General features: G+C 59.6%; 36 protein-coding genes and 1 pseudogene. 14 read left to right on the top strand and 23 right to left on the bottom strand.

All coding sequences use genetic code 11. The annotated features are described in order from the left end of the window. Positions 1 to 21: 21 nt before the first annotated feature. From IM271_RS19595 to IM271_RS19580, 5 genes and pseudogenes are all read right to left on the bottom strand, one after another. Positions 22 to 1,245 (bottom strand): reverse transcriptase family protein, encoded by a 1,224-nt coding sequence (locus IM271_RS19595; protein ID WP_193053041.1) that lies wholly within the window; start codon positions 1,243 to 1,245, stop codon positions 22 to 24. A gap of 353 nt (positions 1,246 to 1,598) precedes the next feature. After that, positions 1,599 to 1,743 (bottom strand): annotated as a pseudogene (locus IM271_RS20255) (integrase); the annotation flags it as partial. Positions 1,744 to 1,881: 138 nt separating this feature from the next. Further along, positions 1,882 to 2,337 carry a hypothetical protein gene (locus tag IM271_RS19590; protein ID WP_193053040.1) on the bottom strand — a complete coding sequence of 152 codons (456 nt, stop codon included), beginning with the start codon at positions 2,335 to 2,337 and terminating at the stop codon, positions 1,882 to 1,884. 26 nt (positions 2,338 to 2,363) lie between these two features. Beyond that, the gene (locus tag IM271_RS20370; RefSeq protein ID WP_223603752.1) at positions 2,364 to 2,471 is read right to left on the bottom strand and encodes an ash family protein; all 108 of its coding nucleotides are present in this window, start codon (positions 2,469 to 2,471) and stop codon (positions 2,364 to 2,366) included. A 296-nt stretch (positions 2,472 to 2,767) separates the two neighbouring features. Then, on the bottom strand, positions 2,768 to 3,649 hold the full coding sequence (locus tag IM271_RS19580; RefSeq protein WP_045260736.1) for a LysR family transcriptional regulator: 882 nt from the start codon (positions 3,647 to 3,649) through the stop codon (positions 2,768 to 2,770). Positions 3,650 to 3,754: 105 nt separating this feature from the next. Here IM271_RS19580 and budA point away from each other — a divergent pair, with 105 nt between their 5' ends. From budA to IM271_RS19560, 4 genes are all read left to right on the top strand, one after another. Next, on the top strand, positions 3,755 to 4,534 hold the full coding sequence (gene budA / locus IM271_RS19575) for an acetolactate decarboxylase (RefSeq protein WP_028012263.1): 780 nt from the start codon (positions 3,755 to 3,757) through the stop codon (positions 4,532 to 4,534). A gap of 13 nt (positions 4,535 to 4,547) precedes the next feature. After that, positions 4,548 to 6,227, top strand: coding sequence for an acetolactate synthase AlsS (alsS, locus tag IM271_RS19570; protein WP_048956937.1), 1,680 nt, complete (start codon positions 4,548 to 4,550; stop codon positions 6,225 to 6,227). Positions 6,228 to 6,247: 20 nt separating this feature from the next. Further along, on the top strand, positions 6,248 to 7,018 hold the full coding sequence (locus IM271_RS19565; protein WP_028012265.1) for a (S)-acetoin forming diacetyl reductase: 771 nt from the start codon (positions 6,248 to 6,250) through the stop codon (positions 7,016 to 7,018). 131 nt (positions 7,019 to 7,149) lie between these two features. Next, on the top strand, positions 7,150 to 7,623 hold the full coding sequence (locus IM271_RS19560) for a cold-shock protein (protein ID WP_028012266.1): 474 nt from the start codon (positions 7,150 to 7,152) through the stop codon (positions 7,621 to 7,623). Positions 7,624 to 7,666: 43 nt separating this feature from the next. Here the strand turns inward: IM271_RS19560 and IM271_RS19555 are convergent, their stop codons facing one another. The 5 genes from IM271_RS19555 to IM271_RS19535 form a co-directional block, all read right to left on the bottom strand. Further along, a complete protein-coding gene (locus tag IM271_RS19555; RefSeq protein ID WP_193053039.1) occupies positions 7,667 to 8,371 on the bottom strand; it encodes an ABC transporter ATP-binding protein in 705 nt (234 codons plus the stop codon). Further along, positions 8,358 to 9,194 (bottom strand): ABC transporter ATP-binding protein, encoded by an 837-nt coding sequence (locus IM271_RS19550; RefSeq protein WP_193053038.1) that lies wholly within the window; start codon positions 9,192 to 9,194, stop codon positions 8,358 to 8,360. Before IM271_RS19550 ends, IM271_RS19555 begins: the two co-directional genes overlap by 14 nt. Then, positions 9,187 to 10,020 carry an ABC transporter permease gene (locus IM271_RS19545; RefSeq protein ID WP_193053037.1) on the bottom strand — a complete coding sequence of 278 codons (834 nt, stop codon included), beginning with the start codon at positions 10,018 to 10,020 and terminating at the stop codon, positions 9,187 to 9,189. The genes IM271_RS19550 and IM271_RS19545 overlap by 8 nt, the downstream gene beginning before the upstream one ends. Then, positions 10,020 to 11,033 (bottom strand): ABC transporter permease, encoded by a 1,014-nt coding sequence (locus tag IM271_RS19540; RefSeq protein WP_048961395.1) that lies wholly within the window; start codon positions 11,031 to 11,033, stop codon positions 10,020 to 10,022. The genes IM271_RS19545 and IM271_RS19540 overlap by 1 nt, the downstream gene beginning before the upstream one ends. 69 nt (positions 11,034 to 11,102) lie before the next feature. Further along, positions 11,103 to 12,671, bottom strand: a complete 1,569-nt coding sequence (locus tag IM271_RS19535) for an ABC transporter substrate-binding protein (RefSeq protein WP_193053036.1) — start codon at positions 12,669 to 12,671, stop codon at positions 11,103 to 11,105. Between the two features lie 200 nt (positions 12,672 to 12,871). On the opposite strand from IM271_RS19535, the gene IM271_RS19530 reads away from it, so the two are divergent. Beyond that, entirely contained in the window at positions 12,872 to 13,570 is a 699-nt protein-coding gene (locus IM271_RS19530; protein ID WP_048998934.1) for a GNAT family N-acetyltransferase, read from the top strand. Between the two features lie 32 nt (positions 13,571 to 13,602). Here IM271_RS19530 and IM271_RS19525 read toward each other — a convergent pair whose 3' ends face one another. The 8 genes from IM271_RS19525 to betI form a co-directional block, all read right to left on the bottom strand. Continuing rightward, positions 13,603 to 15,297, bottom strand: coding sequence for a thiamine pyrophosphate-binding protein (locus IM271_RS19525; RefSeq protein WP_045260745.1), 1,695 nt, complete (start codon positions 15,295 to 15,297; stop codon positions 13,603 to 13,605). A 33-nt stretch (positions 15,298 to 15,330) separates the two neighbouring features. Beyond that, positions 15,331 to 16,071, bottom strand: coding sequence for an SDR family oxidoreductase (locus tag IM271_RS19520; protein WP_028012273.1), 741 nt, complete (start codon positions 16,069 to 16,071; stop codon positions 15,331 to 15,333). Between the two features lie 271 nt (positions 16,072 to 16,342). Next, positions 16,343 to 16,990 carry an anti-sigma factor domain-containing protein gene (locus IM271_RS19515; protein WP_028012274.1) on the bottom strand — a complete coding sequence of 216 codons (648 nt, stop codon included), beginning with the start codon at positions 16,988 to 16,990 and terminating at the stop codon, positions 16,343 to 16,345. Beyond that, on the bottom strand, positions 16,987 to 17,541 hold the full coding sequence (locus tag IM271_RS19510; protein ID WP_193053035.1) for an RNA polymerase sigma factor: 555 nt from the start codon (positions 17,539 to 17,541) through the stop codon (positions 16,987 to 16,989). Before IM271_RS19510 ends, IM271_RS19515 begins: the two co-directional genes overlap by 4 nt. 43 nt (positions 17,542 to 17,584) lie before the next feature. Further along, complete coding sequence (locus tag IM271_RS19505) at positions 17,585 to 18,148, bottom strand: fasciclin domain-containing protein (RefSeq protein WP_028012276.1); 564 nt, start codon at positions 18,146 to 18,148, stop codon at positions 17,585 to 17,587. A gap of 148 nt (positions 18,149 to 18,296) precedes the next feature. Next, positions 18,297 to 19,961: a choline dehydrogenase gene (gene betA, locus IM271_RS19500; RefSeq protein WP_193053033.1), complete on the bottom strand. Its 1,665-nt coding sequence runs from the start codon at positions 19,959 to 19,961 to the stop codon at positions 18,297 to 18,299. Between the two features lie 13 nt (positions 19,962 to 19,974). Then, entirely contained in the window at positions 19,975 to 21,447 is a 1,473-nt protein-coding gene (betB, locus tag IM271_RS19495) for a betaine-aldehyde dehydrogenase (RefSeq protein WP_193053031.1), read from the bottom strand. 13 nt (positions 21,448 to 21,460) lie between these two features. Beyond that, positions 21,461 to 22,048, bottom strand: coding sequence for a transcriptional regulator BetI (gene betI, locus IM271_RS19490; protein ID WP_023334836.1), 588 nt, complete (start codon positions 22,046 to 22,048; stop codon positions 21,461 to 21,463). Positions 22,049 to 22,176: 128 nt separating this feature from the next. Between betI and betT the strand changes: the two genes are divergently transcribed. The 5 genes from betT to IM271_RS19465 all read left to right on the top strand — a co-directional run bounded on the left by betT (position 22,177) and on the right by IM271_RS19465 (position 27,846). Then, a complete protein-coding gene (gene betT / locus IM271_RS19485; RefSeq protein ID WP_193053030.1) occupies positions 22,177 to 24,210 on the top strand; it encodes a choline BCCT transporter BetT in 2,034 nt (677 codons plus the stop codon). 234 nt (positions 24,211 to 24,444) lie between these two features. Beyond that, positions 24,445 to 25,356, top strand: a complete 912-nt coding sequence (locus IM271_RS19480; RefSeq protein WP_028012281.1) for a metal ABC transporter substrate-binding protein — start codon at positions 24,445 to 24,447, stop codon at positions 25,354 to 25,356. 2 nt (positions 25,357 to 25,358) lie between these two features. Continuing rightward, positions 25,359 to 26,165, top strand: coding sequence for a manganese/iron ABC transporter ATP-binding protein (locus IM271_RS19475; protein ID WP_193053029.1), 807 nt, complete (start codon positions 25,359 to 25,361; stop codon positions 26,163 to 26,165). After that, positions 26,162 to 27,010 carry an iron/manganese ABC transporter permease subunit SitC gene (gene sitC / locus IM271_RS19470; RefSeq protein ID WP_126300343.1) on the top strand — a complete coding sequence of 283 codons (849 nt, stop codon included), beginning with the start codon at positions 26,162 to 26,164 and terminating at the stop codon, positions 27,008 to 27,010. Before IM271_RS19475 ends, sitC begins: the two co-directional genes overlap by 4 nt. After that, positions 27,007 to 27,846, top strand: coding sequence for a metal ABC transporter permease (locus IM271_RS19465; protein ID WP_028012284.1), 840 nt, complete (start codon positions 27,007 to 27,009; stop codon positions 27,844 to 27,846). Before sitC ends, IM271_RS19465 begins: the two co-directional genes overlap by 4 nt. Here IM271_RS19465 and entD read toward each other — a convergent pair. Together entD and IM271_RS19455 are read right to left on the bottom strand one after the other, a co-directional pair. Beyond that, complete coding sequence (gene entD, locus IM271_RS19460) at positions 27,782 to 28,471, bottom strand: enterobactin synthase subunit EntD (RefSeq protein WP_193053028.1); 690 nt, start codon at positions 28,469 to 28,471, stop codon at positions 27,782 to 27,784. The genes IM271_RS19465 and entD overlap by 65 nt on opposite strands. Positions 28,472 to 28,552: 81 nt before the next feature. Continuing rightward, complete coding sequence (locus tag IM271_RS19455) at positions 28,553 to 30,802, bottom strand: TonB-dependent siderophore receptor (protein ID WP_193053027.1); 2,250 nt, start codon at positions 30,800 to 30,802, stop codon at positions 28,553 to 28,555. Between the two features lie 145 nt (positions 30,803 to 30,947). On the opposite strand from IM271_RS19455, the gene fes reads away from it, so the two are divergent. From fes to entF, 3 genes are read left to right on the top strand one after another with little or no spacing between them, the layout of a single operon-like run. Beyond that, the gene (fes, locus tag IM271_RS19450; RefSeq protein ID WP_193053026.1) at positions 30,948 to 32,147 is read left to right on the top strand and encodes an enterochelin esterase; all 1,200 of its coding nucleotides are present in this window, start codon (positions 30,948 to 30,950) and stop codon (positions 32,145 to 32,147) included. Between the two features lie 10 nt (positions 32,148 to 32,157). After that, complete coding sequence (locus tag IM271_RS19445; RefSeq protein WP_028012289.1) at positions 32,158 to 32,370, top strand: MbtH family NRPS accessory protein; 213 nt, start codon at positions 32,158 to 32,160, stop codon at positions 32,368 to 32,370. After that, positions 32,367 to 36,224: an enterobactin non-ribosomal peptide synthetase EntF gene (entF, locus tag IM271_RS19440; RefSeq protein WP_193053025.1), complete on the top strand. Its 3,858-nt coding sequence runs from the start codon at positions 32,367 to 32,369 to the stop codon at positions 36,222 to 36,224. Before IM271_RS19445 ends, entF begins: the two co-directional genes overlap by 4 nt. 73 nt (positions 36,225 to 36,297) lie before the next feature. Here the strand turns inward: entF and fepC are convergent, their stop codons facing one another. From fepC to fepD, 3 genes are read right to left on the bottom strand one after another with little or no spacing between them, the layout of a single operon-like run. After that, positions 36,298 to 37,092 carry an iron-enterobactin ABC transporter ATP-binding protein gene (gene fepC, locus IM271_RS19435; protein ID WP_193053024.1) on the bottom strand — a complete coding sequence of 265 codons (795 nt, stop codon included), beginning with the start codon at positions 37,090 to 37,092 and terminating at the stop codon, positions 36,298 to 36,300. Continuing rightward, a complete protein-coding gene (gene fepG, locus IM271_RS19430) occupies positions 37,089 to 38,078 on the bottom strand; it encodes an iron-enterobactin ABC transporter permease (RefSeq protein ID WP_192971525.1) in 990 nt (329 codons plus the stop codon). The genes fepC and fepG overlap by 4 nt, the downstream gene beginning before the upstream one ends. Next, a complete protein-coding gene (gene fepD / locus IM271_RS19425) occupies positions 38,078 to 39,082 on the bottom strand; it encodes a Fe(3+)-siderophore ABC transporter permease (RefSeq protein ID WP_047363685.1) in 1,005 nt (334 codons plus the stop codon). The genes fepG and fepD overlap by 1 nt, the downstream gene beginning before the upstream one ends. A 108-nt stretch (positions 39,083 to 39,190) precedes the next feature. Between fepD and entS the strand changes: the two genes are divergently transcribed. Continuing rightward, entirely contained in the window at positions 39,191 to 40,438 is a 1,248-nt protein-coding gene (gene entS, locus IM271_RS19420) for an enterobactin transporter EntS (protein ID WP_047367699.1), read from the top strand. Positions 40,439 to 40,541 lie beyond the last annotated feature (103 nt).

Genomic DNA, 40,541 nt, shown 5'->3' with positions numbered 1-40,541 from the left:
TTCATTATTTTAACCTGAGAGTTATTGTATGTAGCTAGGTTTTATAAGTTTTGTTTTATTGCGAAATACAATTGCTTCACGCACAAAGGTTCGTTGTAAAATATTTATGCGCTCATGTACTCTATGATATCTTTTCCAATACCAATAAGTATCATGCTTGCCTTTATGAAAATCATCTTCCAGGTTGGCTAAGGAAATAGACACTCTATCAAGATCTTTTTTTGAAGGTAAAGGGAATAATTTAAAAAGTCTATTTACTAAGCTTTCATATTGAGAGTGATTTACTCGCTTAAGTTTATTGACTCGGCCCATGCATCTGTTGAAGTCCTTTCTATAAGCATGTGTAGTACGATAATTTCGTTCAGCGGCTAAGCTTTCAATATTGCGCACGGATGCTCTAATTCGTTTTGCCTCGTCAGAAGGGAGACGAGGTTCGGAAAATGAAACACGCAACCCGTGAACCGTTAATGGAGTGGTCGACGTATAATACTGTTGAGTTTTTTTTAAATTAACAGGTAAGTCTTTCTCATGTAGCATATTAATAATAATATCTTTTGCGTATGAAAAGTCATAATTAGATACTGTTGATGATACTGTTATATCATCAACTAAGCGAGTATACCTTAAGTTCTTTCGAGATAACCTATCAACAATCTTCCATTCGACGTCATATAGGCATAAGCAGGATAAATAGCTTGACGTTAAAGCTCCCTGCACTAAATGCCCTTCATAACAGCAGATATTTGTCAGAGCCTTTGTTACATCATCGCTAAAAAAGAAAAAGTTAGAGAAAATACGTTCAATGTGTATTGATTGAACATTATCGAAAAAATTTTTAATATCTACTTTTAAAAGGCTTTTCGATTGGCAATGAACTCGCGCACATGCAATGTAATCTTTTTGTTCTATATCCTCATCCAAAAACTGATTCGGAATTGAGCCAAATAGATACGACGCCCAAATAATAGGCGGGTTCTTTTTTTCTCGTCCTTTTGGAGTGTATATATTAAATATTCTCCTGTTTATACGACGTTGAATTTTTCTAATCAATGATTTTGGATTATAAACACTCCTTGTAGTACCATCACTTTTTTCAACTTCGGAAGGAGTATATCTTTCTTTATCAGGAATTGATAACGCTGTTTCAAGTTCGGCTCTTGTTATACTCAGAGTGGAACATAATGAATCAATGGAGTTTATTGCGGAGACAGTATTCTTTTTAGTATGGCGTATATGAAGAGACATAATAATCCTTTATACAATATAAGCTCGATCACCTCAAATAAAGAGGACTGGGGGTTATGTTGCTTTTATCGGCTATAACTGACAACTGCCATAATCCCCATGATCGAGCTTACCGTCCAACTCTACTCTGCGTAGCCGAGAGAGAGGCGTGCGTGGGGCCCTCTCCCGAATAGCTTAGTCAAACTAAGCGCCTTGCGGCATTAGTCAATTAAAGACAAGTAATCTCAGCCGATTGTTGCAAAAAAGCGGTTCGCTAATGCAGGATTATATATACACTCATTTGATATAACTGTCAAAGTTTTGCTGATGTTATTATACGCATACTAATTAATAAGTGTTTCTGATACAAAAACCTACCATTCCATTAGACCTACGCGTTGCTCCAAGTACGTATAGTGATTATATGCTTTACGAACCTCATTGTACGTTATCTGCATATACCGCCTCGATCACATCAGTATTAAATCCTGCTTCAATCAGAGCTGTGCTCGTTAAGTTGTCCGGAAGTGATAGTAAAAAGAATCACGAATGTCTGCTCTTCGCTCTTCACGGACATTCAACAAACAACGCTATTCTTTTAGTAAGGCCAAAGTCCTGCTTTTTACCCAGCAAAACCCCGGCCTCCCATCACCCGGCTCAGTGCGCCTGGATATACGGCTCCTTCACAAACTCCGCCAGCAGCCAGACCATATCATGCAGCAGCCCGGTGAGTTCTTTCGCCACGCTCGCAGGCAACGTCCCGCCCATTACCGCCAGCGTTAACGCCACGGCATAATCCACCTGCAGCGTTGTCTCTTGCCAGCATTCCGGCACGCAGGATGCGATCTTTTCTCCCGCAATGAGTCGTTCGACCAGATACGGCGGAAGTTCCGAGTCACAACTCTTGCGCAGCCGTTTCAGCGCAGCCAGCAGTCGCTCGCAAAGGGTGGCAAAAGTCACCGCGTCGTCCGTTTCAACCAGCACGCTCACATATGCAGTGCAGGCATCAGCGAGTTCAAAGAGATCCGCAGACTCAGGCAGTTGCAGGTGGAGAAGGTGATGAAGAGCGCTTTCTTCAGTAAGCGCGTAAGAAAATCCAGGGATAGTAGCCATAAGGCATCCTCTTTATGCAAAAAATATTAACCGCCCGATGAGTTCCTACGCTCAGAGGGGGTAGCGCTGACGGAGGTAGGAATACCGTGCATAAAGAAAAACGGCCAGCCTTTCGGCTGCTCCGCCAGCGCCACCGTGATTCTAACGGGATATGCGCTGCCGCGACAAAAAATATCGCTTTATGCTAACGGGTTCCTACGCCCGGCTGCGGATGTGCCGCAACGCAGGCACTTTAAAACCGCGAAGAAAGGATGAAAAGGGATACCCCTGAATTACATAAGGTTGCTTGCAGGTTTGCGAGGCGGCTTCCAGAACGGCATTGCCGGGTGGCGGCTACGCCTGACCCGGCCTACAAAATCCAAAGCCCCAACAGCGACACGAACCGTAGGCCCGCGCAAGCGAAGCGCCGCCGGGCACAGCCGCGCTGCCGTCACCCTTCGCTCATCATCGCCAGAAACCGCTTCACCGTCCGCGAACGCTCAAAACGCCGCCAGCAGAGCGCGATATCGGTATAAAGCTCCGGCGAGCGCAGCGCATGGTAGGTCACATTCGGCGGTGAAATGGCCGCCATGGATTTCGGCACCAGCGCGAACCCGCCGCCGGCGGAGACCATGCTCAGGGAAGAGGAAAGCTGCGACGACTGCAGCGCGCGCTGCACGTTTATTCCGGCCCGCTCGCAGCAGCCGTAAACCCGGTCATACAGACCTGGCGCGACCTCCTGTGGGAACAACACCACCGGCGTATCCCGAAGTTCCTCCAGCGCCAGATCGCCGCACGTCGCCAGGGGATGATCGCGATGCAGCGCCACCACCATTGGCTCCCGGTCGAGGATTTTTAATTCGAATACCTTGCTGCTTTCGCACGGCAGGCGCACAAAGGCGATATCCAGTTCACCCTCCGCCAGCATCGTGGTCAGCGACGACATGTTGGCTTCCACCTGGTGAACCTGCACTGCCATGTTCTGCACCTGAAACTGGCGGATCAGGGCGAAGATTTTGGGATGAAAGGCATCCGAACTGGTAATGCCAATCGACAGGCTGCCGTTCAGCCCGCGCGCGATGCCCCGGGCTTTCTCCAGCGCGGCGTCGCTCAGCGCCAGGATCTTACAGGCGTCCTCATAGAAGGCTTCTCCCGCCTCGGTCAGCTCCACGCCCCGCGTCAGGCGCCTGAACAGAGGCGTGCCCACTTCCTCCTCAAGCCTTTTGATCTGCTGGCTCAGAGGAGGTTGTGAAATACCCAGCGCGTTGGCCGCCCTGGTGAAGTGTCGCTCGCGTGCTACCGCGACAAAATAGCGCAGATAACGAAGTTCCATATCAAAAACGTCTCAAACCAGCATGGATTCTATATTGGAACTCTCTGCTGAATCGGGTCAACATTTATTTAACCTTTATAAATAAAGTTGAAGAGGACGAGCATGATGATGCATTCATCTGCATGCGACTGTGAGGCGAGTTTATGCGAGACCCTGCGCGGGTTTTCGGCTCAACATCCTGACAGCGTGATCTATCAGACATCGCTAATGAGCGCCCTGCTAAGCGGCGTCTACGAAGGGGAGACCACCATCGCCGACCTGCTGGCACACGGCGATTTTGGCCTCGGCACCTTTAACGAGCTGGACGGCGAAATGATTGCCTTCAGCAGCCAGGTCTACCAGCTGCGCGCCGACGGCAGCGCCCGCGCCGCGAAGCCGGAGCAAAAAACGCCGTTCGCGGTGATGACCTGGTTCCAGCCGCAGTACCGCAAAACCTTCGACGGGCCGGTCAGCCGTCAGCAGATCCACGATGTGATCGACCAGCAGATCCCCTCCGACAACCTGTTCTGCGCGCTGCGCATCGACGGCAACTTCCGTCACGCGCACACCCGCACCGTACCGCGCCAGACGCCACCGTACCGGGCGATGACCGACGTGCTGGACGACCAGCCGGTGTTCCGCTTTAACCAGCGCGAGGGCGTGCTGGTGGGGTTCCGTACCCCGCAGCATATGCAGGGGATAAACGTGGCGGGCTATCACGAACACTTCATCACCGACGACCGACAGGGCGGCGGCCATCTGCTCGACTATCAGCTGGAGAGCGGCGTGCTTACCTTCGGTGAAATTCACAAGCTGATGATCGACCTGCCTGCCGACAGCGCGTTTTTACAGGCCAACCTGCACCCCAGCAACCTTGATGCGGCTATCCGCGCCGTTGAAAACTAACAGGAGTACTACCGTGAACAGTGAGAAACAGTCACGTCAGTGGGCGCACGGCGCCGATATGGTTGTCGGCCAGCTGGAAGCGCAGGGCGTGAAGCAGGTGTTCGGGATCCCGGGCGCAAAAATCGACAAGGTTTTTGACTCCCTGCTGGACTCCTCCATCGAGATCATTCCCGTACGCCACGAGGCCAACGCGGCGTTTATGGCGGCGGCAGTGGGGCGGTTGACCGGCAAAGCCGGCGTGGCGCTGGTCACCTCCGGACCGGGCTGTTCAAACCTGATCACCGGTATTGCCACCGCCAACAGCGAAGGCGACCCGGTGGTCGCGCTGGGCGGGGCGGTGAAGCGGGCAGACAAAGCGAAGCTGGTGCATCAGAGCATGGACACCGTCGCGATGTTCAGCCCGGTGACAAAATACGCCGTAGAAGTGAACTCCCCGGACGCGATTGCCGAGGTGGTGTCCAACGCGTTTCGCGCCGCCGAGCACGGCAGGCCGGGCGGGGCGTTTGTCAGCCTGCCGCAGGATATTGTCGACCAGCCCACCACGGGGGCGATTTTGCCCGCCAGCGGTCCCGCGCTGATGGGGCCGGCACCGGAATCCGCCATTAACGACGTGGCGAAGCTTATCGAAAAGGCCAAAAACCCGGTCATCTTACTCGGCCTGATGGCCAGCCAGCCCGCCAACAGCGCCGCGCTGCGCAAGCTGCTGGAGAAAAGCCGTATCCCGGTCACCAGCACCTACCAGGCCGCCGGGGCTGTCAATCAGGAACACTTCACCCGCTTTGCCGGACGCGTCGGCCTGTTTAACAACCAGGCGGGCGACCGGCTGCTGCATCTGGCGGATCTGATTATCTGCATCGGCTACAGCCCGGTGGAGTACGAGCCTTCTATGTGGAACAGCGGCGACGCGACGCTGGTGCACATCGATGTGCTGCCCGCCTATGAGGAGCGCAAGTATGTTCCCGATCTGGAGCTGGTGGGGGATATCGCCGCCACGCTGAACCTGCTCGCCAGCCGCATTGAGCACAAGCTTGAACTGAGCCAGCGCGCCTCGGAAATTCTGGTCGATCGCCAGCATCAGCGGGACCTCCTCGACCGCCGCGGCGCATCGCTTAACCAGTTTGCCCTGCATCCGCTGCGCATTGTGCGCGCCATGCAGGACATCGTGAATAACGACGTGACGCTTACCGTCGATATGGGCAGCTTCCACATCTGGATCGCCCGCTACCTCTACAGCTTCCGCGCGCGTCAGGTGATGATCTCCAACGGTCAGCAGACCATGGGCGTGGCGCTCCCGTGGGCGATTGGCGCGTGGCTGGTCAACCCGGGGCGCAAGGTGGTGTCGGTTTCCGGGGACGGCGGCTTTTTGCAGTCGAGCATGGAGCTGGAAACCGCGGTGCGCCTCAACGCTAACGTGCTGCACATCATCTGGGTGGATAACGGCTACAACATGGTTGCCATTCAGGAAGAGAAAAAATACCAGCGTCTTTCCGGCGTCGAGTTCGGCCCGGTCGACTTCAAAGCCTATGCCGACGCCTTTGGCGCGAAAGGCTTTGCCGTGGAGAGCGCCGACGCGCTCGAACCGACGCTGCGTGCGGCGATGGATGTCGATGGCCCGGCCGTGGTGGCCATTCCCGTCGACTACAGCGATAACCCGCTGCTGATGGGCCAGCTCCATCTCAGCCAGATTTTGTGACTCAACATAAGGACAGAGAAATGCAAAAAGTTGCTCTCGTAACAGGCTCAGGCCAGGGGATTGGTAAAGCGATTGCGCTTCGCCTGGTGAAGGATGGTTTTGCCGTCGCTATCGCCGATTACAACGAAGAGACGGCGAAAGCGGTTGCCGATGAAATCATCCGCAGCGGCGGGAAGGCCGTCGCCGTGAAGGTCGACGTCTCTGACCGCGACCAGGTGTTTGCGGCCGTGGAGAAAGCCCGCACCGAACTGGGCGGCTTCAACGTTATCGTCAACAACGCCGGGGTGGCGCCGTCCACGCCGATCGAATCCATCACGCCGGAGATTGTCGACAAGGTCTACAACATCAACGTGAAAGGGGTGATCTGGGGCATTCAGGCCGCGATTGACGCGTTCCGCAAAGAGGGGCACGGCGGCAAAATCATCAACGCCTGCTCACAGGCGGGGCATACCGGCAACCCGGAGCTGGCCGTCTACAGTTCCAGTAAATTTGCGGTACGCGGCTTAACCCAGACCGCCGCACGGGATCTTGCTCCGCTGGGGATCACCGTTAACGCCTACTGCCCGGGCATCGTTAAAACGCCGATGTGGGCGGAGATCGACCGTCAGGTCTCCGAGGCAGCGGGTAAACCGCTCGGCTACGGGACCGAGACCTTTGCCAAACGCATTACGCTTGGCCGCCTGTCTGAACCGGAAGATGTTGCCGCCTGCGTTTCATATCTTGCCGGGCCAGACTCCGACTATATGACCGGCCAGTCTCTGCTCATCGATGGTGGGATGGTGTTCAACTAAATTCTAATAAGCTCTGACATGAGTTTTCCCCTGCCTCCGTGCAGGGGCTTTTTTTTGTCTCCTCCGCCATTGTGCATTACACTGCGCGCTGCAAAACTTTAGTCATTACGATCTGACAGGCGGTAACAGCGATGAACGGTACAATCACAACGTGGTTTAAAGATAAAGGCTTCGGATTTATCAAAGATGAAAACGGCGACAACCGCTATTTTCATGTGATTAAGGTCGCGAACCCCGATCTGATTAAAAAAGACGCTGCGGTGACCTTCGAGCCAACCACCAACAACAAAGGCCTTTCCGCGTATGCGGTGAAGGTGATCCCGGAGAGCAAGCATCTCTATATCGCGGGCGAGCGCGTGAAGCTCACCTCGATCAAATCCTTCGTGGTATTCAGCGAAGAAGAGCCCGTTGAGACCAAAATCGACAAAGAGAACGCGGTGCTGTCGGTGGGTCTGCTGATGAACAGCATCAAACCAAAATCCGACAAGAAGCCGGGCGAAATGCGTACGGTGAAGAAGCTGGCGATCACCACCTTCCAGAACACGACGATGATCTTTACCGAAGATGAAATCGACATTGATGCCACGGTGAAGCTGCTGAAGTGATGGTTTGCCGGGTGGCGGCGATGCCTTACCCGGCCTGCAAAACTTAACCCATTCTGTGCTCGCCCCGTAACATCGCCTCACGGTTAAACACCTTCTGAATCGCCCCGTGCGCCATAAACGCTGCCCGGTCGGACATATGGGCAATCACGTCCGCGTCGTGGCTCACCAGCAGATAGGTCATCTCATGCTCGGCCTTCAGGCGGTTAAGCAGGTTCAGGATTTCCGCCTGCACCGACATATCCAGCGCCGAGGTCGGTTCATCCAGCAGCAGAAGCTGCGGGCGCAGCAGCAGCGCCCGGGCAATGGCAATGCGCTGGCGCTGGCCGCCGGAAAGCTGGTGCGGGTAGCGCCTGCCCGCCTCGGCGGAAAGCCCCACCTGCTGCAGCGCATCCGCCACCTTTTCCGCAACCTGCGTTTCACCGTGGAGGCTTAACGGCTCCGACAGGGTGCGCGCAATGGTGTGGTTTGGATGCAGCGAGGCCCACGGATCCTGAAACACCATCTGCACGTTGCGGCGAAGCTTGCCTTCAAAGCGGCGCCCTGGCGTTAACGTTTCCCCCAGCAGGGCAATACTGCCGCGCCACTCGCGCTGTAGCCCTGCCAGCACGCGCAGAAGGGTCGATTTGCCGCAGCCGGATTCGCCAATCAGGCTGAACGTCTCGCCTCTCTCTATGCTAAAGCTGGCGGCAGAGACCGCCGTTTTTTCCCCGAAGGTGACCTGCACCTGGTTAACCTCAACGAGCGCCATCGCTGGCCTCCTTCCACGGCTGCGAACGATCGAGCGTCGGCAGCATCTGTCCATAAGTATGGGCGTCTGGACGACAGGTCCAAAGGGTGCGCGTGTACGGATGCGTCGCCTGCGGGAGCCGGTTCGCCGCCATCTCATCGACCTTTTCACCCTGATACATCACCAGCACGCGGTCGCAGTGCTCCGCCACCAGCGGCAGATCGTGGCTGATTAACAGCATCGCCATCTGGCGTTCTTCGCACTGCTGCACCAGCAGCTCGAGGATCTGATTGCGCAGGCTGGCGTCCAGCGCGGAGGTCGGTTCGTCGGCAATCAGCACCTGCGGATTGTTGATCAGCGCAATCGCAATCATCACCCGCTGGCCCATGCCCCCGGAAAGCTCGCCGGGATAGCGTGACAGCACGTTCTCGTTCAGCCCGACGGCGCGGATGATGTCGTGAATGCGCGCCGCACGCTCCGGGCGCGTCAGGCGCTGATGCAGCGTGAGCGCCTCATCAAGCTGGGCGGCGACGCTTTTCACGGGGTTTAGGGCGTAGCGCGGGTCCTGCAGGACCATCGCAATCCCGTTGCCGCGCAGCGCCTGCCAGCGGCGGGCGTTCAGGGTCAGCAGATCGTTGCCAAGCACGTTAAGCCGGTTCGCGCTCACGATACCGGGTTTACGCACCAGACCCATCAGGGCGCGGGCGGACATCGACTTACCGGAGCCGGATTCTCCCACCAGCGCCACCCGCTCGTTGCCAAGCCGAAAGCTCAGGTTGTTGACCACGCGCGCGGCGGGGTAGTCGATATTCAGCGCATCGACGATAACGCGGTGTTCAGTCATGCTGTGGCTCCAGTACGTCGCGCAGGCCATCGCCCAGCAGGTTAAACGCCAGGCTGGCAAACAGGATGGCGCCGCCCGGAATGGCGGCAATCCACCACTGGTCGAAAATCACCTGCATGCCGTCGGCAATCATCGCCCCCCATTCGGCCATGGGCGGACGCGCGCCAAGGCCGAGGAAGCCGAGACCGGCGGCGGCCAGAATAATCCCCGCCAGATCCAGCGCCAGCCGCACAATCGCGGACGGCAGGCACAGGGGCAGAATATGGCCGACCAGCAGGCGCAGGCCGCGGATCCCCATCATCTCCGCGGCGGCCAGATAATCGCTGTGGCGCAGACGCTGAATCTCGCTCCGCGCCTGACGCGCGTAGGCGGGCCAGGTGGTTAAGGCCAGCGCCAGCGCGCCGTTGACCAGCCCCGGGCCAAGCATCGCCACAAACGCGAAGGCGAGGATCAGGCGCGGCATCGACATCACCACGTCGGTAAAGCGCATCAGGATACGCTCCACCCAGCCGCCGTAGTAGCCGGACAAAATGCCCACCAGCAGCCCGGCGGGCAGGGTAATGACCGTCACCAGGGCCACCAGCCCGAGCGCCGGACGGGTGCCGTAAATCAGGCGCGAGAGCAGATCGCGCCCGTAGCTGTCGGTGCCCAGCCAGTGCCGGGCGCCAGGTGCCTCCAGGCGCGCGGCAGCGTCCTGCCAGTTCGGATCTACCGGCGCCAGCCAGGGCGCGAACAGGGCAATAAACACCAGCAGCGCGAGGCCAATCAGTCCGCAAACGGCGGCAGGGGAGCGGCGCAGGCGGCGTAAGAAGAGATAAAACGGCATCAGCGCACCCTGGGATCGGTCGCCCGCACAAGCAGGTCGGTAAGGTTATTGATCAGTACAAAGCAGACGCCAATCAGCAGCGTACCGCCCATAACCGCGGTCGTGTCTCCGGCGAACAGGGCGGTGGTGAGATAGCGTCCGATGCCCGGCCACGAGAACACGGTTTCGGTTAATACCGCACCTTCCAGCATGCTGGTATAGGCCAGGGCGATCACCGTCAGCAGGGTGCTGCGAATGTTCGGCAGCACGTGGCGCAGCAGAATGGCCATCTCCCCGGCACCCTTGGCGCGGGCAAGCAGGATGTACTCCTTGTTCATTTCGCTGAGGCAGGCCGAGCGGGTCAGACGGGTAATGCTTGCCAGCGAGTAATAGGCCAGCAGCAGCACCGGCAGCACCAGGTGGCTGATGGCGTTGCGGAATGCCTCGCGATCGCCGGAAAGCCAGGTGTCTATCAGCGCAAAGCCGGTGCGCGGCTCGACGGTGAACTGCCAGATATCGTCCAGCCTGCCGGGGCCCACGCTCCACTGCAGCTTTGCGTAGAACAGGGCCAGCATTAGCAGGCCAAGCCAGAAAATCGGCACCGAGTTGCCGAGCAGGGTAAGCGTTCTGATCGCTACATCGAGCGGCGAACCGGCGTAGCGGGCGCACAGCACTCCGGCTGTCACGCCGAGCACGGACCCAATGATTAGCGCCAACGTCGCCAGCTCCAGTGTAGCGGGGAAGGCGTGCAGCAGATCCTGCAGCACTGGCTGCCCGGTAGCGCTGGCGGTGCCTAAATCACCGTGGGCGAGATTTTGCAGATAGTGCCAGAACTGCACGGGTAGGGGACGATCCAGCCCGAGCTGGTGGCGAACCTGATCGTACGTTGACTGGCTGGCGTGATCCCCGACGATCTGCAGCACGCGATCGACCGGGGAAAACGCCGAAAGCGCAAACGTGACGAGCAGCAGCCCGAAGAGCGTCAGCAGCAGGGTCAGCAGACCCTGAAGCACGCGGGTGGAAAGATGCGGCATGGGAAATCGTTATCCAGAAAATATGCACGGACGACCCCCTCTCCCACGGGAGAGGGAGAAGGACAAGGGCTACTTCGTGACGCGATCGTACCAGACCATATCCGCGTTCAGCCCCTGCTGATATCCCTTCACGTTATCGCGCACCGCGATCTGGGTTTTGCCCTGATCGACGAACACGTACGGCGAGCTCTGCTGCAGCTGTTCCTGCATCTTCTTGTACAGATCCAGACGCTTCGCCGGATCCGGTTCGGCAACCGCCGCCAGCGTGGCCTTGTTCAGCTCCGGGATTTTCCAGCCGTTCAGACCGGCCACGGTGCTGGACTTCCCGTCGTTCCACGCGAAGGCGCTGGCGTTTGAGTGCGCATCGAAGTAGTCCGGGATCCACAGACGAATCGCCGCCTGATGCTGCTTAGCACGCACGCGGGCATAGACCTGGCTCCCGGCGGCAGGCAGCAGATCCACCTTCACGCCACCCTGAGCAAAGGTCGCCTGCATCGACTGGGCAATAGTGATAAACGGCGGCTTGTTCTCCACGTCCAGCGTGAAGTGCGCGTCCTTAATGCCCGCTTTGGCGAGGATTGCCTTCGCTTTTGCCGGATCAAATTTAAACGGATTGTCTTCCAGCGCGCCCGGCAGGCCGACCGGCAGGAAGCTCTGGTGAACAAAATACTGGCCTTTCAGCAGGTTTTTAGTGATGCCGTCATAGTCGACCAGCCAGCGCGACGCTTCCCAGAACGCCGGGTTGTTCAGCAGCGGATTGGCGCTGTTGCCGGTGTTAAACACCAGGTAATTCTGCTCGGCGGACGGAATGCTCAGCACCTTCACGCCCGGCTTGCCGTCCAGAGCGCTAATCTGGTCTGCACCCAGATCGCGCGCGACATCCGCATCCCCCTGCTGGATCAGCAGGCGGCGTGAAGCCGGATCGGGAACGTTCTTAATGATGATGCTTTTCAGCTTCGGCGCGCCGCCGGGGGCGGAATCGTTGGCTTCCAGCACGATGGCCTGATGCGGCTGATAGACGCGCATTTTGAACGCGCCGCTGCCCGCCGAGTGCATTTTCAGCCAGGCGTTGCCGAAATCGTTATCCTTGACGTTTGCCGCGACCTGCTTTTCATCGACGATGGAGGCTATCGGCGTGGAGAGAATATTCAGCGCCACCGAGGGGCTAACGTCCGCCGTCCAGTGAAGCTGGAGGGTATGATCGTCCACCTTTTTCAGCTGGCTGGCGATGTTGCTCGCGTCCCAGCCCAGCACGTTGAGGATAAAGGCCGGGGATTTGTTCAGCGTCACGGCGCGGGTATAAGAGAAAATCACGTCTTCCGGACGCAGCGGGTTGCCGGAGGCGAATTTTGCATCGGGTTTAAGCTTGATGGTCAGGGTTTTTGCTGCCGCATCCGCGTCCCAGCTTTCTGCCAGAACCGGCGTGATTTTTTCCGGATTATCGCGGTCCGGCTGCACCAGACGCTGGTACAGGCTCGGCACGGTCTGGATGCTGGAGAGCTCGTTGGCTTCGGCCGGGTCGAGGCTCACGATGTCATCAAGACCCTGAGCAACCACCAGCGTCGTCGGCTGCGTAGCGGCGTGGGTAGCGCCTGAGAGCGCAGCCAGCATCAGTAACGGCAACAGTTTTTTTGTCATAGCGATCCCTGAGAAGAATATATTGTGATTGTTTTATGCTCCGCTACGTTAGGTCGACTCCACATTTCTTCAAAGTCGAAATTCTGCTTTGCTTATGCCATGCGGATATATCGCATGTGGCCTGGTTATTAAACGCCTCTCTTTTCGCCGCCCTTTTAACCTGCTATAACAAAATCCTTACCTTTCAGGGAGTCACCCCCGTGCCCGAAATCAATCAATATGGTCAAACCGTTAACGATCTCGTCCCGGACTGGAAGTGCGCGCAGGTATTAACCCGCACGGCGCTGACCGGGCAGTATTGCCGTCTTGAGCCGCTGGACGCCGGGCGTCACGCGGCGGATCTCTTTGAGGCCTACGCGCTGGGCGACGACAGCGACTGGACGTGGCTTGCCAGCACCCGGCCTGAAAGCGTGGAAGCCACCGCACACTGGGTGTCCGGAAAGGTGATGGATGATGATCTGGTGCCCTTCGCCGTGATGGATTTACGCACTGAAAAGGCGGTCGGGCTGGTGAGCTATATGGCGATAGAGCGCTTTCAGGGCTCGGTGGAGATCGGCCACGTCACCTGGTCGCGCAGGATGAAAGGCACTCGCATCGGCACCGAGGCGGTGTGGCTGCTGCTGAAAAACGCCTTTGACCACAAATACCGACGGCTGGAGTGGAAGTGCGATTCGATGAATACCGCATCGCGCAGCGCCGCGGAGCGGCTTGGGTTCGTCTGGGAAGGGCGCTTACGCCAGCGGCTGGTGCGGAAAGGCCGCAACCGCGACAGCGATATGCTTTCTATTATTGATGGCGAATGGCCGCAAAGAGACGCGGAACTGCGCGCCTGGCTGGCAGCGGCGAATTTTGACGAGGAAGGACGGCAGATAAAGCGGCTTGAGGCGTTTCGGTTATAAGTTTTTATGTAGGGTACAGCCCAACCACGCGGCTAATCCGCGGAAATAGCGATTTCAATCAGGTTGGTTTTTCCGGACTGCAGGCCGCGCGTTACCGCTTCGGCGATATCCGCTGCCTCGGTCACCCGGCAGCAGTGGACGCCCATGGCGGTGGCCAGCGACTGAAAATCGATATGCGGGTTCACGAGGTCCATCCCGATAAAACGGCCCAGCCGCGTTGAGCTGTAGTCGGCCTGGCTCTTCATAAAGTTTTTCAGGATGTTGTACTCCCTGTTATTCATGACGATAAAGGTGACCGGCAGATTTTCGTGTGCTGCCGTCCAGAGTGCCTGCGGCGAGTACAAGGAGGCCCCGTCGCCGATCAGGCAGACCACCGGCTCCCGTCCGCGTCCCAGCGAATGCCCCACGGAGGCAGGCATCCCCCAGCCCAGTCCGCCGCCGCGCATAAAGTAGTAGCGCTGATGCTGCTGGTCAGAGATGAACCGGCGGACATGCCTGGCGGTCGCTATCGCTTCATCAACGATGGTGGTACCCGCCGGAATGGAGCGGATGACCTCCCAGGCTGCGACCATCGGCGAAAGGGCCGGGCGAAGCCGCTCGGCGGCCAGACGTTCTTCCTGCAACTGCCACTCCTTCTCACGTTCGTCGCGGGCCGCCACCAGCAGCTGCTGGTGGGCCAGCGTATTGGCGATCAGGCGCTGCTCAAGCTTCGGCAGCAGTTCGTGCAGGGACAGTTTAATATCCCCCATCACCGAAAGGCGAGTGGCATAGGTGCGGCCAAGCTCGTGCATATCCGCCGAGAGCTGATACACCGCGCAGGTTGCCGGAATGGCCTCGCCCTCGCTGTACAAAATGGTGATCAGGCTTCTGCCGCCGATGATAAATACGGCATCGTAGGCATTGATGACGCTGGCGATTTCGCTGGCGGTGGTGGGCATATTGCCCCGCCAGAGCGCGTGCTGGGTGGGAAATGGCAAATTCAGCGGCCAGGAGGAGCCGTAGACGTGGGCGCCGAGCGCTTCCGCCAGCTGGACAATTTCCTGCGTCGAGCCGCTGGAGTGCACCTCATCGCCCGCCACAATCATGATCCTGCCCGGCGCGATCTCGCTGAGCGCCTCCGCCAGCTCGTCCAGCGAGCCCGCAACGGTGTGGTAGTTTACTCTCGACGCCGTCTGTATCCCGGCGTCGCTCAGCTCTTCCATCACGTTCATCGGCAGGGAGAGCAGCACCGGGCCGCCAGGAGGATAGCTGGCAGCGTGAAACGCGCGGCGCACCAGCACCGGGAGCTGGTCGGCGCTGGTGACCTCCTGCGCCCACTTCATGACCGGAGAGCCGATGGAAACAATATCATCATACAGAAGCGGGTCGCGGACGTAGTGTCGCGTATCCTGCTGTCCAACGGTCACCACCAGCGGGGTTTTCATAATCCGCGAATTAATGAGATTCCCCATACCGTGCCCAAGGCCGCTGGCGGTATGCAAATTGATAAAGCCCGTTTTGCCGGAGGCTTTCGCATAGCCGTCGGCAATCGCCACCACGGTGCTCTCCTGAAGCGCCAGAATATAGTGAATATTTTCATGGCGAAGCAGGGCATCAATGAGCGGAAGTTCGGTGGTGCCGGGGTTGCCAAAAATATATTCCACGCCTTCACTCTCCAGCACTTCAAGAAGAATATCGGCACCCGTTCGCATATTGAGATCTGATAAGGACGTTAATGATTTAATCATAATGACACCTCATTCAGCATTATTTAACGCAGGCTAAAATTCTTCCTGCGTTGGACGCACAACAATTTCATTAATATCAACGTCGCCAGGCTGTTCTATGGCAAATAAAACCGCGCGGGCAATTGCGTCAGCCGGAATAGCCTGCTTATAAAACTCATGGAGAAATTTTTTACTCTCTTCGTCAGAGCTGCCGAATTGCAGTTCGCTTTCGACGGCACCGGGCGAAATAAGCGTCGTGCGGATAGTTTTACCTGCCTCCTGACGTAAGCCTTCGCTCAGCGCGCGGACGGCGAATTTCGTGGCGCTATACACCACGCCGCCAGGGGCCAGCACCTTGATGCCCGCAACGGAGGCAACGTTAATAAAATGCCCGCTGCCCTGACGCTGGAACACCGGGAGCGCGGCAGCGATGCCGTACAGCACGCCCTTCAGATTGGTATCAATCATCTTGTCCCATTCGTCGGTTTTCAGCTCGCTGAGGGGGGCGATGGCCATAAAGCCCGCATTATTGATCACCACATCCACGCGCTGGTATGCGGCAACGGCAGCGTCAATCGCGCGCTGCACCTCTTCCTGACGGGTCACGTCAGCCTTTACGGCAATCGCCTTGCCGCCCTGTTGAATAATCTGATCCACCAGGGCATTAATTCTGTCCAGACGGCGCGCCACCAGCACCAGCGAAAACGCGTTATTCGCTAAATGGAGGGCAATGGCCTGACCAATACCGCTGCTGGCACCGGTGATGACAACCACCTTGTTTGCACTAATATTCATGATCTTATCTCGCTATTGAGTGATGCAAAAAATAAAAGGCAGAGAAGCGTTAATGAATAATGACAAATTCATTAATGCGGTTTTTGATATATTCTGTATCGGGAATAAAATGATGTTCGTTTAAAACTTAATGGAGTACGGAAGCGTCTGTCAATGTCGTTTTTTAATAATTAAATTAATTGCAGGCCTAATATTTAATTCTTATAGGTAACCGAGAATATTATATAAATAAAAAGGGGACGATGACGGCCCTGCAAACAGGGCCTGAGGATTACAGTTTGCCACTGTAAAGCACCGGGCCTGTGGGGAGGCCGGTGGGCGATCCGCCCTCTGGTTCAAGGCTTATGGCTATCGTGGCGTCAGCAGGGAGCGTTGCGTTCCTGAGGGTGACGCGTGTGGGGATGTCGTTATGCAGCAGCCCCATGGATACCGGCGCCTGCCCGCCTGGGATCAGCCAAAGCTGCAGGCTGTGTTGCGCGGCGACAGCTGTCGGTCGAAGCGGGGCAATGCTCAGGTGCTGGCGGCTGGCGTCCGCGCTGACGACCCACTGCCCGTGCTGTTGGGCATCGTTGAGTACCATCAGCGGAGCGAGTTCCGGGGCTCGGGTGGCATACCAGGCAACGACCGTCAGGGCGGCGAGTGAGGCCGCAACCATCCAGCCGAGATAAGGCCGACTTTGGCGTAAAGGCTTTTTGGGCGGCAGGTCGAGGGCGATTCTTTTCCACACCGTCTCGGGTGGAGGGACGGGCACAAGATGACTATCCAGCGTGCTGAACATGTCCTGCCAGTACGCCACGCGGGCGGCCAGAGCCGGTTCACGGAGGACCCTTTTCTGGAACTGAAGCCGTGCTCCTCCTCGCAGCGTGCCGAGGGCATACTCTGCTGCCAGCATGTCGTCGCGTTTTTCTGCGTCATTCATAGCCCCACGCACTCCCGAAGATGATCCATTGCCCGACGTATCCAGCTTTTCACCGAGCCTACAGGCTGCTGGAGCCAGTCGGCAATGTCGCTGTGAGACATTCCCTGATAGTAGGCGAGCGTAATGCTCTGGCGCTGCTCGCTGCTCAAATGTTCGAGACAATGCCTGAGACGCTCTGCCTGCGCATCGTCGTGCCAGTTATTCTGCTCATCTTTCTCGCCGGGCAAAAGCGCTTCGTTATACGGCGACTCGCGTTCGGCAGCGCGGGTTTGCCCGCTGCGCAGCCAGTCAATACAGCGATTGCGAACAATATGCGTAAGCCAGGTCATTGGGGAGCTCAGTGCAGCGTTGTAGGTTTCGGCTTTACTCCAGACGGTGATAAAACAGTCGTGAAGGATCTCTTCTGCCCACGCGCGGTCGCGCAGCATGCGCAGCGCGACGGCAAACAGGTGTGGCGATGTGAGTCGATAGAGTTGTTCAAATGCGCGGCGATCGCCGTTTGCGACCGCCTGCATTAATTTCTGCTGCTGTTCTGCCAGCGCGTTATCCATGTTTTTCCCGGAAGGTAACGTCACACTTCCGAAGTATAGACAACTACTTAGGCATCAGGACGGTATCAATCACATCGATCACGCCGTTTTTTTGATGAACGTCATAGGTGCTAATGTTCGCCACATTGCCTTTACCATCCTTAAGCTGAATGTTGTGCGGGCCGTTGCTCATGATCCACAGTGGCTGACCGTTAACGGTCTTCAACTCCGCGTGTCCGCCGCCCTGTTTAATTTTCTGCTCCAGCGCCTTCATATCGTAATTACCGGCAACCACGTGATAGGTGAGGATGCTGGTGAGCGTGGCTTTGTTTTCGGGTTTGACCAGGTTCTCGACCGTGCCGGCAGGCAATTTCGCAAACGCCGCATTGGTCGGCGCAAATACGGTGAATGGCCCTTTGCTCTGAAGCGTCTCCACCAGTCCAGCCGCTTTGACGGCGGCCACCAGCGTGGTGTGATCTTTCGAGTTCACGGCGTTTTCAACGATATTTTTGCTCGGGAACATTTCGGCTCCGCCTACCATCACGGAGCCTGACGTCATGGCGGCTGATGTGCCTGCACAGAAGAGTAAAGCGCTGGTGACGAGTGCAACACGGGTTAGCTTTTTCATCATCTTTCCTCGGTTTGGGGAGCAAAGGGATTGCTCACATATGCATATACGAGGGGAGGGGGTGAACTGGATGCAGGAAAATAAAAATAAATTTTGGGTGGGAAGCCCTCTCCCGTATGGAAGAGGGCCAGGGGGAGGGGAAATATCCTCAGCGCCTGACCGGCGCCCCGTTGGCCACATAATACGCGGCCGTACTTTTTGCCAGCGGCTCGCGCCCGCGAATCGCATCAGCAATTTTCTCGCCGATCATAATCGTGGTGGCGTTCAGGTTGCCGGTAATAATCTGCGGCATGATCGACGCATCCACCACGCGTAATCCTTCCAGCCCGTGAACGCGGCCTTCACCGTCAACCACCGCCATCTCGTCATAGCCCATTTTGCAGGTGCCGCACGGATGGAACGCGGTTTCGGCATGGTTACGCACGAACTCGTCCAGCTGTTCGTCGGTCTGGCATTCGACGCCCGGGCTGATTTCACGACCGCGGTATTTGTCCAGCGCCGGCTGGTGCATGATCTCGCGGGTGATGCGGATCGCGTCGCGAAACTCCTGCCAGTCCTGCTCGTGGGACATATAGTTAAACAGGATCGCCGGATGCTGGTGCGGATCGCGAGATGTAATGCGCACGTGCCCACGGCTCGGGGAGCGCATGGAGCCGACGTGGCACTGGAAGCCGTGTTCCTTAACCGCGTTTGAGCCGTTGTAGTTAATCGCCACCGGCAGGAAGTGGTACTGAATGTTCGGCCATTCGAACTCCTCGCGGCTGCGGATAAATCCGCCTGCTTCGAAGTGGTTGCTCGCACCCACGCCGGTGCCGCCAAACAGCCACTCCGCGCCAATCTTCGGCTGGTTCCACCACTGCAGGGCAGGGTAGAGGGAGACCGGCTCTTTGCATTCGTACTGGAGGTACATCTCCAGGTGATCCTGCAGGTTTTCCCCCACGCCGGGCAGATCGTGCACCAGCGGGATATCAAACTGCTTCAGCAGGTCAGCGTTGCCCACGCCGGAGCGCTGGAGGATCTGCGGGGAGGCAATCGCCCCGGCGCTCAAGAGGACTTCTTTCTTCGCCGTCGCTTTTGACGGAATGGTGCTCTCGCCTTCCAGCCACTCAACGCCCGCCGCGCGCTTGCCGTCAAAAATAATGCGATCGGTCATGGCGTGGGTGCGGATAGTCAGGTTAGGACGCGGTTTTGCCTGGTCCAGATAGCCGCGCGCGGTGCTGGCGCGTCGGCCCTGCGGCGTGACCGTGCGGTCCATCGGGCCGAAGCCTTCCTGCTGGTAGCCGTTGAGATCGTCGGTGCGCGGATAGCCCGCCTGCACGCCTGCTTCCACCATTGCTTCAAACAGCGGATTTACGCCCGGCTTAGAGGTGGTGACGCTCACCGGACCGTCGCCGCCGTGGTAGTCATTCGGCCCCACGTCGCGGGTCTCTGCCTTGCGGTAGTAGGGCAGGCAGTTGAGGTAGCTCCAGTGCTCCAGACCCGGTTCTTTCGCCCAGTTGTCCAGATCCATCGCGTTGCCGCGCACGTAGCACATGCCGTTGATCAGCGACGAGCCGCCCAGCCCTTTGCCGCGTCCGCACTCCATGCGGCGGTTGTTCATGAAGGGTTCTGGCTCGGTTTCGTACGCCCAGTTGTAGCGCTTGCCCTGCAGCGGGAACGCCAGCGCGGCAGGCATCTGGGTGCGGAAATCAAAGCGGTAGTCCGGCCCGCCCGCCTCAAGCAGCAGGACGGTGGTGTTCGGATCTTCAGTCAGTCGTGTAGCCAGTACGTTGCCGGCAGAGCCGGCCCCGATAATGATGTAGTCAAATTGCAAATAAACCTCCCGGTTAAAATATGGACTGGAATTTACCCATCTCAACCTGGATGGACTTCACCTGGGTGTAGCTCTGAAGCGTCATCACGCCGTTCTCGCGGCCAATGCCGGAGTGCTTGTAGCCGCCAACCGGCATCTCCGCGGCGGATTCACCCCAGGTGTTGATCCAGCAGATGCCCGCTTCGAGCTGATGAATGGCGCCGTGGGCGCGGTTCAGATCGGCGGTGACGATGCCCGCCGCCAGACCGTAGTCGGTGTCGTTGGCGCGGCGAATGGCTTCTTCATCGCTTTCATAGGTGAGGATGGACATCACCGGGCCGAAGATCTCTTCGCGCACGATGGTCATCTCGTCGGTGCAGTCGGTGAACACGGTCGGAGCCACCCACGCGCCGTTATCAAATCCGTCCCCCTTCAGCACGTCGCCGCCGCACAGCACGCGCGCGCCTTCTTCTTTGCCTTTGGCGATGTAGCGCATCACGCTGTCGCGGTGCGGGAAGCTGACCATCGGGCCAAAGTTGGTGCTTTCATCGAACAGATCGCCTGCGCGGATGCGGCCCACGCGCTCAACGATTTTCTGCTCAAACGCGGCCTTAGATTTTGCAGGCACGAACACGCGGGTGCCGTTGGTGCACACCTGCCCGGAGCTGAAGAAGTTGGCCATCATGGCGATGTCTGCGGCGAGATCCAGATCCGCATCGTCAAACACAATCAGCGGGGATTTGCCGCCCAGCTCCATCGTCACCTCCTTCAGGGACGAGGCTGCGGAGTTAGCCATCACCTTTTTGCCGCTGGCGACGCCGCCGGTAAAGGAGACTTTGGCGATGTCCGGATGCTCGGTCAGGTACTGGCCGGTTTCCGCGCCCATGCCCGGCAGGACGTTAAACACGCCGTCCGGCAGGCCCGCCTCGGTGTAGATTTCTGCCAGCTTCAGGGCGGTGAGCGGTGTAACCTCGCTCGGCTTGAAGATCATCGCGTTGCCCGCCGCCAGCGCCGGAGCCGATTTCCACAGGGCGATCTGGATCGGGTAGTTCCACGCGCCGATGCCCGCCACCACGCCCAGCGGCTCGCGGCGCGTGTAGACGAATGAGGTCTCGCGCAATGGGATCTGGCTGCCTTCCAGCGCCGGGATCAGCCCCGCGTAGTACTCCAGCACGTCCGCGCCGGTGACGATGTCGACGGTCGAGGTTTCAGAAAACGCTTTACCGGTGTCGAGGGTTTCCAGCTTTGCCAGCTCGTCGTTGCGCTCGCGCAGGATGTCGACGGCGCGACGCAGGATGCGGGAGCGCTCCATGGCGGTCATCGCCGCCCAGATTTTTTGCCCGCGCGTTGCGCTCTCTACGGCGCGGTCCACGTCTTCACGCCCGGCGGCCTGCACGCTCGCCAGAACTTCACCGTTGGCCGGGTTGATGGTCTCGAAGGTGCGACCGCTGGTGGCGGATGTATAACCACCATTGATATAAAGCTGCTGTTCTGCCATTCGGGACATAAATTCTCCTCGGTTATTCGGTCGGTAAATGCTGGCTGATAAAGTGGCTGGTAAGTGACTGGGCCAGGGTCTTATCCAGCGGCTTGCCGCTCAGCGCGGCGCGCAGCCACAGCCCGTCGATCAGCGCGGCGAGCCCGTAGCCCGCCTCTTCAGCCTGTTCACGCGGCAGCTCGCGGCGGAACTCGTACACCAGGTTTGAGAGCAACCGGCGGCTGCTGACCTGCTGCAGGCGGTAAAGCATTGGCTGATGCATGCTGCTCGCCCAGAAGGCCAGCCAGGCCTTCATCGCCGCGCCGCTGACCTGAGTTTCATCAAAATTGCCGCCGACAATCGCCTGCAAACGCTGCTCCGCGCTGCCGTTCGGCAGGGCGCGTAAGCGGCTTAACACCGCATCGCGCAGCTGGCCGGTGATGTCGCGCATGGTCGCTTCCAGCAGGCCGTTTTTATCTTTGAAATAGTGGCTGATGATCCCCGTGGACACGCCCGCCCGACGGGCGATCTGCGCGATGGTTGCGTCATGCATGCCCACTTCATTAATTGCTTCCAGCGTGGCGTCGATAAGCTGCCTGCGCCGGATCGGCTGCATCCCCACTTTGGGCATTTTTGCCACTCCATTCATCAGCGTTGGTAATCTATTAAAGCGGTTTTTGATTGGACGTTCAATATAAAATGTGTCTTAATTGTTGCGGATTTGGATTTTAATAGTTACAAAAACAGTGAGGATACTGGATGACAGACCTTTCACAGGACAGAGAAAAAGACAAAATCAACCCGGTCGTTTTTTACACGTCCGCCGGGCTGATTTTGTTGTTTTCCCTGACGACCATTTTCTTTAACGATTTTTCTGCCGAGTGGATTGGCCGCACCCTGAACTGGGTGTCGAAGACCTTCGGCTGGTACTACCTGCTGGCGGCGACGCTCTATATTGTCTTCGTGGTCTGCATTGCCTGCTCGCGCTTCGGCTCGGTGAAGCTCGGGCCAGAGCAGTCCAAGCCCGAGTTCAGCCTGCTAAGCTGGGCGGCGATGCTGTTTGCCGCGGGCATCGGCATCGACCTGATGTTCTTCTCCGTGGCGGAGCCGGTCACGCAGTATATGCAGCCGCCGGAAGGGGCGGGGCAGACGATGGAGGCCGCGCGCCAGGCGATGGTCTGGACGCTGTTCCACTACGGCCTGACGGGCTGGTCGATGTACGCCCTGATGGGCATGGCGCTCGGATACTTTAGCTATCGTTATAATTTACCCCTCACCATCCGCTCCGCGCTGTACCCGATTTTCGGTAAAAAGATCAACGGCCCGATTGGCCACAGCGTCGATATCGCGGCGGTGATTGGCACCATCTTCGGCATCGCGACAACGCTCGGGATTGGCGTGGTGCAGCTCAACTACGGGCTGAGCGTGCTGTTTGATATTCCGGATTCGATGGCGGCGAAAGCGGCGCTGATTGCGCTCTCGGTGATTATCGCCACCATTTCGGTGACCTCCGGCGTGGATAAGGGCATCCGCGTGCTCTCCGAGCTGAACGTGGCGCTGGCGCTGGGCCTGATCCTGTTCGTGCTGTTTATGGGCGACACCTCGTTCCTGCTCAACGCCCTGGTGCTTAACGTGGGCGACTACGTGAACCGCTTTATGGGCATGACGCTGAACAGTTTCGCCTTCGACCGCCCGGTAGAGTGGATGAACAGCTGGACGCTCTTCTTCTGGGCGTGGTGGGTTGCGTGGTCGCCGTTTGTCGGCCTGTTCCTGGCGCGCATTTCGCGTGGCCGTACCATCCGCCAGTTTGTGATGGGCACGCTGATTATCCCGTTCACCTTTACCCTGCTGTGGCTGTCGATTTTCGGCAACAGCGCGCTGCACGAGATCATCCACGGCAACGCAACCTTTGCCCAGGAAGCGATGGCGCACCCGGAGCGCGGCTTCTACAGCCTGCTGGCGCAGTATCCGGCGTTCACCTTTAGCGCCTCCGTGGCGACCATCACCGGCCTGCTGTTTTACGTCACCTCGGCGGATTCCGGCGCGCTGGTGCTGGGGAACTTCACCTCAAAGCTGAAGGACATCAACAGCGACGCGCCGAACTGGCTGCGCATCTTCTGGTCCGTCGCCATCGGCCTGCTGACGCTCGGCATGCTGATGACCAACGGCATTTCGGCGCTGCAGAACACCACGGTGATCATGGGCCTGCCGTTCAGCTTTGTGATCTTCTTCGTGATGGCCGGGCTGTATAAATCGCTCAAGGTGGAAGACTATCGACGCGTCAGCGCCAGCCGCGACACCGCGCCGCGGCCAATGGGCGCCCAGGACAGGCTGAGCTGGAAGAAACGCCTGTCGCGCCTGATGAACTACCCGGGCACGCGCTACACCAAACAGATGATGGAGACGATCTGCTTCCCGGCGATGGAAGAGGTGGCGCAGGAGCTGAGGCTGCGCGGCGCCTACGTGGAGCTGAAAAACCTGCCGCTGGAAGAGGGTGAAACCCTGGGGCACCTGGATCTGCTGGTGCACATGGGCGACGAGCAGAACTTTGTCTACCAGATCTGGCCGCAGCAGTACTCGGTACCTGGCTTTACCTACCGGGCGCGCAGCGGGAAATCAACCTACTACCGGCTGGAAACCTTCTTACTGGAGGGTAGCCAGGGGAATGATTTGATGGACTACAGCAAGGAGCAGGTGATTACGGATATTCTGGACCAGTATGAACGGCACCTGAACTTTATCCATCTGCACAGGGAAGCGCCGGGGAATAGCGTGATGTTCCCGGATGTTTGAGTAATGACAAACTCTTTTAATTAAAAATCCAGCCATTTTTTTGCCGGGTGGCGCTGCGCTTACCCGGCCTTCAAAACTGCTTTTCCGTAGGCCTGATAAGCGAAGCGCCGTCAGGCCCACCCTTCATTGACATAACTTTAATGATAACCATTTTCATTTAAATATAGCCTGTGCTATACCTTATAGCACGGGCTAATTTTGCTTTGAATTTCACCACCTCAGGAGACTTCTGCGATGCACCCACTGCAAGGATTAAAGCGTCTGTTGCTCGGCGCGCTGCTCACGGCTACGACCAGCACGGGCGCGCTGGCGGCTGAAAAGTTCCAGGTCATCACCACCTTTACCGTCATCGCGGATATGGCGAAAAACGTGGCGGGGGATGCCGCAGAAGTCACCTCCATCACCAAACCGGGCGCTGAAATCCACGAGTACCAGCCGACGCCGGGGGATATCAAGCGCGCGCAAAAGGCGCAGCTGATTCTGGCGAACGGCATGAACCTGGAGCTGTGGTTCCAGCGTTTTTATCAGCATCTGAACGGCGTGCCGGAGGTGATTGTCACCCAGGGCATCACCCCGATGGGCATCAGCGAGGGGCCGTACGACGGCAAGCCTAACCCGCACGCGTGGATGTCGCCGGACAACGCGCTGATTTACGTTGATAACATCCGCGACGCGCTGGTGAAGTACGACCCGGCCAACGCGCAGGTCTACCAACGCAACGCTGAGGCCTACAAGCAGAAGATCGTCGCGACCCTCGAACCGCTGCGCAAGCAGGTGGCGGAGATCCCGGAAGACAAACGCTGGATGGTGACCAGCGAGGGCGCCTTCTCCTATCTTGCGCGGGATCTGGGCATGAAGGAACTTTACCTGTGGCCGATCAACGCCGATCGGCAGGGCACGCCGCAGCAGGTGCGCAAGGTGATCGATCTGGTGAAGAAATATCGCATCCCGGCGGTATTTAGCGAAAGCACGGTCTCCGATAAGCCGGCGCGTCAGGTGGCGCGGGAAACCGGCGCCCACTACGGCGGTGTGCTGTATGTTGACTCCCTGAGTGCGGAAAACGGCCCCGTGCCGACCTATATCGACCTGCTGAACGTGACCACCCGCACGCTGGTGCAGGGCATTCGCGACGGCATGAAGGAGTGACCATGCAGAAGGGGATTGTCGTCACGGACGTAACCGTGACCTACCGCAACGGCCACACGGCGCTGCGCAATGCGTCGTTCAGCGTGCCCGGCGGATCGATTGCCGCGCTGGTGGGGGTGAACGGCTCCGGCAAGTCCACGCTGTTTAAGGCGGTGATGGGCTTTGTGCGGGCGGCGAGCGGCACTATCACCCTCCATGGGCTGCCGCCTCACCGGGCGCTGCGCCAGAACCTGGTCGCCTACGTGCCGCAGTCGGAAGAGGTCGACTGGTCGTTTCCGGTGCTGGTCGAGGATGTTGTGATGATGGGGCGCTATGGGCATATGGGGTTTCTGCGGCGGCCTAAAGCGCAGGATCGGCAGATCGTGACCGACGCCCTGAAGCGCGTGGATATGCTCGAGCTGCGCCATCGGCAGATTGGCGAACTGTCCGGCGGGCAAAAGAAGCGCGTCTTCCTGGCGCGGGCGATTGCCCAGCAGGGCGAAGTGATCCTGCTCGACGAGCCGTTTACCGGCGTGGACGTTAAAACCGAAGCCAGAATCATCAGCCTGCTGCGCGAGTTGCGCGACGAGGGCAAAACCATGCTGGTCTCGACCCACAATTTGGGCTCGGTCACGGAGTTTTGCGATTACACGGTGATGGTCAAAGGCACCGTGCTGGCGAGCGGCCTGACGGAAACCACCTTCACCGCCGAAAACCTTGAGCGCGCCTTCAGCGGCGTGCTGCGCCACGTGGTACTCAGCGGCTCGGAAGATCGCATCATTACCGACGATGAGCGACCCTTCGTGACGCACCGGCAGGAGGCCAAATGAACGCGCTTCTCGAACCCTTCAGCTATGAGTACATGCTTAATGCGATGTGGGTCTCGGCGATGGTGGGTGGGCTCTGCGCGTTTCTCTCCTGCTACCTGATGCTCAAAGGCTGGTCGCTGATCGGCGATGCGCTCTCGCACTCCATCGTGCCGGGCGTGGCGGGGGCTTACATGCTCGGGCTGCCGTTCTCGCTGGGGGCGTTTTTATCGGGCGGGCTGGCGGCGGGCAGCATGCTGTTTCTCAACCAGCGCAGCCGCCTGAAGGAGGACGTCATCATCGGGCTGATCTTCTCCTCCTTTTTCGGGCTGGGGCTGTTTATGGTCTCGCTCAACCCGACCTCGGTGAATATTCAGACCATCGTGCTCGGCAATATTCTGGCTATCGCGCCGGAGGATATCGTCCAGCTGGCGATTATCGGCGTGGTGTCGATGGTTATCCTGCTGTTCAAATGGAAAGATCTGATGGTGACCTTTTTTGATGAGAACCACGCCCGCGCCATCGGCCTGCGCCCTGAGCGCCTGAAGATCCTGTTCTTCACGCTGTTGGCGGTCTCTACCGTGGCGGCGCTGCAAACCGTCGGCGCGTTTCTGGTGATTTGCCTGGTGGTTACGCCCGGCGCAACCGCGTGGCTGCTGACCGACCGCTTCCCGCGTCTGCTGATGATTGCCGTCGCCATTGGCAGCCTCACCAGCTTCCTCGGCGCGTGGGCCAGCTATTATCTGGACGGCGCCACCGGCGGCATTATTGTGGTCGCCCAGACGCTGCTGTTCCTGCTGGCGTTCGTCTTTGCGCCGAAGCACGGGCTGCTCGCCAGCCGTCGTCGCGCGAAGGAGGCACACCCATGATGGCGCTGCTCCTTGAACCCTTTCAGTTTGCGTTCATGAACAACGCGCTGCTGATTTCACTTCTGGTAGCCGTGCCCTGCGCGCTGCTGTCGGTTTTTCTGGTGCTGAAAGGCTGGGCGCTGATGGGCGACGCCATGAGCCACGCGGTGTTTCCCGGCGTGGTGCTGGCGTGGGTGATGGGCCTGCCGCTGGCGCTGGGCGCGTTCGTTGCCGGTCTGTTTTGCGCGGTTGCCACCGGCTACCTCAAGAACAATAGCCGGATCAAGCAGGATACGGTGATGGGGATCGTCTTTTCCGGGATGTTTGGCGCGGGGCTGATCCTCTATATCGCCGTTAAACCTGAGGTGCATCTCGACCACATTCTGTTCGGCGATATGCTGGGCATTAACGGGATGGACATTCTGCAAAGCGGTCTCGTCGCGGGGCTGATTGCGCTGGTGATTGGCCTGAAGTGGCGCGATTTCCTGCTGTTCTGCTTTGACTATCAGCAGGCGCAGGCGAGCGGCCTGCGCGCCCGCTGGCTGCACTATGGCTTACTGTGCATGGTATCGCTGACCATCGTGGCGACGCTGAAGGCGGTGGGGATTATTCTGTCGATTTCGCTGCTGATTGCCCCCGGCGCGGTGGCGGTGCTGATCGCCCGACGCTTTCACATGGCGCTGCTGGTGGCAGTGGTGGTATCAGTACTGGTGTCGGTCAGCGGCGTGTATGCCTCGTTTTATCTCGACAGTGCGCCCGCGCCGACCATCGTGGTCCTGTTCGCGGTGGTGTTTATCGTGACGTTTGTGGTGACCAGCGTAAAGGCGCGTCGGCAGGAACGTGTGACAGCAGGGTGATGACCTGTTCGCCGTCGAGTAGCCAGTGAAGTGTGAAGGCTAAACCTTCGTCAAATCCCGTCAGCGGACGAGTCAGCGCCAGCATCAGCGTCTCTTTATCGAGCATTGTGACGCGCGCGCTGTCAAACCCCATGTAAGCCTGCACCTGCGGAAAGAGGGCCTTAAACAGGCTCTCTTTGGCGCTGAAAACCAGCGTCAGGGCGAGGGCGAACGGGTATCCCGAGTGGGAAAGCACGCGCTCTTCCTGGGCATCTATAATGCCATCTTTGATTTCCCCTGCTTCATTTTCGGCGAGGATCGCTTCACTATCGATACCGATAAGCGCAGGGTATGGCGCGACGACAGCCATCGCCTCCGTGCCGCTGTGGGTGATGCTGCCGGAAATTCCGTCCGGCCAGAGCGGTTCCCCGCTGGGGCCGATGGCGGGAACGGTGTGGTCAGGTAAGGCGTGCGCGGCGGCGATGCGTCCTGCCAGATGGTCAGCCTTGCGTTTACGTCCGGCGTCAGCGAGCTGGGCGTGATGGGGGAGCCAGAGGAGATCGGCGTCGGTGAAGGTGGCGGGGTCGAAGATGATGCGGTGGAGGGTGAGGCCGGCGAGAGAAAATGTGCTGTGGGTGGTGTGCATGGTTTTTCCCTCTGAATTGTGCGGACTGATGCCCTCACCCCAACCCTCTCCCACAGGGAGAGGGGGAAGTCACTGCCTGTATCAGAATCTTGTGTTTACGCTCATATACCAGGTGCGACCCGGTTCATTATACGTATACGCACCCGCACCGTACATATACGCGCCGGTTGTCGCGTTCCCCGTGGTCTGGGCATTACCCGCGCGCCACTGGCGCTTGTCGAAGACGTTGTCCACGCCGCCGGTCAGGCTGACGTTTTTCGTCACGTCCCAGGTGGCGCTCAGGCCAACGATGCTGTACGGGCTGACCTCGTCTTTCTCAGACCCGGTCACCGGCTGGCCTTTGTAGTTGTACTTCTTCGGCTGCTGCTTGCCGTACCAGGTGAAGGTCGACTGCAATGACACATCCTGGTGCACCTGCCAGCTCAGGGTGGAGTTCAGCGTGTACTCAGGAATAATCGACAGACGGTCGCCGGTCTCCTTGTTCTTGCTTTGCAGCATATAGGTGATGTTGTTGGTCCAGTTGATGGTGTCGCTGACCGGCACGTTCAGGGAGCCTTCCAGACCTTCGACCACCGCCTTAGGCACGTTTTCCCACTGGTAAATATCGGTAGTGACTTTGCCGGAGGACGACTGGCCAATCGGCGCGTAGCCCGCTTCAATCTTGTTGCGATAGTCGTTGCGGAACCAGGTCACGCCCGCCAGCCAGCCGTCGCGTTTCCACTCCAGGCCAATCTCTTTGTTGATGCTGGTTTCCGCTTTCAGATCGTCGTTGCCCATCATGTAGCAGCCCACGCCGTCGGAACTGGCGTAGCAGCCTTGGCCTTTACTGTAGAGCAGGTAGTTCGGGTTGGTCTGGTACAGGCTTGGTGCTTTGTAGGCGCGCGCGATGCCCATCTTCAGGGTGAAGTCATCCCCCAGACCCTGCGACAGGTTCAGGGACGGGCTCCAGTTATTGCCCACGATGGTGTGGTGGTCGAAGCGCAGGGCAGGGGTCAGCATGGTGCTGTCGGTCAGCTCCATGTTGTTTTCGGCAAACAGGGAGAAGATCTCCGCTGACGTGTACGGGCTACGGTCTTCGCTCATGCCCGGGATGGTGCCGCCCTGCTGGGTTTGCGTGAAGGAGGTCGAGTCCTTCATGCGCTGCTGGTTCCACTCGGTGCCGAGCGTCAGGTTCTGGTTAACGAGGAAATCAATCGGCAGGTTGATTTCGCTGTGCAGCATCACGTCGGCCAGGTCGGTGTCGGTGAATTTATTGCTGTTGAACAGACCTTCCAGACCGCCCGCCAGCCCTTCGCCCAGACGGGAGTTGCGGGTGTGCTCGTACTGCGCCCAGTTGCTGGTGGTAATGCCGTTGTCCCAACCGCCGTTCCAGGTCACCGCGAAGTTCTGGCGATAGATTCGGTTGGTCTCTTTGCCGTAGTTCTTTTTCACCAGCCCGCTGGAGCTGTTGTCGTTGTTGGTGTTCTGGGTATCACCGGCGTAGAGGTTGTTCTGGCGGCTGTAGCCCGCCTCAAATTCCAGAGACTGCATCGGCGCAAAGTCCCAGCGCACCACGCCGTTGATGTCTTTATTCTCTACCCCTTCACGGCCCGCGGGCAGCGTGTCGGCGTAGGCACCGGTACGGTCAGACTGGTGACCCTGGTTGATGTCCCACGCGTCGGCCTGGGTTTTGTCCAGGTTACCGAACATGCGGAAGCTGAAGTCGCCGCCCAGCGGGCCGCTCAGGCTGAAGTTGGTGCGTTTGGTGGAACCTTCATCCTTGTGCTCAGGCGCGTTCAGGTAGGTGTTCCAAGAGCCGTGCCACTGGTCGTCGAACTTTTTGGTGATGATATTCACCACGCCGCCCGCCGCGCCGTTACCGTAGCGCGCGGCGGCCGGGCCGCGGATCACTTCGATGCGCTCGATCATCTCCGGTGGCACCCAGCCGGTATCGCCGCGGGTGTCACGCTCGCCGCGCCAGCCCAGGCGGATGGAGTTGCGGCTGGTGACGGGTTTGCCGTCGATCAGGATCAGGGTGTTTTCCGGGCCCATGCCGCGAATGTCGATCTGACGGTTGTTCCCGCGCTGGCCGCTGGTGGAATTCCCGGTCAGGTTAACGCCCGGCATGGTGCGGATGATTTCCGCCACGTCCCGCGCGGGCGGGTTTTTGCGGATCTCATCGGCGGTGATGGTCGACACGCCAGGCGCCTGCAAATTCTGCTCGGCGGCGGTGATCACCATGGTGTCTTCGTGCTGCGCAGAGGCGGCGTTGTCGTCTGCCATGGCGGGCAGCGCGACGCCATAAATCCCTAAATTGACCAGCAAGGCCAGAGAGTGAATCTTCTTATTCATTGTACGTCCCGCTTTTATGGTTATTTATGAACGCGCTTCCCACAGCGCGGGCAATACGCTATTGCAAATGCAAATAGTTATCAATAATATTATCAATAAAATTTACTCTGAAACAAAAAATATTGCTAAACATGGGGTTATAAGGGTGACGGCGTTAACAACCGGAAGTGAAGCGTGGTGGCAGTCGAAAAACGGGCCGGAATGGCAACGTCATGAGGAAAACTATCGCGTCACATTCTGGTGGCGGGACCCGGCAGGAACCCAGCAGACCTCAACGGTTAAACGCGTCTGGCTCTACGTTACCGGCGTGACCGACCACCATCAGAATGCCCGCCCGCAATCGCTTGAACGCATTCCCGATACCGACGTCTGGCAGTGGCAGGGGGAGTTCAGCCCCGAGTGGCGCGGCAGTTACTGTTTTATCCCTTCCGTGAATGAAAACGATTTTGCCGATGCAGTATTTGAAGGCGAGCAGCCGGACCGCATGGCGCTGCGCGAAGGCTGGCGCAAGCTGCTGCCTCACGCAATTTCTGACCCGCTGAATGCGCAGAGCTGGCGCGGCGGGCGCGGGCACGCCGTCTCGGCGCTTGAGATGCCGGAGGCGCCCGTACAGCCCGGCTGGAACCATCCTGATACGCCCTTCAACGCGCCCATTTGCATTGAGTGGGAAAGCGCGCGCCTGAAAAATCGCCGTCGCGTCTGGATTTTCACCACCGGCGGGGACGACCGGGAACGCCCGCTGGCGGTGCTGCTCGACGGGCAGTTCTGGGCCGAAAGCATGCCCGTCTGGCCTGCGCTGGCGTCGCTCACCGCCGGGCGTAATCTGCCGCCTGCGGTCTACGTCTTAATCGATGTTATCGATATGGAGCACCGTAACCGCGAGCTGCCGTGCAATCCCGACTTCTGGCTGGCGGTGCAGGAAGAACTTCTCCCCCTTGTCCAACAACGCGCGCCGTTTAGCGACCGCGCCGACCGTACGGTGGTCGCAGGGCAAAGCTTTGGCGGTCTCTCTTCCCTTTATGCCGCACTGCACTGGCCGCAGCGTTTTGGCTGCGTGCTTAGCCAGTCCGGCTCCTACTGGTGGCCGCACCGCGGCGGGCAGCAGGACGGACTGTTAATCGAACAACTTAAAACCGGCGAAATATCCCCTCGCGGGTTACGCATCCTTCTTGAAGCCGGGCGCAATGAGCCGCTTATCTTGCGCGCAAACCAGGCGATCCTCGCCGAACTACACACTCAGCAACCGGTTATCTGGCGTCAGGTTGACGGCGGACACGATGCGCTTTGCTGGCGCGGTGGGCTGACGCAGGGGCTGATGACCCTCTGGCAGCCGCTCATTCACTAACGGAGTCTGTATGGAATTCAGCAATCCTTTCGATAATCCGCAGGGACAGTTCGCCATTTTGCAAAATGACCAGGGGCAGTACAGCCTGTGGCCGCAGCAGTGCGAATTGCCCGCGGGCTGGCGCGTGGTGTGCGAACCGCACTCTCAGGAGGCGTGCCAGCAGTGGCTGGCGCAACGCTGGCAGACGCTTGAGCCTTCCTCTTTTGCGGGGGAGCGCGCATGAACCGTCTTCCTCTCGTCGCCGCCCAGCCGGGTATCTGGATGGCAGAGCAGCTTTCCTCGCTGCCAAACGCCTGGAGCGTGGCCCACTACACCGAGCTGAAAGGGAATATCGACGCGCCATTGCTGGCAAAAGCCATCGCCGAGGGCATGATGCAGGTCGATACCCTGCGCACGCGTTTCGCTGAAGATAACGGCGAGGTCTGGCAGTGGGTCGATGAGACTCTGATCCTGCCGGAGCCGTCCATCGTTCGCGTTGATTCTCACGACGCCGCCGTGGCGCTGATGGAGGCCGATCTCAGCCTGGATCTGCGCGTGGACAGCGGTCAGCCGCTCGCTTTTCATCAGCTGATTCAGGTCGGTGACAACCGCTGGTACTGGTATCAGCGCTATCACCATCTGGTGGTGGATGGCTTCAGTTTCCCGGCGATTACCCGCCAGATCGCCGCGATTTACGCTGCCTGGAAGAAAGGGGAATCCACCCCAGCCTCACCGTTTACTCCGTTCGCCGAGGTCGTTGAAGAGTATCAGCGCTACCGAGACAGCGAGGCGTATCAGCGCGACGGTGCCTTCTGGGAGGAGCAGCGCAAACAGCTTCCTCCTCCGGTCTCGCTCTCCTCCGCGCCGCTGCCTGGACGCGCCGCCACTACCGACATCCTGCGCCTGAAAATTGCAATGGACGCTCGCGCCTTTAGCCAGCTGGCGCAGGCAGCCGGGCAGGCACAGCGCACCGAACTGGCGCTTGCGCTGGTGGCGCTGTGGCTCGGCCGCCTCACCGGACGGCTGGACTACGCCGCCGGGTTTATCTTTATGCGCCGCATGGGGTCCGCCGCGCTGACCGCAACCGGCCCGGTGCTTAACGTCCTGCCGCTGGCGGTGAATATTAATCCGCTTGAGAGCCTGCCGGAGCTGGCGCTGCGCCTGGCGAACCAGCTGAAAAAGATGCGCCGCCATCAGCGCTATGACGCCGAGCAGATCGTGCGCGACAGCGGGCGGGCCGCAGGGGACGAACCCTTATTTGGGCCGGTGCTGAACGTGAAGGTGTTTGATTATCAGCTGGATATCGACGGCGTGGAGGCCATCACCCACACGCTGGCGACCGGCCCGGTGAACGATCTCGAGCTGGCGCTGTTCCCGGACGAGCAGGGCGGATTAAGCATTGAGATCCTCGCCAACAGGCAGCGTTACGACGACGCGACGCTGAAGCGCCACGTTTCGCGCCTGAACGCGATGCTGGCGCAGTTTGCCGCGAACCCTGACCTGCGCTGTGGCGACGTGGAAACCGTATCAGAGCAGGAATACGCCCGTCTGGCGCACATCAACGATACCGGCCTGGCGCTGCCCTCCACCACGCTGGCGGATCTGGTGGCGGAGCAGGCGAGCAAAACGCCGGACGCTCCCGCGCTGGCGGATGCCCATATTGAGCTGAACTACCGCCAGATGCGCGAGCAGGTGGTCGCGCTGGCAAATCTGCTGCGCGCGCGCGGCGTGAAGCCGGGCGACAGCGTGGCGGTGGCGCTTCCGCGCTCGGTGTTCCTGACCCTGGCGCTGCACGGGATTGTTGAAGCCGGCGCCGCCTGGCTGCCGCTGGATACCGGCTACCCGGACGATCGTCTGCGGATGATGCTGGAGGACGCGAAACCGTCGCTCCTCATTACCACCGACGCGCAGCTTCCGCGCTTTAACGATCTGCCGATACCTTCATTTAGTTACAACATGCTATTGCCAACCACAGGCGCTGAACCTCTGCGTCTGGCGAAGCCGGAGCAGACCGCGTACATCATCTTTACCTCGGGTTCAACGGGACGCCCGAAAGGGGTGATGGTGGGGCATACCGCCATCGTTAACCGCCTGAAGTGGATGCAGGATCATTATCCACTGGCGGCGCATGACGTCGTGGCGCAGAAAACGCCGTGCAGCTTTGACGTGTCGGTGTGGGAGTTCTGGTGGCCGTTTATCGCCGGGGCAAAGCTGGTGATGGCCGAGCCGGACGCGCACCGCGATCCGCAGGCGATGCAGAGCTTCTTCGCAGAATATGGCGTAACCACCACCCACTTCGTGCCCTCGATGCTGGCGGCATTTGTCGCCTCGCTGACGCCGGAAAACGTCGACTGTTGCAGGACGCTGAAGCAGGTGTTCTGTAGCGGCGAGGCGCTGCCAACGGCGCTGTGCCGCGAATGGGAGCAGCTCACTCATGTACCGCTGCACAACCTCTACGGCCCAACCGAAGCGGCGGTGGACGTGAGCTGGTATCCTGCTTACGGTCCGGAGCTGGCGGCGGTGGAGGGCAACAGCGTGCCGATCGGCTTCCCGGTGTGGAATACGGGGCTGCGCATTCTGGACGCGATGATGCGCCCGGTGCCGTTCGGCGTGGCGGGCGATCTGTATCTCACCGGCATTCAGCTGGCACAGGGGTATCTGGGACGGCCCGACCTCACCGCCAGCCGCTTTATTGCCGATCCGTTTGCCCCAGGCGAGCGGATGTATCGCACCGGAGACGTCGCCCGCAGGCTGGACAACGGGGCGGTGGAATATCTGGGCCGCAGCGATGACCAGCTGAAAATCCGCGGTCAGCGCATTGAGCTGGGCGAAATCGACCGGGCGATGCTGTCATTGCCTGACGTGGCCCAGGCCGTGGCGCATGCGTGCGTGTTTAATCAGGCTGCGGCAGCGGGCGGCGATGCCCGCCAGCTGGTGGGGTATGTGGTCTCGGAATCCGGTTTACCGCTGGATCGCGACGCGCTGCTGGACTCGCTCAGGGCACAGCTGCCGCCGCATATGGTGCCGGTGGTGCTGCTGCAAATCAGCGCGCTGCCGCTGAGCGCCAACGGCAAGCTGGATCGCAAGGCGCTGCCGCTGCCGGAGCTGACCAGCAAAACCTCCGGTCGCGCACCCGAGACGCAAACCGAAGCCGCCGTGGCGCAGGCGTTTTCTGCGCTGCTGGGCTGCGAAGTGAACGATATCGATGCCGACTTCTTTGCCCTTGGCGGCCACTCGCTGCTGGCGATGCGCCTCGCGGCTCAGCTCGGCCGTGCGTTCAGCCGCAAGGTCACGCCGGGGCAGATTATGGTCGCCTCGACGGTCGGCAAGCTCAGCGCGTTGCTGGACTCGCAGATGAGCGACGAACAGGCGCAGCGTCTGGGGTATGAAACCCTTTTGCCGCTGCGTGAAAGCAACGGCCCGACGCTGTTCTGCTTCCATCCGGCGTCCGGCTTTGCCTGGCAGTTCAGCGTCCTGGCGCGCTACCTCAGCCCGCGCTGGTCCATCATCGGCATTCAGTCGCCGCGGCCAAACGGCCCGATGCAGCAGTGCGCGGATCTCGATGGGGTGATCGAACATCACCTTAAAACGCTGCGTAAGCAGCAGCCGCACGGGCCGTATTACCTGTTCGGCTATTCGCTCGGCGGCACGCTGGCGCAGGGCATTGCGGCGCGCCTGCGCGAGCAGGGCGAAGCGGTGGCGTTCCTTGGCCTGCTGGATACCTGGCCGCCGGAAAGCCAGAACTGGGCGGAGAAAGAGGCAAACGGCCTTGACCCGGAAGTGCTGGCGGAGATCGAGCGCGAGCGTCAGGCGTTTATCGCCGCCCAGCAGGGACAGGGCTCCAGCGAATTGTTTAACACCATTGAAGGCAACTACGCGGACGCGGTGCGGTTGCTCACCACCGCGCACAGTTCACGCTTTGACGGTAAAGCGACGCTGTTTGTTGCCGAACGTACGCGAACGATGGATCCGCATACGGCCTGGGCGCCGTGGGTGGGCGAGCTGGAGGTCTACAGCCAGGACTGCGCCCACGTGGATATCATTTCACCGCAGGCGTTTGAAAAGATTGGGCCGGTACTGAAGGAAATTTTAGGATAGTGCAAATGCCCGGTGGCGCTGCGCTTACCGGGCCTGAATGTAGGCCGGGTAAGGCGTAGCCGCCACCCGGCAATTACCGCCGACCTAACGGCACCACCAGCGGCGTACCCGCCACCGGATCGTCAATAATCATGCAGCGCATGCCGTAGATCCGCTCGATCAGCTCTGGCGTCACAATCTCCTTCGGCGCGCCCTGCGCCACAATCTCGCCGTCGCGCAGCGCAATCAGATGCGTGGCGTAGCGGCACGCCTGGTTTAAATCATGCAGCACCGCCGCCAGGGTATATCCCTGCGTGCGGTTCAGCTCGCTCAGCAGCTCCAGCAGGTCAATCTGATGGCTGATGTCCAGCCAGGTCGTCGGCTCGTCCAGCAGCATAATGGCGGTTTCCTGCGCCAGCACCATCGCGATCCACGCCCGCTGTCGCTGTCCGCCAGAGAGGGTATCCACGCTTTGCTGAGCCAGATCGGTGATGCCCGTCGCCTGCATTGCGCGCTTCACGGCCTCGTCGTCCTCCTTGCGCCAGCGGGTAAACAGCGGCTGGTGTGGGTAGCGTCCGCGGGAGACCAGCTCCTGCACCGTGATGTCTCCCGGCGTGGTGGCGTTCTGCGCCAGCAGCCCGATGCGGCGCGCCACCTCTTTGCTGGCGAAGCGCTGGATCTGCTCCCCGTCGAGGAATACGCTGCCCTCTGTCGGCGACATCAGGCGGCTCAGGGTGCGCAGCAGGGTCGATTTGCCGCAGCCGTTCGGGCCGATAATCGCGGTGAAGTGGCCGTCCGGAATGGCGACGGTTAAATCACGGGCAATGATTTTTTTGCCGTAGCCGAGGGTGAGATTTTCGCCGCGCAAGCGGGTTGTTAAATCTGTCATTTCTTGCGTGACTCCTGAACGAGCAAGACGATGAGGTAAATCCCGCCGAGGCTGACGGTCACCACGCCCACCGGAAGTTGATAAGGCATAAACAGCCGCTGGGCGCAGAGGTCGGCGGCCAGCAGCAGCATCGCACCGCACAGGGCAGCCTGGGTCAAGCCCCAGCGCGCGGTGCCGCTAAGACGCCGCGCGATATGCGGCGCGACAAGGGCAATAAACGAGATCGGCCCGGCAATCGCGGTGGACGCAGCGGTCAGCAATACCGCCACCAGCATCAGCATCAGGCGCGAGCGCTCAACGCTCACGCCCAGCGCGCAGGCGCTGTCGTCGCCCATCTCCAGCAGGCGCATCCGGCGTACCAGCAGCAGGGCGCCGATAAACATCAGCAAAATTAGCGGCGCGGCGGGCCAGGTTTTGCCCCACGTCAGGCCGTTGAGGGAGCCGGCGTACCACAGCCCGGCGGAGAGCGCGGTTTCCAGAGACGCCTGCAACAAAAGCCAGGTGTTAAAGGCCATCAGCATCGCGCGGATGCCGATCCCGATAATGATCAGCCGGAAGGTGTCAATGCCGTTGCGCCAGGCCAGGGCCCAGATAAGCAGCGAGGTCAGAATGCCGCCCGCCATCGCCGTAAAGGTAATGGCCGTCAGATGCTGCCCGAACAGCACCATCGCCACCAGCACGCCGCTCCACGCGCCGGTATTCAGGCCCATCACGTCCGGGCTGCCTAGGGGGTTACGCATCAGCGACTGGAAAATCGCGCCGCTGACGCCGAGCGCCGCGCCCACCAGGATCGCCATCGCCACGCGCGGCAGTCGCCATTCGGTGACCACCATGGTGATGTTACGCGGCGCGCTGCCGGTGAGGGCGTGAAAGACCTGCGCGAAATCAAGCGTTACGGCACCGCTTTGCAGGCTCCAGACCGCCAGCAGAGTAATGGCGATAGCCAGCAGTAAGACGCTGGTGAGTAAACGACGGGAAGGAGCCATCATGCGCCACCTCCGCGTCTGCGACGTACCAGGAAGATCAGCACCGGCGCGCCGATAAACGCGCTCACCACCGAGACGCGCAGCTCGCCGGGCACCAGCAGGCGGCCCAGCACGTCGGCAAACAGCAGCAGGGCAGGAGTGGCCAGCAGCGTGACCGGCAGCGACCAGCGATGGTCCGACCCCACCAGCCAGCGCGCCATGTGCGGCATCATCAGGCCGATAAAGGCGATCGGACCGACCACGGCGGTTGCGCTACCGCTCAGCACGGTGATAGCGAGCAGGCCAGTCAGCTGCGTGCGCGCGACGCGGTTGCCGAGGGCGGTCGCGGTGTCGCTGCCGAGGCTCAGGCTGTTCAGCGACCGGCTTAAACACAGCGCCACGACGGCGGCGATAATGACCGGGATCGCCACCACGTTTAAGGTTTCAAGGGTGCGGATATCCAGCGAGCCGGCCTGCCAGAAGCGCAGCTGGTCATACACGTCCGGGTTGAGCAGGGCTATGCCGCTGGACAAGCCTTCCAGCACCGCCGCGAGCGCTACGCCCGCAAGCGTCAGGCGAACCGGGCTCAGTTGCCCGCCGCCCTGGCTGCCGGTAAACGCGACCACCAGCGAGGCGGCCAGCGCGCCGCAGAAAGCCATCGCCAGCTGTTCAGAGGGTGACGTCAACCCGAACAGCGCTGCGCCGAGCACGATGGCAAAGCTGGCGCCGGAGTTGACGCCGAGAATGCCGGGGTCCGCCAGCGGGTTACGGGTAAGGGTTTGCATCAGGGCACCCGCAAGGCCAAGCGCGCCACCGGCCAGCAGTCCGGCAAGAGTGCGGGGCAGGCGGGCGTCGAGCACGATGGTGCAGTCGGCGCTCTGACAGGTGCCGGAGAGCGCATCAACGATAACGTAGGCGGGTAGCGGCTTCGCGCCGACCAGCAGGCTGAGTGCAATCGCAAGGATTAGCAGTAGCAATAATACGGGCACGGCAATGGCGCGCGCCGCAGAAGAGGAAAACGACATAGCAACATCCATGATTTGATAATGATAGTGATTATCGTTATCTATCTTATTTGGCTATGTTAGCATGTGCGCCCATGGAATGGGTAGAAATAGACTCAAGGCTTTGTCATGAATCAAAAATCCTGGCTGCTTAACCTCAGCCTGTTGAAAACGCACCCGGCGTATCGCGCCGTTTTTATCGCTCGCTTTATCTCCATTTTGTCCCTCGGCCTGCTCGGCGTCGCCGTGCCGGTACAGATCCAGACTATGACGCACTCCAGCTGGCTGGTGGGGCTATCCGTCACCTTAACCGGCGGGGCGATGTTTATCGGCCTGATGGTCGGCGGCGTGCTGGCGGATCGCTACGAGCGTAAGAAGCTGATCCTGCTGGCGCGCGGCACCTGCGGGGTGGGCTTTATCGGGCTGTGTCTGAACGCTATGCTGCCGGAGCCGTCGCTGATGGCGATTTATGCCCTTGGCCTGTGGGACGGTTTTTTCGCCTCGCTCGGCGTGACGGCGCTGCTGGCGGCAACGCCCGCGCTGGTGGGGCGCGAGAACCTGATGCAGGCGGGGGCGATCACCATGCTCACCGTGCGCCTCGGCTCGGTGATTTCGCCGATGGTCGGCGGCCTGCTGCTGGCCACCGGCAACGTGGCGTGGAACTACGGCCTTGCCGCGGCGGGCACCTTTATCACCACCCTGACGTTACTGCGTCTGCCGCTCCTGCCCCCGCCGCCGCAGCCGCGCGAGCACCCGCTGAAGTCCCTGATGGCCGCGATTCGTTTTCTGTTCAGCAACCCGCTGATTGGCGGCATTGCGCTGCTCGGCGGCCTGCTGACGATGGCGAGCGCCGTGCGCGTGCTTTACCCGGCGCTGGCGGGCGAGTGGCAGATGAGCGCCTCAGAGATTGGCGTGCTGTACGCCGCCATTCCGCTCGGTGCGGCCTGCGGGGCGCTGACCAGCGGTAACCTGGCCCAAAGCGCGCGTCCGGGCTTGATTATGCTGGTGGCGACGCTGGCCTCGTTTATCGCCATCGGCTTCTTCAGCCTGATGCCGGTCTGGGCGCTGGGGGTGATGTGTCTGGTGATTTTCGGCTGGCTGAGTGCGGTCAGCTCACTTTTACAGTACACCCTGATCCAGACCCAGACGCCGGAAGGGATGCTGGGGCGTATCAACGGCCTGTGGACCGCGCAGAACGTGACGGGCGATGCGATTGGCGCGGCGATCCTCGGCGGGCTGGGGGCGATAATGACCCCGGTGGCGTCGGCGAGCAGCAGCGGGTTTGTGTTAGCGATGGTTGGCGCGATCTTACTGGTGGCGCTGGTGGAATTGCGGCGGTTCAGGCAGGAGGTCGTGTTGAACGACGGTGCGGCCTGATGCCCTCACCCCGGCCCTCTCCCATGAGTGTACAGTCCGGGGACATGGTAGACAGGTGTTCGGGGACATGGTGAACACTTTTTAACATCCTTTACCCATGGTG

This window comes from Enterobacter cloacae complex sp. I3, from assembly GCF_014896175.1.
GTDB lineage: Bacteria > Pseudomonadota > Gammaproteobacteria > Enterobacterales > Enterobacteriaceae > Enterobacter > Enterobacter bugandensis.
The sequence above is the reverse complement of the archived record's forward strand: the minus strand, read 5'-3'. Positions and strand labels throughout refer to the sequence as shown.

What these genes read in the sequence shown, in the direction of transcription:
- IM271_RS19595 (WP_193053041.1), bottom strand. Translation starts at nt 1,245, where the DNA reads ATGTCTCTTCATATACGCCATACTAAAAAGAATACTGTCTCCGCAATA.
- IM271_RS19445 (WP_028012289.1), top strand. Translation starts at nt 32,158, where the DNA reads ATGGAATTCAGCAATCCTTTCGATAATCCGCAGGGACAGTTCGCCATT.
- IM271_RS19480 (WP_028012281.1), top strand. Translation starts at nt 24,445, where the DNA reads ATGCACCCACTGCAAGGATTAAAGCGTCTGTTGCTCGGCGCGCTGCTC.
- IM271_RS19540 (WP_048961395.1), bottom strand. Translation starts at nt 11,033, where the DNA reads ATGCCGCATCTTTCCACCCGCGTGCTTCAGGGTCTGCTGACCCTGCTG.
- betB (WP_193053031.1), bottom strand. Translation starts at nt 21,447, where the DNA reads ATGTCCCGAATGGCAGAACAGCAGCTTTATATCAATGGTGGTTATACA.
- IM271_RS19555 (WP_193053039.1), bottom strand. Translation starts at nt 8,371, where the DNA reads ATGGCGCTCGTTGAGGTTAACCAGGTGCAGGTCACCTTCGGGGAAAAA.
- IM271_RS19455 (WP_193053027.1), bottom strand. Translation starts at nt 30,802, where the DNA reads ATGAATAAGAAGATTCACTCTCTGGCCTTGCTGGTCAATTTAGGGATT.
- sitC (WP_126300343.1), top strand. Translation starts at nt 26,162, where the DNA reads ATGAACGCGCTTCTCGAACCCTTCAGCTATGAGTACATGCTTAATGCG.
- betT (WP_193053030.1), top strand. Translation starts at nt 22,177, where the DNA reads ATGACAGACCTTTCACAGGACAGAGAAAAAGACAAAATCAACCCGGTC.
- entS (WP_047367699.1), top strand. Translation starts at nt 39,191, where the DNA reads ATGAATCAAAAATCCTGGCTGCTTAACCTCAGCCTGTTGAAAACGCAC.
- fepG (WP_192971525.1), bottom strand. Translation starts at nt 38,078, where the DNA reads ATGGCTCCTTCCCGTCGTTTACTCACCAGCGTCTTACTGCTGGCTATC.
- betI (WP_023334836.1), bottom strand. Translation starts at nt 22,048, where the DNA reads ATGCCCAAAGTGGGGATGCAGCCGATCCGGCGCAGGCAGCTTATCGAC.
- IM271_RS19505 (WP_028012276.1), bottom strand. Translation starts at nt 18,148, where the DNA reads ATGAAAAAGCTAACCCGTGTTGCACTCGTCACCAGCGCTTTACTCTTC.
- entF (WP_193053025.1), top strand. Translation starts at nt 32,367, where the DNA reads ATGAACCGTCTTCCTCTCGTCGCCGCCCAGCCGGGTATCTGGATGGCA.
- IM271_RS19545 (WP_193053037.1), bottom strand. Translation starts at nt 10,020, where the DNA reads ATGCCGTTTTATCTCTTCTTACGCCGCCTGCGCCGCTCCCCTGCCGCC.
- IM271_RS19525 (WP_045260745.1), bottom strand. Translation starts at nt 15,297, where the DNA reads ATGATTAAATCATTAACGTCCTTATCAGATCTCAATATGCGAACGGGT.
- IM271_RS19535 (WP_193053036.1), bottom strand. Translation starts at nt 12,671, where the DNA reads ATGACAAAAAAACTGTTGCCGTTACTGATGCTGGCTGCGCTCTCAGGC.
- IM271_RS19510 (WP_193053035.1), bottom strand. Translation starts at nt 17,541, where the DNA reads ATGGATAACGCGCTGGCAGAACAGCAGCAGAAATTAATGCAGGCGGTC.
- IM271_RS19515 (WP_028012274.1), bottom strand. Translation starts at nt 16,990, where the DNA reads ATGAATGACGCAGAAAAACGCGACGACATGCTGGCAGCAGAGTATGCC.
- IM271_RS19560 (WP_028012266.1), top strand. Translation starts at nt 7,150, where the DNA reads ATGAACGGTACAATCACAACGTGGTTTAAAGATAAAGGCTTCGGATTT.
- IM271_RS19580 (WP_045260736.1), bottom strand. Translation starts at nt 3,649, where the DNA reads ATGGAACTTCGTTATCTGCGCTATTTTGTCGCGGTAGCACGCGAGCGA.
- fepD (WP_047363685.1), bottom strand. Translation starts at nt 39,082, where the DNA reads ATGTCGTTTTCCTCTTCTGCGGCGCGCGCCATTGCCGTGCCCGTATTA.
- IM271_RS19465 (WP_028012284.1), top strand. Translation starts at nt 27,007, where the DNA reads ATGATGGCGCTGCTCCTTGAACCCTTTCAGTTTGCGTTCATGAACAAC.
- IM271_RS19550 (WP_193053038.1), bottom strand. Translation starts at nt 9,194, where the DNA reads ATGACTGAACACCGCGTTATCGTCGATGCGCTGAATATCGACTACCCC.
- IM271_RS19475 (WP_193053029.1), top strand. Translation starts at nt 25,359, where the DNA reads ATGCAGAAGGGGATTGTCGTCACGGACGTAACCGTGACCTACCGCAAC.
- IM271_RS19590 (WP_193053040.1), bottom strand. Translation starts at nt 2,337, where the DNA reads ATGGCTACTATCCCTGGATTTTCTTACGCGCTTACTGAAGAAAGCGCT.
- fepC (WP_193053024.1), bottom strand. Translation starts at nt 37,092, where the DNA reads ATGACAGATTTAACAACCCGCTTGCGCGGCGAAAATCTCACCCTCGGC.
- budA (WP_028012263.1), top strand. Translation starts at nt 3,755, where the DNA reads ATGATGCATTCATCTGCATGCGACTGTGAGGCGAGTTTATGCGAGACC.
- IM271_RS19565 (WP_028012265.1), top strand. Translation starts at nt 6,248, where the DNA reads ATGCAAAAAGTTGCTCTCGTAACAGGCTCAGGCCAGGGGATTGGTAAA.
- IM271_RS19520 (WP_028012273.1), bottom strand. Translation starts at nt 16,071, where the DNA reads ATGAATATTAGTGCAAACAAGGTGGTTGTCATCACCGGTGCCAGCAGC.
- entD (WP_193053028.1), bottom strand. Translation starts at nt 28,471, where the DNA reads ATGCACACCACCCACAGCACATTTTCTCTCGCCGGCCTCACCCTCCAC.